Raw genomic sequence first — 57671 nt, forward strand, 5'->3', positions numbered from 1 at the left:
CCCCCCCCCCCCCCCCCCCCCCCCCCCCCCCCCCCCCCCCCCCCCCCCCCCCCCCCCCCCCCCCCCCCCCCCCCCCCCCCCCCCCCCCCCCCCCCCCCCCCCCTCCCAATCCCCCCGCCACCACCCCGACCTACACTATGGCTCGATCGTCGGCAGCGTCAGATGTGTATAAGAGACAGTCCTTAATATGGCCAAAGGCTATTGGGGATCAAGAAGCAAGGTTTTTACCATTGCTAAAAACACGGTAGAAAAAGGTTTGCAATATGCATACCGTGACCGTAAAGTTAAGAAAAGAGAATTCCGCAGTTTGTGGATTCAACGTATCAATGCTGGTGCTCGTGAGCACGGTATTTCTTACTCTCAATTAATTGGTAAATTGGCTTCGAAAAACATCGGTTTGAACCGTAAAGTTTTAGCTGACTTAGCCATGAACAACAAAGATGCTTTCAAAGCAGTAATTGATGCAGTAAAATAAGATACTGGATATCAGAAATAAAAAGGGATAACGAAAAGTTATCCCTTTTTTTATGCTTTTTAATTTTAGATACCTAATTGATAGGCCTGTTCTACTTTTGATAGTTGAAATTCAATTGGTTTCCTTAAAAGGCTAAAATAATTTTTAATTTATTTGCCATTTAAAAGGATTTGTGTTTACTTGGCGTGATTATAATTATAAATACCGGCAGCTACTTATGTTTCCAAGATTTTTCTTACTAATGGCAATATTTCTTTATTGCACCAAACTGTCTGCACAGCAAAAAATTGCAGAAAACATGTATTTCAAGAAATTGGCCAACGGATTGGAAATCGTTGTTGTAGAAGACCATACTGTGCCTTTGATCACTATCGAATTGGGATGTAGAAATGGCTCTTTTACAGAAACAGATCAGTTTAACGGCTTAAGCCATCTATACGAACACTTGTTTTTTAAAGCAAACAAAGATTATCCCACTTTTGAAAGTTTTAACAATAGAATGAATGAATTGGATATTAATGCCAATGCAACAACTAGGGAAGAAGTGGTGAATTATTATTTCACACTTCCATCGTCCAATTTAAAGCAGGGACTAAATTTCATGAATTCAGCGATAAGGTATCCCAAGTTTAGAAAGGAAGATATGAAATTGGAAAACGAAGTGGTGAATGCCGAATTTACAAGACATGAATCTAGTCCTATTTTTGCATTGATGGAGGCTAACTCAAGACATATGTGGGGGCAGAATTATTCCAGGAAAAACGTTATTGGTAGTCATGATGTGATCTTGTCGGCCACGCCGGCCAAAATGGATTCGATCAAAAACAAATATTATTGGCCTAATAATTCTGTACTGATTATTGCAGGCGACTTAAATGTAAACGATACCTATAAGCATGTAGAGTCGATTTTTTCTTCATGGAAGCCCTCATCATTTGATCCATTTCAAAAATGGCCGATCCCAGAATTCAAACCCTTGGTGAAAAACGATTTTTACTTTGTCGAATCGGACAAGATTGCGGTACCATTTATGTTGTTTAGTTGGCATGGTCCCGATACCAGAAATGATGTGGCTGCAACCTATGCAGCTGATGTATTTTCTTTCATTGTGAATCAGAACGGTTCGAAAATGAAAAAAGCACTTATTAATTCAGGACTGGCCCAGGAAGCAAATGTAAATTATTATACACAGAAATACACAGGTCCGATAAGTTTAATGGTTAACCCAAATCCCGATAAAATAAAAGCTTGTTATGAGGAAGTCCTCAGGCAATTAAGTTTATGGGCAGATGAAAATTATTTGTCAGATACACAGATTGAACGGGCTAAAAGATTGTTGTCCATTGAACAGGTTAAAAGGAGAGAGGTTACCTCCGATTATGCGCATCTACTGTCATTTTGGTGGGCCTCAGCTTCAATAGAATATTATACGCACTATGAGGAAAACCTGAATAAGGTGACTAGAAAAGACCTGATAGATTACGTAAAGAAATATATCTTGAATAAACCTTTTTGTGCAGGTTTGATGTTGAACAAAGAGGGGATGGAAATCGTTAAGCCTCAAACATTCTTTAAATAAACTGATAATGGCATTCCCTCGTTAAAAATATACCATACCCCAATGAAAAAATATATACTTTCCATAAAATTGCTTTTGATTTTTTTTGTAGCCAATGCACAAACTAAGCCGATTAGTTTTGAGGTGAATGGTTTAAAAGTGATCTTACAGCCAACGCAAAAAGAAACAGTGAGCATGAAGATGTATTTTAGGGGCGGAGTAATGAACTATAGTGCAGCGCAAGAAGGTATAGAGAATTTGGCCTTATCAACTGCAGCCACCTGTGGAACCAAAAATTATAGTGTAGCTGATTACCATGAACTTGCCGATGAATATGGTATTGAGATTGCTGGTGAGTCCACCAGGGATTATGGTTCCATCAGTATGGACTGTATTTTGAAATATTATGAAAAAGGTTGGAAGTTATTTTCTGATGCCATTGTAAATCCTGTTTTTGATGAAGCAAATTTTAATATAGAAAGAGACAAGATTCTATTATCCATCTTGGGTAGTGGCTCCAATCCAGAGATTAGGGTAAAACAATTATCCATTCAAGCTATGTTTGCGGAAAGTCCATACAGTAAAGACCCACTGGGATCAACAGATGCTGTTAGGAAATTAAGAATAGATAGCGTTAAAAACTACTATTATAATGTGCTATTGAATAGAAATAGAATGTTTTTGGTGGTAGCAGCAAACCTTACAAAGGAAGAACTGGAAAAAGCATTAAAGAATCATTTGCATCAATACAGTCTAAAGCATATTCAGCTCCAGTTTATGAACAAAACGAACTCAAAGGAGAAAAGTTATTGGTTGAGCATAGACCATTGGCCACAAATTACATTAGCTGTATCTTGAATGCCCCTAAAATGAATAATCCTGATTATCATTCTTTCAGATTACTGATCAATATTCTTTCGGGTAATTTAAATTATGAACTAAGAACCAAAAGAGGGTTGTCTTATAGTCCAGGTGCGGAAGTTGTTGAACAACAAATACCTTATATGTCAATGTATGTAAGTACAACGCAACCTAAGCAGGCCTATAAAGCCATGGTAGAAGTTTATGCCAACATTAGGGCAGGACATTATAGTGAAGATCACCTGATCGGTCTGAAAAAAAGCCATAGAGATCGGTTCTATCGCCATCAAGAAAGTGCAAGCTCCATCGTGAGCGATCTGGGAAATGCAGAAATTTTTGGTGATTATAAAATGTATGAAAATATGGTGGAAGCGTTCAACAAAGTGAAGTTACAAGATATTGCCAGTTCATTCAACAAATACCTAAAAGGTGCCATATGGATTTATGTAGGGGATGAACAGCTGGCAAAAGAAACATTCAAATAATACGGAAACAAAGGAGAGGGATGTTAAAAGTTAGGATTCAAAAAAAGGTATAATAATGACGCTAATGTAGCACCTATGATTGGGCCCACAATGGGGATCCAGGCATAAGACCAATTGCTGCTTCCCTTACCTTTCATGGGAATTAAACTGTGAACAATACGCGGGCCTAAATCCCTGGCCGGATTAATGGCGTAACCTGTAGTGCCTCCCAAGCTAAGCCCAATGACCCAAACAAGAAAGGCTACGGGTAAAGCACCAACCGAACCTAGACCAATGGGTGTTTTTTCTTTGCCCAATTCACCTCCTGTAATATAGAAGATCACAAAGATGAGTATGAATGTACCTAATACCTCTGAAAATAGATTAGAGCGTTTGTTAGGGATAGCTGGAGCGGTAGCAAATGGTGCTGCTTTTAAATTTTTATCGTCGGTAGCCTTAAAATGATCTTTGTAGAAAAGCCATACCAGGAAAGAGCCTGTAATCGCTCCACTAATTTGTGCCATAATATAATAAGGGGCTTTTGCCCATTCAAAGCTGTGCGTAATGGATAGGGCCAATGTAACGGCAGGGTTAAGGTGGGCTCCACTATATGGGCCAGCAACTACCACTGCTACAAATACGGCAAGGGCCCAGGCGGTAGTGATTACTATCCAACCACTATTATGGCCTTTTGTTTCTTTCAATACTACATTGGCTACCACGCCATTTCCCAAAAGGACCATAATGGCGGTGCCAATAAACTCTGCTATATAGGCATTCATTTGTTTCTTTTTTAGATTAATCTTCTGTATTGGCTATGGCTGCTTTAACGGCTCTTTTCCATCCTTTTATGTTCTCCCTATAATTTTTCTGGTCTGTGGCATTAAATGTTTTATTGATTTGCCACTGTGACCTTATTTCATCAATATTTTTCCAGAAACCTGTAGCTAGGCCAGCTAAATAAGTTGCGCCAATTGCCGTAAGCTCGGTAACTTCGGGCCTGATTACCTTACATTTCAATAAGTCGGCCTGAAACTGCATTAACAGGTCATTGCTCGTGGCTCCACCGTCTACCCTAAGTTCGGTAATAGGCACTCCTGCATCTGCCTGCATGGCGTTGAGTACATCCATGGTCTGGTAGGCAATGCTTTCCAGTGCAGCTCTTGCCAAGTGCGATTTGTTGGTGCCTCTGGTCAGTCCGGTAATGATACCACGTGCATGTTGCTTCCAATAGGGAGCGCCTAGACCTGCAAAAGCAGGGACGATATAAACACCCTGTGTATCTTCTACTTTTTTTGCTAGTTTTTCTACATCGGCAGATTTTTCGATCAAGCCCAGTTCATCCCTTAACCATTGTACAACTGCACCCCCTATAAATATACTTCCTTCCAAAGCATAATTAATTTCACCATTTACCTTCCAGGCAATGGTGGTTAGGAGGTTATTGGTTGACAGTTTAGGGCTTGTTCCAATATTCATGAGCATGAAGCAGCCTGTGCCATAAGTGTTCTTTACCATGCCTGTTTGTGTGCACATTTGGCCAAATAAGGCAGATTGTTGATCGCCTGCAATACCAGCAATGGGTAATTTAGCTGCTAAAATATGTCCTGCGGTTTCTCCATAAATTTCGCTAGACGATTTTACTTCAGGTAGCATGGAAGGCGGAATATCAAAAAGGGAAAGTAATTCCTGGTCCCAGGTTAAGGTTTGGATATTATATATCATTGTCCTCGATGCATTGCTTACATCGGTCACATGGGTTTTGCCGCCGGTTAAATTCCAGACGAGCCAACTGTCGATAGTGCCAAATGCCAATTCCCCTTTTTCCGCTTTTTCCTTGGCCCCCTCTACATGATCGAGTATCCATTTGATCTTGGTTGCCGAGAAATAAGAATCGATAATCAGGCCTGTTTTTTGTTGGATCATTTCGGCGTTGCCTTGTCTCCTGAGTTCATCACAGTAGGCCGAGGTTCTTCTATCCTGCCAAACAATGGCATTATAAAGAGGTTTTCCTGTTCGCCTGTCCCATACTACGGTTGTTTCCCTTTGATTGGTAATGCCAATTGCATGAATATCGATGGCAGTTAAACCTGCTTTGGCAATAACCTCTGTAGCAACAGCTAACTGGGTAGACCATATTTCATTAGGATCATGTTCTACCCAGCCTGCCCGTGGGTAGATTTGGGTAAATTCTTTTTGTGCTAAGGCAATAATCTCACCATTATGATTAAATATAATAGCACGTGAACTGGTTGTCCCTTGATCAAGGGAGATCATGTAATTGCCCATCATTTATATTTGGTTTAAGTTCTAGCTGGCTAAAGCTTGCTCTTCTTTTTTGTTCTTTGCTTTAAACAGATACCCTTCTGCTAATTTAGTGAAAGATTCGATTTGTTGTGCTTCCCACTTTTTATCGGCTCCGATCTCTTTGGCCATAATAGCGGAAACAATTGCGCTCATTTCTATGGCCGCCTTGGCATCTATGATTAGTATCCTTAACCTTCTGCTTAAGATGTCCTCTACGGTTTCGGCCATCTCATTTCTTATACTCCAGATGACCTCTGCATAAGTGTACGGAAAATCGGGGTGTAATAACTGCGACAGCGCTTTGTTTTGCTTAATCAAGGTTTCTATATGAGATCTATCCGTTCCGTAAATGTTCATATAGTTATGGTCTGTGGCATTGTTGCAACCATGTATGGGTAGGTGTTCCGTTTTGCAGGAACTAAAAGGTAGACCTGCTTCTTTTATGGCGAGATCTACCGTTTCTTCAGCCATGCGGCGATAAGTAGTCCATTTGCCTCCCGTAATGGTAATCAGTCCTTTTGCTGATACGATTAATTTATGATCCCTACTGATTTCCTTGGTGCTATTGGCATTGTTGTCGGTGGGGGCGGCCAATGGTCTTAACCCAGAAAATATGCTGAGTATGTCATTCTCGGTAGGTTTTGTCTTGAAATAAGTACCTGCCGTGCTCAGAATGAAATCTATTTCTTGTTTTAAGGCCCTGGGCTCGAGGCTATGTTCATTTAAAGGAGTGTCGGTTGTGCCTACCAATAAGTGATCGTGCCATTGTACGGCAAATAGTACCCTGCCATCAGATGTTTGTGGAATCATTAATGCAGAATCGCTGTTAAGAAATGATTTTTTTAATACAATATGTACACCTTGACTTGGGCGTACCATATTTTTGGCTTTCGAATCATTCATTTTCAGGATGTCGTCTACAAACACGCCGGTAGCATTGATAACTACCTTTCCGAAAAGTTGAAAATGCGCTTTGGTAATGTCGTCTTGAACAATAACACCTTTAATTTGGTCATTTTCTTTGATCAGGTTAACTACTTTCATGTAGTTGATTAATTTAGCGCCTTGTTCTTTTGCGGTTTGCGCTATATTGATGGCCAATCTGGCGTCATCAAACTTTCCATCAAAATAGCGTATAGATCCTTTAAGGTTTTTTTCCTTTATCCCGGGCATCATGCTTAAAGTTTCGTTTTTGGAAAGATATTTAGAAGTACCAAAACTAAATCTTCCGGCTAACCAATCGTATAATTTTAATCCGATGAGGTATTTGGCTACCGAAAACCAGGTGTAGCAGGGAATGATAAATTCTTCTTTATGCACCAGGTGGGCGGCATTTTTTTGAAGTAGGCCTCTTTCCTTAAGTGCATGTCTTACTAATGCAATATCGCCTTGTGCAAGGTATCTTACCCCTCCATGTACCAGTTTGGTACTTCTGCTAGAGGTGCCCTTGGCAAAATCCGATTGCTCAACGAGCAGTGTTTTTAATCCCCTGCTGGCCGCATCTAATGCTGTTCCAAGGCCAGTTGCTCCCCCTCCAATAACAATTATATCCCATTCGGATTGATCAACTAGGTGATGATTGTGTATTCTTTGCATAGTGAATATGTAATAAAACGAAACAATAAGCAATTATAAGTAATCGAAATCGAAATAATAAATTCTTTATTGAAATATTTTTCTATAGTAAATATTATGACACTATTTGTATTAATTATTAAATTGCGATTAAATCAAGTATTATGATCATGACCTTGGCCGAAAGGCATCAATTTATTCTGAATCGCATACAGCAAGACCAGTACATTAATGTCGTTGAGCTCTGTAAAGAGTTAAAGGTGTCTTCTGTTACCATACGCAAGGATTTAAAGCTTTTGGAAGATAAAAACCTGTTGTTCAGAACACATGGTGGTGCTACTATTAATAATCCCTATACGGTTGATCGGCCAGTGAATGAAAAGGAGAAGCTTCAATCTGTAGAGAAAAACAAAATCGGTGCTGCTGCTGCTAAGCTGTTAAAGGAAAATGATTCTATTGTGGTGGCTTCTGGTACCACGCTTTTGTATTTTGTGAAAAATATTCCACCTGGGTTAAACCTTACCGTGGTGACTTCTTCATTAAACATTTCTGTGGAATTTATAAGGGATCCGGAGGTAGAGGTAATCCAGCTTGGGGGCTTGCTAAGGAAGAGCTCTTCGTCTGTTATGGGGGCCTATGCAGAACAGATCTTGCAGGATTTTTATTTTAACACCTTGTTTTTGGGGGTTGATGGTATTGATCTAGAGCATGGTTTTACCACAACGAATGCTATGGAGGCGCATCTAAATCGCCAGATGATCAAAGTTTCGCAAAAAGTGGTGGTATTAGCCGATTCTACAAAATTTGGTAAACGAGGTTTTGGGAAGATTTGCGGATTTGAAGATGTGGATCACATCATCACGGATAAGGGAGTTTCACAGCAGATTCTTAATCATCTGGAGGGTTTAGGGGTTACGGTGACTGTAGTTTAATTTGATTTTCTTCTTTTTCTTTCTTGTCTTTCATGTCAGTTTAGTTGATTCACCTTAGTTTCTAGGGGTGTCTGTATGAATGTTTTATTTCATATGGTTGTTTTTTATTTTTTTGTGTTTTTTCTTGTTTTCTTCTTTTTGGCTTAAAGTAGCTTTATGAGGTGTTTTGCCTTGTTCGGAAAATTAATTCTTATTTATTTTTGATAAATAGAAATTTATATTTAGTTTCAATTTGTTTTTATATTTATATTGCGAAATGTTTAGTAATATAAAACTAAATGATTTGTAATTGCGAATTGTTTCAAAATTGTTAATTGTTAGTTAACATAGCCTTAACAAAGACGGGGTAGTTTTGGGCATTCGGGAAAACCAACAAATAAAAACTAGTAAATAACCCGATATAAATTAATTATGGACAAAACAATTACTCGCAAGGCTTGCATGCGCCAGCATGTCGCGAATTATGAAAATGATTCGAAATCCCAGCTTTCTGTAATCGGTACCGTTAAGAAAGGTCAAACTAAAAAAAAGCTGAATCCAGGTATGTTCGGCTTATTTTTGCTTTCGCTTTTTTTAATTTCGCCATTATTGAAAGTGGCAGCTCAAACTGCATCACAAAACATTACGGTTAAAGGTAAGGTGGTAGATAGTGAAGATAATGTGCCAATCCCAGGTATTAGTTTAACTAATGCGATTACTAAGAAAATGTTGGGGCAAACTAATAATCAAGGTGAGTTTAGCATTACCATAGCTAAGGGTACCATTGTTAATTTTAGTATGATCGGCTATAATACCAATGCCAGTACTTTTTCTACGGCCTCAAGTGATATCGTTATTGTAATGAAATCTTCTTCCAGTACTTTAGAAGCGGTAGTCGTTACGGCTTTGGGCATCAAAAGAGAAGAAAGATCTTTAGGGTATGCAACGACTACGGTGAGCGGTGAACAGTTGACCGATGCGATTGCTGGAAACTGGACGGACGCATTGTCTGGTAAGGTAGCTGGATTAAATTTGGTCCGTTCTAATAGTGGACCTACGGGTTCGAATAAAATTATCTTGCGTGGAGAGAATAACCTAACTGGAGATAATGAGGCGCTTATAGTAGTAGATGGGGTGGTGGTGAACTCGGGTAGTGGTAAACGTACGGCAATTAGTGGAGAATCGGTTTATGCTACAGGGTCGGATAATTTACCCGCAGATTATGGTAGCGGCATTAACGACATCAATCCGGAGGATATTGAAAGCGTGACCGTCTTAAAGGGGCCTGGTGCAGCGGCGTTATATGGGCAAAGAGGAGCAAATGGAGCGATTATCATCACTACAAAATCTGGTACGGCCAATAAAAAAGGTTTGGGCGTAACCATCAATTCGAATACATCGTTTGAAAGTATAAATCGTTGGCCAGATCTTCAATTTGAGTATGGGCAAGGTTTAGATGGAGCGCTATACTACTCTTATGGTGCTACAGCCGATGGGGCTAGTACCAGTGGTACATCTTCTGCATATGGTCCGCGGTTTGAAGGACAATATTTTTATCAATGGGATCCCGTTACTCAAACAAGGGGGGTGGAAAGAACACCATGGGTGCCTTATACCAATAAGTTAAACCAATATTTTGAAGTAGGTTCTACTTATAATAACTCCATTAGTTTAGATGGCGGTACAGATAAAACTACGGCTCGCTTTTCATTTACCGATGTCAGAAACAAATGGATCATGCCCAATACTGGCTATAATAGAAACTCTTTGTCATTATCGGTAAATTCAAAAGTTAATGACAAGCTGACCATTAGCTCTAAGATTCTATACAATAAGAAATGGAGCGATAATTTACCTAGTGCAGGATATGGAAACCAATCTATTATGTATTGGTATATATTCTGGCAACCCAATGCCGATTTGGATTGGCTGAAAAATTATTGGAAAAATGGACAGGAAGGAAGAGCTATTTCTTATCCGTTTAGTTCATTTCCCGAAAACCCATACGCTATAGCCAATGAATTTTTAAATAAATCGGATAGGGATGGTGTTACTGGGAATGTTCAGGCTAACTATAGTTTTACCAAAGCGTTAAACTTAATGATAAGAACCTCTGTTGATTTGTCATATGAGCAGAGGGCACAAGAGCGTCCTTATGATGCGGGTACGAGATTGCCAAAAGGCTCTTATCGTGTTCAGAATATTTTTTCTCAAGAAATTACAAGCGACTTCTTGTTGAGGTATAATAAAAAAATTCATAAAGATTTTAACATAACCGCGAGCGTTGGTGGAAGCACCTTGCAAAATAGGTATAACAGAGATGAAGTAAGGATAGATTCATTAGTGTATCCTGGAGTATATAGTTTATCTAATAATTTAGGCCCATTGGTCACTATGCCATATAAGGCAAAATATAAAATCAATAGCTTATATGGTATGTTCTCGAGTTCCTATAAAGACTATTTATATTTAGACCTGACCGCTAGAAACGATTGGTCTAGTATATTGGCCAGTCCGCAACGTACCAATAATGTAGGTTTCTTCTATCCTTCTGTAAGTGTTAGTTTTATTCCAAGCTCGTTATTTAAACTTCCTAACAGCATCGATTTCGCCAAACTGAGGGCTTCTTGGTCTGAGGTGGGAAGTGGTGCACTTAATCCTTATTTAACGGCATTTAATTATACAACAGCTGGTAGTTTGTATAATGGTGGATTGACGAATCCTGGGACGTTGGCCAATCCGGATTTAAAACCGCTATCTACCAGGACATTTGAAGTTGGTGCAGAATTAAAAATGTTCAAAAATAGGGTAGGGCTAGATTTAGCTTTATACAAGGGCGTGACAGATGATCAGATATTGGATAGAATTGTAGATAGGTCTACAGGTTATTCAAGAATGGTTATCAATGCAGGTAGTGTATCTAATAAGGGGATTGAACTTTCGATAAATGCGACCGCTGTTACTTCAAAAAATGGCCTGAATTGGAAAGTGTTTTATACTTTCTCGGCCAATAGGAATAAGATCTTAAAATTGGCAGATAGTTCGGTGGTGTTAAGGACAGGGCCTGTTGGTGGTGGGCAAATTGTAGCAAATGTTGGCGGTAGTATGGGAGATTTGTACGGCCGTGGATTTGTAAATGCTCCAGACGGACAGATTGTATTCGATGGTACAACAGGATTTGCTTTGATTAGCCAGGATGTTAAATACTTAGGGAATACCATTCCGAAATGGAAAATGAGTATCGGTAACGAATTTAGATATAAGCGTTTTAGGTTGAATGTCTTGTTTGATGCACAATATGGCGCGGTAGCCCACTCTTTAATGAATTACAAGATGGTGGAACAAGGTAAATTAAAAAGTACATTACCAGGAAGGTATAGTGGAATTGTAGGTAACGGCGTGGTGCAAAATGCAGATGGTAGCTATAGGAAAAATGATGTGGCGACTTATGATATAGACGAATATTACCGTTCCGTAATGGGTCAAGACAATGCTGAGGGCAGTACTTTCAGTACAGATTTTCTTAAATTTAGAGAAGCCAGGTTAGATTATACCTTCGATGCTAAATTAATAAAACGTTTAGGTCTTCAAAAAGCAACGGTTGGGGTATTTGGACGTAACTTATTTATATGGTCTCCATGGCCAATGTTTGATCCGGAGTTTGGTACGCTGAGTGGGACCGATATTGTTCAGGGTTTCGAAACAGGTCAGTTCCCGTCAACAAGAACTTTCGGATTAAATCTAGTAGTAGGATTTTAATATTACTTACTTATATGAAAATGAATATAAAAAAAATAATTGTGCTCTTGATCGGGGTTGGCATTTTAGCTCCATCGTGCACAAAGGAATTTGCTGATATTAATACAAACCCAAATAACACACCAAATGCCTTGCCACAGCAATTATTGGCACCAGCGTTAGTAAATACACTTTCTACTAATATGGTTAGAAATCGTAATTTCAACAATGAACTGATGCAGGTTACCGTAGATGTAAATGATTCGGAAGGTAAAGTGTTTAGGTATGACTTCAGGGACAGCTGGTCTGATTATACGTGGAATGGCTGGTACAGTCAATTGACAAATTTCAAAGATTTATATAAATCAGCAGCAGATCCTGTAAATGATAATTCAACTTACAGGGGTATTTCATTAGTATGCCAAGCTTGGATCTATTCTTTATTAACAGACACTTATGGTGATGTGCCTTTTTCGGAGTCTAATAAATCTAGGGATGAACAGATATATGAGCCTAAGTTTGATAATCAGAAAGACATCTATCAGGGGTTATTTGCAATGCTAGAAGAGGCAAATGCCTTGTTTAAGTTAAATAAGGCAATTGTAGCGAATAGCGATCCAATTTATGCAGGTAATATTACCAGATGGAGAAGGTTTTGTAACTCTTTGTATTTAAGGTTGTTGTTGCGTGTTTCGGGAAAAAGTGATGTGGCCAATGATGTTGTAGCAAAGATTCAGCAAATTGCTGGAAACGCTACAGAGTATCCAGTTTTTACCAGTAACGATGATAATGCGGTGCTAAAGTGGACAGGTGTAGCGCCTTATGCTTCGCCATTTGTTACAGCTGTACGTGATCAGGATTTTCGGGTACCTGCAATTGGAAGTTTTTTCATCGATAGACTTAGGGATTGGGAAGACCCAAGATTGAATATTCCGGTATATGGCAAGAATGGATCAAATAGATTAGGTATTGCGCCTGCATCAGGCTTGTTCATAGGAGTTGAAAGCGGTTATTTGCCTGGTACAGGTGTTGTTAGGAATGCCTATTTCTATTCGATGTCGCAAACTGTAACGGTAAATTCAGTGGCTTATCCTGCTCAATCTTTGCAGTTAGAGCCGTTAACAGGTATGATCATGAACTATGCCGAATTGCAATTTATTTTAGCCGAAGCCTCACTTAGGGGTTGGATCACAAATCCTGCAGATGTGTATTATAAAAATGGGGTAAGAGGAGGAATTACACAATGGTTGCCCAATTGGCCTAATGGTACGGCCGTAACTACCGTTCCTACTTCTACAGAAGTAACTAATGCATTAAATGCATACTTGACTTTTACTGGAATGGATTGGGATACAGGTTTGCCTTTGACGGATTTGATGGAAAGACTTCACGTACAAAAATATTATGCCATGTTCTTGGTAGATTTTCAACAATGGTTTGAATATAGAAGAACAGGACATCCTATTTTACACAAAGGTTTAGGGTTGAGAAACAATGGGGTAATGCCGGCACGTATGAAATATCCAATTTATGTTCAGTCCACAAATCCAACGAGTTATAAAAAGGCCATAGCTGCACAAGGTACGGATTTAATTTCTACACAAGTTTGGTGGCAAAAGCCTTAACATATAAAAGTAATTAATTAGATATGAAAAAGTTATCAAATTTAGTTTCATACCTGTCGTTGATCCTGATGGCAACGATAGTGGTATCCTGTGATAAGAAAAATTATAAAGGGGGTGAGGCAAGTCCCATAATCAATATTGAGTTGTTAAGAGATTTGTATAAAGGTTCCGATTTGACCTTAATACCCGATGTGATCTATAATGCCCAACATGTAGGAGGTGTCGTAATTTCAGATTATGTAGAAGGAAATATTCCCTCCAATCTTTTAATCATCCAGAGTTCAAGGGGGTATAGAGGATTACGAGGTATAGCAATTAACATAGGGGCAACTGAGGCGGCCAAATATGCTCCAGGCGATTCGGTGCACGTTAACATTCAAAATGGAGTATTAAAAAGAATAAATGGAATTTTACAAGTAACAGGAGTAGATGCAAGTAAAATACAAAAGGTAGCTACCAATAGAAGTATCATTATGACCTCGGCGTCGGCCGTTGCAGTAAAAAATGATCCAAATACTTATGAAAGTAGATTGGTTACGATATATGGTAGTAATTTTGAGCCTAACATTGGAGTAGAAACTTTAGAAGGGGTGAAAGATTTAAACGATGGTAGCGGCGACATGCAGTTATATGTATCTTCAAATGCTATTTTTAAAAGCGAATTTTTACCGTATTCGGCTAACGTTACTGGTATTCTATTTGGTTCAACTACAGGTAAGATGCAGATCTACCCTCGTAAAAAGGCTGATTTTGTACCGACTAGTATTGTTGTAGACCCCAATATTCCATTGGGACCTACACCTGTTGTGATTACCGCATTGATGTGCGATCCTGCAGGTACAGACACTAATCAAGAGTATATTCAGTTTATGGCTACTCAAGATTTAGATTTTAGAAAGACTCCTTTCTGTGTGATTACGACCAATAACGCTGGCGCTTCTAATCCAAATAACGAAGCTCCGCCAAGAGGATGGGCCACAGGCGCTTTACGTACTTATAAATTTAACATTACCAGAGGTACTGCTGCTAAAGGAACTTTCTTTTATGTAGGCGGATATAAGAAAATAAATGGTTCGAGTTCTACTGATATTGCGGGTACCTCTAATTGGGCGGCAAGTAAATTGTATGGTTCGGACAAGGGTGATGACGATATCGGTGATATTACGACTAACTTGTTGGCTAATAGTGGTAATGCGGCAGGGGTAGCTATATTTAAAGGCACTAATGTAGATATAAATACTATCCCAATAGATGTGGTAATCTATGCTGGAAATGGTACGATTTTTAGTGCAGGCCCCCCGGCTGTCGGTTATGCGATATCTGATAACGACAGGTACAAAAGATATAACGGTGCGACCTTCCAACCCTTCTTAAATCAAGGAAACAATACGGGAAGGTATTTTACAACCATTACCCAAGGATCTATTAATGTTTTGGGGGGAGTATTTGATGTAACGCAAAATAAATGGACAACCGCTAGGGCTAGTAATTCTTTGATTGCACTTACCAATACATCTCAAGTTAGCGAGATCGAAACGGGTACCAAAATAACCAAATTAACTTACTAATAATTAGGGGAGTTATGTATTTGAAAGCCTTTAATAGTATCATTTGAAAACCTATTAAAGGCTTTCATTTTTAATCAAAAAAATAGTTTAATGAAAAAAACAGCAATGGCTATTTTGTTAGCCCTAAGCATTAACTATGCCAAATCACAAATCATTATTTCTGGTTATCTGGCCAATCCATCAGGCGCTGATAAGAACCAGGAATATATACAGTTGTTGGCTACAGAAGATATCGATTTCTCGAAGAAAAACTATGCTTTGGTAGTTTGTAAAAATGGAACCACATTAACCCCAAATCCTGGAGAGCCGGCGCCACAAGGTTGGGCTACGGGAGGGGATCGGACCTATAAATTTGATTTGGTAAATGGTACAGTTAAAAAAGGGGAGTTTTTCTATGTGGGCGGAAAAAAGAATATCAACGGCGCTAAATCGACAGATGTGGCTGGAGCAAAATGGATAGCCAGCAAAAACTATTCTGACGAAGCGGGAGATGGCTTTGGTAATGCCACTGGAGGCCTGTTTCCTAACTCGGGCAGGGCTGCTGGTATTGCTATTTTTGCAACTAAAGATGTTGCCGCTATTACATTGCCAATTGATGTTGTATTTTTCCAATCTGCAGGAGGTGGTAATTTATGGAGTGAAGGCCAGGGCTATCTGATCTGTGACAACGATCTGTATAACATGAAATTAAGCCCATATTTTAGAGGGCAAGGGAAAAATAAGGCTGCTTTCGCCAATGCTACGGAAGAAGATATTGCTCCTTACTTTAGCAAATTGGGCGGGGTTTATGACACCATGCTGAAAAAGTGGATTAGCGCGAGAGAAAAGAATTGGGTAACGCTTAATGCTGCTTCTCAATTAAATGATATAGAGAGTGGTAATACATTGTTGAAATAAAAAAACTAATAGCTTTTTATAAAGGGGCAAGGGGCATTAATATTTGCCCTTGCTTCTTTTAATAGTATTTAAGCTAAATTTTCAATTAAAAAGATATAAACGCAATAATGAACCGTAGAATTTTCCTAGAAAGAGTTGGATTGCTGGCCACAGGTATGGTGGTAAGTCTTAAGTCAAGCGCTTTTAATCAATTAACGCATGGCAATACCATTACCGGAAGGGTGACAGATGGTAAAAATGCTGTAGCTAATGCAGTATTATCTGATGGTTTTTCCGTAGTGAAAACAGATGCTAATGGACGTTATAGCATTAACCTTAGTGATAAATCAGAGTTTTTGTTTCTAAGTACACCATCTGGATATGATTTTAAAACGGACGTAGGTAGCATCAATAGGCAATATGAAAACTTAGGTGCCCGTAATGAAATCGACTTTGTTTTAAAGAAACTAAAACAGAATGACGATAAGCATCACTTTATTATTTGGGCCGATCCACAGGTAAAAAACAAAAAAGATGTGGCCCAGATGATGGAGACATCCGTACCCGATGTAAAACGTCTCGTTAGGTCTTTAGGTGCAAATGCCTTGGTTCATGGTATAGGGGTGGGAGATTTGGTGTGGGATAATCTGCCCCTTTTTGACGATTATAATAAGGCCGTTGAACAAATGGGTATTCCTTTTTTTCAATGCTTGGGGAACCATGATATGGATTATAGGCAAGGTGGGGATGAAACTTCCGACAGAACATTTAAAAAATATTATGGGCCAACCTATTATTCATTTAATAGGGGAAAGGCACATTACATTATATTGGATGACGTAAGGTATTTGGGCGAGGAAAGAAAATATGATGGCTATATTACCGAAGAACAACTGGCCTGGATGGAAAAAGACTTGCAATTTGTGGGTAAAGATCAATTGATCATTGTAAATGTTCATATCCCTATCCACAATAGCGTAAAGAATAACGAGGCCTTTTATAAAATCTTAAATGGGTTCACTAATGTACACGTGATGTCGGGGCATACGCACTACAATAAAAACGTAATTAAGCAAAGTGTTTTTGAACATAATCATGGTGCAGTTTGTGGTGCCTGGTGGACGGGTCCGATTTGCAGCGATGGAACACCAAGAGGTTATGGGGTATATGAGGTAGAGGGTACAAAACTAAAATGGTATTACAAAGGTACCGGTTTAGAGAGAACCAAACAGATTAGTATAGATATTGAGCCGCTTACCGGAAATCATCGTATCATCGCTAATGTTTGGAACTATGATCCAGAGTGGAGGGTAGAGTGTTTCTTAGATGGCCAGTCTATTGGACAGATGGAAATGATGAAGGGGTTTGATCCAGAAGCTGTGCGTTTATATAAAGGAGAGGAGCTTCCAGTTGGCCGTCCGTTTGCAGAGCCAAGCCGGACAGAACATTTGTTCATGGCACATTGCAGTACATCGGTTAAGAAGGTGAAAATAACGGCGACCGATCGCTTTGGCGAACAATTTGTAGAAGAGAAAAAACTATCCTAAAATCAATCATTCAGAACCAAAAAAATAATAATGAATAAATTTATCCATCCCATCGGTATCTTTTTACTTGCCCTGAATGCCTGTACGGTAAAGAAAAATACCAATGTAGATCATGTGGGTTTTCCTGTTTTTAGCGCTGAGGCACACCGTGGAGGTAGGGGATTGATGCCTGAAAATACCATTCTGGCCATGAAAAATGCCATGAGCTATCCGGCTATTACAACCCTGGAAATGGATACCCATATTACTAAGGATAATAAAGTAGTGGTTACCCACGATGATTATTTAAGTCCAGGTTTTATGCTCACGCCAGAAGGGGAGGAAATACCCATAAAAGATGCAAAAAAATATAATGTATTTCAGATGGACTATGATTTGTTGAAGGGCTTTGATATCGGGACAAAATTCCATAAAGACTTTCCGGAGCAAAAAAAGATAAAGACCTACATCCCTTTATTGGCAGATTTGATAGATACTGTTCAGCATGAAATCAAAACAAAGAATAAGCATCAATATTTTTATAATATAGAAACCAAATGCAGCGAACAGGGAGATGGTATTACCAATCCCAATCCAGAAATTTTTGTGGCACTCTTAATGGAGGTGATTCAATCGAAACGGATAGAGCATTATGTGGTTATCCAGTCATTCGATAAGCGAACCATTCAATTATTGCATAAAAAATACCCGCATATTAAAACTTCATTTTTGGTAAATAACAAAAAAACATACGAAGAAAATATAGCGGACCTGGGCTATAAGCCATTTATTCTTAGTCCGAACGTTAAAATGGTAGATGCAGAATTGGTAAAAAAGGCGCATGCAGATGGTGTTAAAATTGTACCTTGGACAGCCAATACAGCTGAAGAGATTAGTCGGTTGAAATCCTTAAAGGTAGACGGCATAATTTCTGATTATTCTAACCTATTTTAAAACACTAATGAAAAAACTATTTCTACTGTTGGTTTCCATCGGTTATTTGAGTTCTTCTGCCCAAACCATCCGTATAGACACCAAAAACACGAGCCTTATTTTTAAAGTTGGAAACAATAAGCGCTTGTATCAAAGTTATTTGGGTGTTAAACTTGAGCTCGACAATTATCCTGATGTAAGAACGGAAGCCTATGCTGCGGCAGGTATGAATTTTGAATTTGAGCCAGCAATTAGAATGGTCCATGCTGATGGAAACCCTTCTTTGGAGCTCAAGTATCTTAAAGATGTAGTTAAAACCCATGTAGATGGTTCGCTGCAAACTGATATTTTCCTGAAAGATGAGGTCTATCAAACGGAAGTGACCTTGCATTTCCAAAGCTATCCCGATCAAGACCTGATCAAAACCTGGGCTGATATCAAGAACAATGAAAAAAAAGAGGTAGTACTTACTAATTTTGCCTCTGCCATGCTTCATTTCAATGCCGAAAAATATTGGCTGACGCAGTTTCACGGAGATTGGGCCAAAGAAATGCAAATGGACGAACAGGAACTGACCAGCGGCATGAAAGTAATTGACAGTAAGCTTGGGGTAAGAGCAAATAAATATCGACATCCTCATTTTTTCATTACTTTGGGCAGTCGGCCTGCTACTGAAAATCAGGGAGAACTGTTAGCGGGAACTTTGGCCTATACAGGCAACTTTCGTTTAAATTTTGAAATAGATCAAGTAAATACCCTGCATGCTGCTTTTGGTATAAATGGATATGCTTCTGAGTATTACCTAAAACCGAATGAAAGTTTTACTACACCCGAGTTTATTTTTACTTATAGCCATAACGGTAAGGGCACAGCTAGTAGAAATCTACATGATTGGGCCAGGAAGTTCGGTGTGATGGATGGTCAAAAACCGAGGTTAACCCTGTTGAACAACTGGGAAGCTACGGGAATGAAGTTTGACCAAGCCCAATTGACAAACTTGTTTCAGGAGACTAAAAAATTAGGCGTAGATATGTTTTTGTTGGATGATGGATGGTTTGGTGATAAATACCCCCGAGATAACGACCGTACAAGTCTTGGCGATTGGATGGTAGATAAAAAGAAGCTACCCGATGGTATCTCTTATTTGGTGAAATCAGCAAAGGCGAAAGATGTAAAGTTTGGCATCTGGTTGGAGCCCGAAATGGTAAGCCCTAAAAGCGAGCTTTATGAAAAGCATCCAGAATGGGTATTAAAATTGCCTAATAGATCGGAACACCTGCAGCGGAACCAGTTGGTGTTGGACCTGACCAACCCAAAAGTTCAGGACTACATATATAGTATTGTAGATAAATTATTTGCTGAAAATCCAAGTATAGCCTACATAAAATGGGACTGTAATCGAACAATGACCAATGAGTATTCTGGTTTTTTAAAACACCAATCCCATCTCTATATTGATTATACAAAAGGACTTTATGATGTTTTAAAAAGAATAAGGAGCAAATATCCACATATTCCATTTATGCTCTGTTCTGGAGGCGGTGGACGTGTAGATTATGGAGCCTTGAAGTATTTTACCGAATTTTGGCCAAGTGATAATACTGATGGCTTGGAAAGGGTATATATACAATGGGGGTATTCCTATTTCTTTCCCGCTAATACCATTTCTGCCCATGTAACCAGTTGGGGAAAACAGTCTTTAAAGTTTCGTACAGATGTAGCCATGAGTGGTAAATTGGGATATGATATAAATGTTGCCGAATTTACAAAAGACGAACTTGCCTTTAGTCAACAGGCAGTTCGTAATTATAAAAATCTGAGTGTTGTCATACAGCAAGGTAATCTTTACCGTTTAGTGTCTCCTTACCAAAGCAATAGGGCCGTACTTATGTATGCCGACTCTTCAAAGAGTAATGCTGTGTTATTTGCCTATAATCTTAATTCGAGATATAGAACGTATTATGACCTTGTGAAATTGGAAGGTTTAGATCCACAGAAAAAATATAAACTAACCGAAATTAACCTAATGCCGAATGCCAAATCACAGTTGAGCTACAATGATAAAATATACACAGGGGAATACCTGATGAATATTGGTATAGAGGTAAATAAAAAATATCCAGAGCCATTGACTAGTGTGGTTTTGGAAATAAAGATGATCAACTAAATATTGAATATGGGATTTAGACTTTTTCCACCACCAGCGGCACACAGCCCGTTATTATCAACTGATAAAGTAAAAGCAATATACAGTAAAGAACGGATTAAGGTTTTTGTAGGTATATTTTTAGGTTATGCTGCTTACTATTTTGTGAGAAAAAACTTCTCCTTTGCTATTCCGGAACTTCAAAAATTAGGATTTAGCAAGGGTGAATTGGGTTTGGCAGCATCTGCTCTGTCTATTGCGTATGGTTTTAGCAAGTTTTTAATGGGAAATATATCTGATAGGAGCAATGCAAGGTATTTCTTGTCGATAGGCTTGGTGCTATCTGCCTTTACCATGATTTTTATGGGGCTTATACCTTTTGCTACTTCATCCATTGCCATTATGTTCGTATTGCTATTTATTAATGGATGGTTTCAGGGGATGGGATGGCCGCCTTGTGGCAGGGTAGTGGCACATTGGTATTCGGTTAGGGAGAGGGGTACGGCAATGTCTATCTGGAATTTGGCGCATAATCTTGGTGGTTTTCTGGTTGGTCCCTTAACTGTCCTAGGATTTGAGCTTTTTGCAGATTGGCACGGAAAGTTATATTTTCCAGGTATGGTGGCTATTTTATTTGCTTTGGTAGCCTTATTGTTGGTTAGAGATACGCCACAATCTGTAGGTCTACCACCCATAGAGGAATATAATAATGATTATCCTAAAAGTTATGATGCAAAAACACAGGAACAGGAATTTTCAGCCAAAGAAATCTTTCTAAAATACGTACTAAATAATAGGTTGCTATGGTTTATTGCGGTGGCAAATGCCTTTGTTTATTTGGTGAGAAATGGTATTATAAATTGGGCACCTACTTTTTTACAGGAAGCAAAAAATTATACACAATCTGAAGCTGCCTGGTCTTCGGGAGGGTATGAATTGGCGGCCATTCCAGGTACGATACTTTGTGGTGTGATCAGTGATAAATTATTTAAGGGCAGAAGAGCCCCCGTAACCATCATTTATATGGCAATGACCTTCATAGCTGTGTTGGTCTATTGGCTTAATCCAGGTTCAAGTCATCTTATACAGAATTTAGCACTATGGGCAATCGGCTTCTTTATCTATGGTCCTGTAATGTTAATTGGGGTGCAGGCCATAGACTTGGTTCCCAAAAAAGCAGCTGGAACAGCCGCAGGCTTAACAGGGTTGTTTGGTTATTTTATTGGAGACTTATTGGCCAATGCCGCACTTGGACATTTAGTTGATCAATATGGCTGGGATACCTGTTTTATAACCATTTCGATATCTTGCTTGTTGGCTATCTTCTTTACTTCGTTTACATGGAACAGAGAGAAGAAAAATTTAGCTCACCTTGCACCATTAGCTCATTAATTAAATGATTTTTATATTAGGCAGTCTAAAAATAAAGAAAATGAAATCAACCATTAGCAGATTATTATTAACGTTAAGTATAATCTTTATTATCTCCTCTGGTGGGGTGTATGCCCAAACCGTAAAATGGGATACTACTTATCGTCCCGGAAAGTATAAAGAACTGGTACAGAAGTTTAGCATAGAGCCAAAGTCGAATAAAGATTATGTTTTTTTAGGGAATAGCATTACGGCGGGTACAGATTGGGCTCAGTTGCTGGGACTTGCGCAGGCCAAAAATAGGGGTATTTCGGGGGATATTACTTTCGGGGTGTTAGAGCGGCTACAGGACATCATTGACGGCAAACCAAAAAAGGTATTTGTATTGATAGGTATTAATGATATCTCGAGAAACATTCCAGATAGCCTGATTTTGGCCAACTACAAAAAAATTATAGATAGGATAAGAAAAGGTTCTAAAAAAACGCAGATTTATTTTTATACGTTACTGCCTGTGAATGCTACCTTTGAAAAGTTTAAAAATCATTATGGCAAGGATGAGCATATTCTATACCTTAATGATGAAATCAGAAAATTGGCTGCTAAAAATGTAACCATTATAGATTTGTATCCACACTTTCTCGATGAAAACAAAAGGCTTAGGGCGGAACTTACCAAAGATGGCCTGCATCTTATTCCTGAAGGGTATAAGGTGTGGGCGGATGTGCTCAGGAATGGCGGATATCTAAAATAAGATGGATATATTTATAAATAAAAAAAAGTCCCAGCTATCGGGACTTTTTTTATTTAATTTTCTTGTGTTTTCGATGCAGGGTCTTTTTCTCTTTTTGGACCTTTACGTCCTTTACCTCTTTTTTCTTTTAATTTCCCCCGCATTTCTTCTTTAGAAGCCGCAAAAACCTTTTGTTGTTCTGGGGTTAATATGGCATCCAGTTTTTCTTTATGTGCTTTAAATGCGGCCTTTCTTTCTTCGGTTTTACCATTTGTGGCTCCTTGGTCTTGTTTGCGCCATTCGTTTTGCTGCTTAATCCTGTCTAGCTCTAACTGTTGAACTTTTATCTTCTGTTGGTCGGTTAAGCTTAATTTTTGCTGCATGGCTAAGGCCACTCTTTCTGCCCTTTGCTCAGGTGTAGCCTTTATTTTTCCTGCTTGTTGCGCATAGCTTGCCGTAAATCCTAATACTACAAGAGCTAAGCTGTAAAATAACTTTTTCATCTCAATTTCTATTTATGTGATTATATAGATTATTGATTGAATAGATAGCTAAAATAAGATTAGGTTTAAAGTTGGGCTTGTTAAAATTTGTTAATTTTTATTGAGCTGAGAGATTGATTTTTGCATTTGTGCCATCATATTGGACAATGTTTCTATAGTAGGTTCTGGAGTAGGTTCCGGTAGGGAAGTGGAAAGGTAAGCCTTTGCTTTCCATATTTCTAATATGTCGTCAGCCGGAATAGCATAAGGATCATACACTTTATTGTCAGAGATAAGCTTCAATTCCCTGTCTTCTCTAAATTTGTTACCTGCGCGCTTATAAACTACCCCTTCATTTTTACTGATAATTACATAGGTTTCTCCAATTTTAACATCGTTCCAGTTGTCTAAGTATTCGCCAATGATGATGCTTCCAGAGGTTATAGGCAGCATAGAATCTCCCTTGATTTCAAAAGCCCTATATGTACCTTGTTTTAGGGAGGGGATAGGTAACTGGAATTTAGGTAGGTCTTGTATGTATTGAGGGTCGGAGAAACCATTAAGGTAACCGGCACTGGCTTTAACCGGTACAAGTTCTATATTTTCGTTGTCGTCTTTATCCACAGATATACTTAATACCCTTAGGTTGGAACCCTGACTTTTAGGTTTTGGTTTCCAGTTGTCATTGATTTTTTCATTAATAAATTCATCAATGGTCAATTCAAAGTATTCTGCTATTTTTTTTAGTAAATCATATTTTGGTTCAGCCCTGTCTTCTTCATATGCCCCAATTAAAGATCGCTTAATTTTCATGTTATCAGCGAATTGTTGCTGTGTTTGACCTTTTTTCTTTCTAAGGTACTTTAGATTGGATGAGATGTTAGACATAAAAAAATATTTTAAAATAAATTTGTTTTTACTAAAATTGTTAGTATTATTGTGCCAATAAAATTAGTAAATATAATTTGAACTGCCAAATAATATCTAATATAATTAGTTTTTAACCTTAGTTGTAAGTGCCATGAAAAAATTTGTTTATATCGTTACCGACAGAAATCGTACTACACTTCATGTAGGTATGAGTGCCGATCTAATTAAAACATTAGATTTCTATAAAAAGATGCCTAATTTATTTTTTGATAGCGCACAGCAACTTACACGTTTGGTCTACTTTGAAGAGTTTAGGACAGAAGCACAGGCGCTTCATCGTTTTAAAATAGTTAGCCGTTTTACAAGGGCTCAAAAAGAAAGGATGGTTCGCTCCTGTAATCCAGATTGGATTGATTTGACCATTGGACTGGATTTTGAAAATATGTTCATTCATCAGCAATTGACCAATCAAGCCGTTTTGCCTTTTGCTGTATAAAAAAACAGTTATTGCCATAAGCAATAACTGTTGGAGAATTTTATGACTTATGATGGTCTACAGCAGGAATAGGATTACCAGCCTGGAGCAAAAGTCAAACCAAACACTCCGCCGTTAACATCTTTACGTGTAAAAGGGAAGGCATAATAAGGCTCTAAAACCATTGCACCAAATAAATTTACTCTTACAGAGATACCAACACTTAATGCGGGTACACGTTCTATCAAGTATTGTTGTCCATTAGGATAAAATCCTATCCTAGTGGCAGAAGGCTGGCTTTTGAATTTAACCTCAGTATCTTCGGTCCAAGCAACACCCGCATCAAAGAAAAGGTTCAAATCTGTAAATAAGAAATTGGATGGTATTTGGGCCAATTTTTTAGGACCGGTAAAAGGTAGGCGTAATTCGAAATTGAATACAGCTAATTTACTTCCAGAAAGCTGATTGATATCAAAAGTGCCGTTGCTGAAATTTTGATTATTGTAAAACGAATTAGGCTCATAACCTCTAATTAGGTAGTTATAACCTGCATATAATGGATAAAGATTTTCTCCGTCTCTTCCGATACGCATGTAATTATATGCACGTAATGCTACCGTAACTGGTTTAATTCTGAAGTATTTCCTTAAATCGATACTTACTGCCGTAAAATTATAATCGCCAAAATATTTTTCAGCACCAACTCGATACCTAAAGCCATCTAAGGGCGCCGCTACCCCAAATATTGAATTATCTCCAACAAAGTAGGCATTAGTTTGTATAATGTTGAAGCTTTTTAACGGAGTGCCAAGGGTATTTGTGGCCTCGCTTACATCTACTTTTTCTCTATCTGAGCCTTCGTAGACTAAAAATCCACCGCCATCGCGATAATAATTATTGAATCGATCTAATCTATAGCTATACCTAGATATTGCCCCCCCCATCTCGAAACGATGAACTTTGTTAAATGGATATGCACCAAATAATTGTAGCTGATCCTCGAACGTGCGTAAGATATTTGTACGCTCTACGTATATATTTTGACTATTTTCTTGAATAACATCTCTAGTAAGAAATCCCGTAAGGTATGGAATATGTGAAATACCAACACCCCAATTGATACGGCTTGATTGGTTAACGTAACCTACCATACCGCCAAAATCTTGTATTTCTCCATTAATGGCCAAGTTAGCTACAATTTGGTTTTGCCCTAAAATATCACTGAACATGCCCATTACGCCGCCCTGCATACCAGTACCAAAGCGACTGGTACTTACGCCAATTCCGCCACTATTGGCCAAATAGTCTAATCTGAATTTAGGTCTATAAGGGATATTTTTCAATGAATCTATTGGAGTGTGCTCAAATCTTCCAAAATTGCGCAGATTGGAGTTCACTACGTTTACCCCAATATTTTCTTTTGGAGGTAAAATAGCCGCATCAAAATTAACCTCATTGGCATCAACAGTTTTTGCCTTGAAATTGCTATATGCGGAGTTGTATAAGGTGTAACGCTGATAACGGTAGTAGCTATATATAACATCATCATTCCTGGAGACAGTAATGGCGGGAGAAAATTCTGTTATTCCGCTAATGCCGGTAAAGTAATCTGTCAGCTGTTTTACATTTTTGCTCTCCAATGAATATTCGTATAAGTTTCTGAACCCATCTCTATTGGATAAAAAGAAAATACGCTTGCTGTCTCCCGAAAATTGGGCATTCAAATTGTTGGCACCCGGAAAAACAGGGACATTGCTCAGTGCTTTGGTCTCAAGGTCGTATATGGTAAGATTGATCGGATTCACTGCATTAAAATTTCCAGCCTCTACAGCTGCCCTGTCTGAAGAGAAAACCAATTTTTTGCCATCCGGAGAGTAGCTGGGTGCATAATCGGAATATTCGTCGTTTGTAAGCTGGGTAACTTCTTTGGTGTCGAAATTATAAGAGAAAATGTCGCTTTGACCTTCTACCATACCTGAAAAAGCAATATCCTTTCCATTAGGTGACCATGTTAAATTACCAAATTGCTCTACTTTGCCCATATGGGTACGTAAAACGGTGGCTCCGTTTGAAATGTCTATAACCAACAGCTGGTTTCTACCTTTACTGAAAATACTAAAAGCAAAATGTTTGCTGTCTGGAGACCAGGCTCCTGCCGATTCCAGAAAATTGAAATCGTCGATATGAGAATTGGAGATTTGGCTGCTTAGTTTTTTGATGATTTTGCCAGTTTTTGCATCTGCCAAGAATAAATCGATTCCAAAAAGATCCTTTTCAGATAGAAAAGCAAGATATTTTCCATCTGGACTAATGGCTGGCGCAACATTCATATTTCCAGCATTTTTATTATCTATAATTTTTGCGCCAGAAATCTTAATTTGCGAACTATCGGCCTTTAGCATAGGCCTGTAATGTTGTTCTATGGCATTTTTCCATAAACCGGATAATGTTCTGTCGTCATAGCCGAAAGTATATCTTATGCCATTTTCATATCCAAATTTTGCGGTTGCCTTAAACAGGGGCACAATGGTTGTATCTCCATATAATGAGCCAATGAAGGTCCAGAAGGCCTGTCCATAACGATAAGGAAAGTATTTGTTGGAATTGGTCAAATCTTTTAAAGAAGGAATATCACGATTTAACAAGGCGTCACGCATCCACATGGAAGTAAAAGCATCTTTTTTGCCTACCGAAAGATATTCTGCCATACCTTCCACCATCCAAAGAGGGGTTTGTCCCACATTTTCCAAGGGAATGGAATCTTTTTCCAATAGGAGGTGATATTGAAAAGCATGTACCAATTCGTGACCCAATACATGCCTCGTTTGGCTGCCCAGTTCCATAATGGGCATAATTACCCTGTTTTTAAAAGCTTCGGTAACCCCACCAGTACCTACGCCAATTTCACCCTGAAGTGCCGTAGTTTGTTGAAAATCGGGATGGTTGTTATAGAGTATGATTGGATTTTTCTTAAAAAAAGTATCCCTGAAAACTTCCTGATGCATTTTGTACCAAGTTTCGGCATCTTGGGCAAACTTTTTGAGCATCTTGTCATTTTTTAGATAATAGTAAATCTCAAAATGTGGCGTTTCCAGTACCTTAAATTTTTCATTTTTATAACGAACCTTGTTTTGACCAAAATATTGAGCCTTCACCATAGTGATAGATAGTAAGGCTAAGAGTAGAACTAGGGTTGTTTTTTTTTGTAAATTACTGTTCATAATGGGTATTTTAAGGCAATAGCATATTAAAATTAGAGAAAAGGTTAATTATTACCACCTGTCTTTTCCTTTTCTTTTTGTTCTTTACGTTGTTTTCTCTTTAATTCCCTTTCTTCTTTTCTGGTTAGCGGAGCGGTAGCAGCTGGTTCTTGTTTTTGAACTGGTGTTTCCGATACCTTTTTTTCATCGACCTTGGTTGGTTCTGTTTTAATGGGCTCGTGAGGTTCAAAAACGGGAATATCTGTATCAATGGTATCCAATAAAGTGGTATCTGCCTCTACCGTGTCTATGCGAGGTCTTGGTGTTGGGCAATTATAGGTCCTGGTGATTTCTACCTTTGCTTTAGGGAAAGGGCCATAAGTGTAACCGCTATTAGGGTCATTATAGACTTTTTCCATAAACTTGGCAAAAATAGGAAGTGCAGTTCTGGAACCTTCTCCCTGTTCCCCATTCTTAAAATGGGCAGTACGTTCGTCGCAGCCTACCCAAATCCCGGTTACCAGATCTTTGGTGATCCCCATATACCAAGCATCAACATAGTCGGAAGAGGTTCCCGTTTTCCCCCCAATCTGGTTGTTTTTCTTGAATAAGTCCCAAGACCATAAAGCCTGTGAAGTACCACCAGGTTCTTCCATCCCTCCTCTAAACATATAAAGCATTAACCATGCTATTTCTTCACTTAGCGCACGTTTTGTTTTGGCTGTAAATTCTTCGATCAGATTGTCGTTCTGATCTTTTATTTTTTCCACTAAAATAGGTTCGGTCTTATTTCCTTCATTTAAAAAAGTGCCATAGGCTTTGACCATTTCATAAACGGAAACGTCATTGGGACCAAGGCTAACAGAAGGTACAGATTCCAAATGACTGTCTATGCCACATTCATGCGCCCATTTTACTACATTATCCCAGCCAACCTTTTCGGTAACTTGCGCCGTTATCGTATTTACCGATTTGGCCATGGCCCAACGCAACGACATTTCCTGATAGCTTACACTCCAGTCTGCATTTTTAGGTTCCCAATATTTGGTTTGGCCTTTATCCTGATAGGAAATTCTAACAGGTTTATCGGTAAACTTATCACAAGGACTCATACCACTCTCTAGGGCGGCCAAATAAGCAAATGGCTTGAAAGTAGAGCCAGCTTGTCTTTTTGCCTGGTTAACATGGTCGTATTTGAAGAACTTATGGTCAATGCCGCCAACCCAAACTTTTATCTTTCCGCTTTTAGGCTCTAGGGTCATCATGCCTGTATTCAATATTTTTCCGTAATAACGGATAGAATCCATCGTCGAAAATAACGTGTCTCTATCTCCCTTGTAAGAAAAAATCTTCATCTTCTTCTTTTTGTTGAAATAGGCATCTATCGAATCTGGTTGATTTGGAAATTTCTTTTGTAAAAGCGCATAGATAGGGAGGTTTTTTTTCGCCCTCTCCGGATAATCTACCTTTTTACGTTCGCTATCTTCCCATGGATCTTCATTGCCCCATACACTATAGAACCTTCGCTGCAAAATCCTCATCTGATCTTTTACAGCTTCTTCGGCATATTTCTGTAATTTGGAATCTATAGTAGTGTAAATTTTCAAACCATCTTCATATAGGTTGTAATTGTTGTCTTCACACCATTTTTCAAGGTATTTGTCAACTGCTGCTCTCAGGTACGAATCATTTTCACTGCTTTCCTCATCATTTCCTTGTTCTATACCTATGGGTGCATTTTTATAAGTGGTTAGTTCCTCTTTAGATAAATAATTGTATTTATTCATCTGCGATAAGACCACATTTCTACGTTCTAAAGATTTTTCGGGGTTTTTTATAGGGTTATAAGAAGTGGTTGCTTTTAGCATGCCTACCAATAAGGCAGATTGGGGCACGTTTAATTGGCTCGCCTCTTTGTTGAAATAGATACGGGACGCTGTCTTGATGCCATAGGTGTTATTACCAAATGACACCGTGTTCAGGTACATGGTAATAATATCGTCTTTACTGTAGTTTGATTCGAGTTTCATGGCAGTCATCCATTCCTTAAGCTTGGAGACTAGCGTTCTTACCAAAGGGATGTTCTTGGTTAATCCAGAAGATTTATTGTAGCGCGTCCGATAGAGGTTCTTTGCCAATTGTTGGGTAATGGTACTGGCGCCACCTTCTTTCCCTAGGCCTACTACGGCTCGGCCCAAGGCCTGCACGTCTATGCCCATATGTTTATAAAATCTTACATCTTCGGTAGCAATCAATGCATTTACCACACTTTTTGATATTTCATTAAAGTTGACCGGTGTACGGTTTTCCTTGAAATAACGACCAATCAATTTGCCGTCGGCTGTATACAGCTCGGAACCGATCCTCTGTGAGGGCTTTTTAATGTCGGTATAGGAAGGAGAGTAGCCAAATAGCCATAAGAAATTGATTTGTAGAGCGCAGAAGAAGATAATGACGAAGTATATGAAGATGCTAAAATATCGAAGATATTTATTTTTGATTTCTTTAAACATGGTATAAAGATGAAAAAAAACGTAAAATATTATTTGTTAAATTGTGTTAAAACAAACGATACAAATTAACGTATTTAATTTACTTAATTTTAGTTCTATATTTAAAAATATACTAACAGCACTAAATATTAACTTATTATTCTGCGTAATGAAAACAAATACAGATAAATACTTGGTCAGCTCAGGTAAAAAAATAAAGCTTAAAGACTTTGATACAGGTTATAAAGGACATCTGGACAAAGAGACTGGAAAAGATGAACTGGATCGGGTGAAGAAAGATCTTGGCAAATACCAGCAGGTGCTATATGCTTCGAATAGCCATTCCTTATTGATTATATTTCAGGCTATGGATGCGGCCGGAAAAGATGGGACAATAGCCCATGTGATGTCGGGCATAAACCCACAGGGATGTCAGGTATATAGTTTTAAGACCCCCAGTGCAAAAGAATATGAGCATGATTTTTTATGGCGGCATTACAAGGCGCTGCCAGAGCGGGGAAGAATAGGTATCCATAACCGTTCACATTATGAAAATGTGCTAGTTTGTAAGGTACATCCCGAGTATATCATGAACGAAAGTATTCCAGGTTATGATGAGGTTTCTAAAATCGATGAAAAATTTTGGGAGAAACGCTATGAAAGCATTAGGAACTTTGAAAAACACCTGACAGATAATGGGATGACTATTCTTAAGTTTTTTCTAAATGTATCTAAAGATCAACAAAAAAAACGGTTTTTGGAACGTATAGACGATCCTACCAAAAATTGGAAATTCTCATCGGGCGACATTAAAGAAAGAGCTTTGTGGAAAGACTATATGAAAGCTTACGAAAAAGCCATCCAAGAAACATCGACTGCAAATGCCCCTTGGTATGTGATACCTGCCGATGATAAGTGGTATACCCGGTTGGCCGTTAGTCAGGTTATTGCCGAAAAATTGGAGAGCTTAAAACTTAATTATCCGATATTGCCAGAAAAGGAGAGTGCTTTGCTGGCCGACTATAAGCAACAATTACTAGAAGAACAATAATTTTTCCTTTATCGCTGATAAAGACATACCTTTGCCGCACTTTTGGGTTTTCGCCCTAACCCGGTGAAATTAAAAGGGAATACAGTGAAATTCTGTAACTGTCCCGCAGCTGTAAGCTCTATCAAAGGTTTTTTCATCCAAGCCACTGTTCTGATCAATTAGGATGGGAAGGCGGAAAAACCTGGAGTAAGTCAGAAGACCTGCCCAAGAATTATATTCATAGCTTTCGTGGACTGAAGCTAGGGATGGGCCTTACTACTGTATACTCATTTCCTTTTCATTCTATTGCTGTGTGTTTAACCCACAACAAGTGAAAAACAGAACCAAATTAATTGTAGCTGGTCTAGGACTGGTTCAATTAGCCCTTTTGGGTAAGCAAGCTGCCGCACAGGACGCAAAATCATTAGATGAAGTGGTTATTTCTACCACAAAAAACAATCAGAAACAATCACAAACAGGTAAAGTGGTCACCATTATTGACAGCACGCAATTGCAACGTAGTAGCGGTCGTACGGTTGCCGATCTGTTAAACCAGCAAGCGGGTATTCAAGTATTGAGTACGGGTAGTAATTTGGGCAAGGACAAGAGTGTGTTTTTTAGAGGTGCGGCAAGTGCCTACGCCGTCGTATTAATTGATGGAGTGTTAGCAGCCGATCCATCAGCCACTGGCGCTTCATTTGACCTTAGGTTGCTGTCTGTAGACCAAATCGAACGTATAGAGATTTTAAAGGGCGGACAATCTACCTTATATGGCTCCGATGCAGTTGCTGGGGTCATCAATATCATCACCAAGAAAAAGGCCAAAACGGGCAATAATGTTTATGGCGTAGCCAGTGCAGGATCTTATGATACTTATAAGGGTACCTTGGGATTGAGCAGTAAGGTAAATGCTTTTACTTATAACATCAACTATACGCACCTTAAAACTAATGGAATTTCTGAATCTGAAGCTCCGGAAGGCAATACCCAAATCTACGATAGAGATGGTATGAAACAAGATGCGGTAAATGCCAATTTCTCTTTGCAGTTGGATAAACATTTGGTCGTTAATCCTTTTTTAAGGTATGTTCATGCCACCTTTGATTATGATGATGGACCATTTTTAGATGCAGCCAACACTTCGTTTACCAAAAATTTTAATGGAGGGCTAAATGCAGTCTATCAACTGGATAAGGGAAAATTTACCTTAAACTATAGCTATCAAAGCACTTCGAGGGACTATAAAGATGCCTATCCAAGACAATTGGAAGGAAGAATGAACCTCATAGATTTCTTTTATGACCAAAACTTGGGTAATAAAGTCAATTTATTGTTGGGTGTAGACAATAGGGCTACCGCGGTAAGTTATTATGAAGCAACGGGAGTGAGCAGACCATCTACCAACTTGTTCAGTACTTATGGTTCCATCTTTTTACACGACCTTAGTATATTTAATCTTGAAGTTGGAGGTAGGTATAACAAGCATAATAAATATGGAGAGAATTATACCTATACCATTACCCCAAGTTTGGTTTTGACCAAACAGGTGAAATTATTTGGTACAGCTTCATCGGCATTTAGGGCACCTACCCTCGATATGTTATTTGGGCCATGGGGTGCTAATATCAATCTAAAACCTGAAAAGTCAAACGGTTATGAGGCTGGTTTAGACCTTAATTTTCTAACTGAAAAGATAAAGTTGAGGGCCGTGGCGTTTAAAAGGGATATAACTGATGCCATATTCTATGGCGCTAATGGTTATATCAACCAAGATGAGCAAAAGGATAAAGGATTTGAGGTAGAACCTCGTTTACTTCTTGGAAAACTAGACTTAGGTGGATACTACACCTATGTAGAGGGAAAACAAACTTCTGGAACGGTCGTTTCTAGTATCTTGTTACGTAGGCCTAAACATATCTATGGTATAAATGCGGGCTTCAAGGCTACAGAAAACCTATATGTTAGTGCCAACTATAAGTTTACAGGTAAGCGCACAGATACAGAATATGGCGTATGGCCTGCTCCCAATGTGGATAGGGTTTTAGCCAGTTATAAATTGCTCGATTTTTATGCGGAATATGCCTTGGCCAAAAAACACCTTAAGGTTTTTGCAGATTTAAAAAATATAACCAATGAAAAATATACAGAAATTATTGGTTATCGCACTATGGGGTTCAATATGAATGCAGGAGTAAGTTTTAATATAAGATAAACCTGAAAAGTAGTGAAATTACCTGAGGTCCCCGATCTGTAAAATAACCTCATGGTTTTCATAGGTGCTATTGCTTCTTTGAAAACATCTTTTATGCTAAATATTTTAGTTAAAATTAATTTGCTAAAATATTTAGCATTATATTTGCTTTATGATTAGCCATATAGCAGATAAACAGATCATCCATATGGATCAAGACGCTTTTTTTGTATCGGTAGAGATCAAAAAAAATAGTAGCCTATTAGGTAAGCCCGTTATTATTGGGGGAATATCTGATCGGGGCGTAGTGGCCTCTTGTAGCTATGAAGCTAGAAAATATGGAGTGCATTCGGCTATGCCTAGCCGTTTGGCACGTCAACTTTGTCCACATGCTGTTTTTATAAAAGGAAGCATGGATGAATATACAGAACATTCACACCAGGTTACCGAACTTCTACAGCAAAAAGTACCGTTGCTGGAAAAAGCCAGCATCGATGAGCATTATATTGACATGACGGGCATGGATCGTTTTTTCGGTTGTATGAAGTTTGCCCACGAACTTCGTCAATCAGTCATCCACGAAATAGGCTTACCCATCTCATTTGGCTTGTCTGTTAACAAAACGGTGTCTAAAATGGTCACCAATGAATGTAAACCCAATGGCGAGAGACAAGTGGCCAAATATGAAGTCCAGCCGTTTTTAAACCCCTTATCCATTAAAAAAATTCCTGGCCTAGGTGATTCTACCTTTATCAAACTCAGTAAAATGGGAGTTAGGAAAATACATACATTAACCCAAATTCCTCAGGAACTTATCTATAAAGTATTGGGTAAGAATGGTCTGGGTATTTGGGAAAAGGCCAATGGTGTAGATCATTCCTTGGTAGTACCCTATCGGGAGCAAAAATCTATAGGTAAACAAACCACGTTTGAAATGGATAGCATGGATGTGTCTGCCATCAAACTTATCCTTACAGACATGATTACCAAGCTAGCTTTTGAATTAAGACATAAGCAAAAATTAACAGCTTGCATTACGGTAACCATCCGTTATGCGAATTTCGAAACGGTGAGTCTACAGGCTAAAATTCCTTATACTTCGCTGGATATGCCCTTGATTGCAAAATCTAAGGAGCTTTTCGATAAGGTATATGAGAAAAGAATGTTGTTAAGGTTGGTAGGCGTAAAGCTTTCTCACCTGGTGAGTGGCCATGAACAGATAAACCTTTATGGAGCATCAGAAAAAATATATAAACTATATCAACGTATGGACCAGGTACGTGATAAATATGGTATTAATGCGGTGCAATTGGGAAGTTTGGTTGTTAAAAAGTAAGAACAGAAGATGTTTATCAATGTACATTCGGAATATAGCCTACGCTATGGTACAATGAAAATAAGGTCCATTATCGAAGAGGCCAGAAGAAACAGCATCCACCAATTGGTGTTAACAGATATTAATAATTCTTCGGGCTGTATGGAGTTTATTCGCCTTTGCCGTAAAGAAGGGATAGATGAGGTAGATGAAAATGGTGCAATTACAAAAGTGGCCTATCCCATTAAACCGATCATTGGTATCGAATTTAGGCGAGCGGAAAAACTTCTTTACATAGGCATTGCTAAAAATAGGGAGGGAATGAAGGAATTGAATGACTTTCTGAGTTATCATCATCTTAAAGGACTCCCCTTGCCAGATGAGCCTTTTGCCTTTTCAAATGTTTTCATTGTTTTTCCTTTTCAGTTTGGAAGGCAATTGAAAGCTTACGAATATCTGGGCATTCGTTCAAACCAGTTAAATGGTATTGCAGGAAAATCTTTGGAAGGCATAAAAGAAAAATTGATTGCCTTACATCCGGTAACCTTTAAAGATGAAATAGAGTACAGACTTCATCAATACCTAAGGGGAGTTGGATTAGGTACGGTGCTGAGTAAATTGACTAACAATGACATATGTCTGGATAATGAACAGTTTATAACGGAAAATGAGTTAAGAAGAAGTTATGAACCCTATGACTTTATCATGGACAATACACAATCATTGCTGGATAGCTGTACAACAGAAGCTTATACTTTTGGACATAAGAATAAGAAAACATTTACAGACAGTATAGAGGGAGATTTGGCATTGCTTACCAAATTGGCCATGGAGGGCTTGGCTTATCGTTATGGTTTAGGTCATACAGAAGCATTAAAAAGAATCAAGGAAGAACTGAGGGTGATTGAGGAAATGAATTTTTGTGCTTACTTTCTCATCACCTGGGATATCATTAGGTATGCGATGGAGGAAAAAGGGTTTTACCATGTAGGCAGGGGATCTGGAGCAAACAGTGTAGTAGCTTATTGCTTGAAAATTACTGATGTTGACCCTATTCAGTTAAATCTTTACTTTGAACGATTTCTGAATCATAAACGCAGTTCACCTCCTGATTTTGATATTGACTTTAGCTGGGACGAAAGACCGGAAATCCAAAAATATATCTTTAACAAATATCCTTATACGGCATTGCTTGGTACCATGAGCAGCTTCAAGGACAAGGCCATCATTAGGGAGATAGGTAAGGTAATGGGACTGCCAAAATCTGAAATAGACGACTTTACAGATCCAACTAAGTCACAAGTCAATGCCCTTAACCCGAATTTTAAAAAAATCATGGCCATTTGTAATTATATGGAAGAAAGGGATATGCCTAACCAGCGATCTATCCATGCAGGAGGCATATTGATCAGCGAGGAGCCCTTGACCTATTACACCGCACTCGATTTGCCGCCTAAGGGCATGCCAACCGTACAATGGGATATGTATGAGGCAGAAGCTATAGGACTGGACAAATACGATATTCTGAGCCAAAGGGGGATAGGGCATATTAGAGAGGCGGTACAATTGGTGTTGAAGAATAAAGGTCGGCAGGTTGATATTCATGATTTTAAAAGGTTTAAGGATGATCCAGATCTGAATGCCCAACTTAAAGCAGGTACGCCAATAGGTTGTTTTTATATCGAATCGCCCGCTATGAGACAATTGCTAAAGAAACTACAATGTGATAATTACCAAACTTTGGTGGCTGCTAGCTCTATTATCAGGCCTGGGGTAGCCAGCTCGGGAATGATGAAGATGTACATTGAAAGCTATCATCATCCTGAAAAAGTGAAATATCTATCCGAAGTGATGAAAGAACAGTTGCCCGATACTTTTGGCATTATGGTTTATCAAGAAGATGTGATTAAGGTCTGTTGTCATTATGCAGGTTTAGATTTGGCCGATGCAGATATACTTAGACGAGGCATGAGTGGAAAATATAGGACGAAGGATAGTGATTTTGAAAGATTGTCAAAACGTTTTTTTACCAGTGCAAAGGCATTGAAAAGAAATGAAGACACTACCAAAGAAGTATGGCGACAAGTATCTAGTTTCGGGGGATTTAGCTTTTCTAAGGCCCATTCCGCAAGTTTTGCCGTAGAAAGTTACCAAAGTCTCTATCTGAAGACTAATTACCCCATGGAATTTATGGTGGCCGTATTGAATAATTACGGAGGTTTTTATCAGCGATGGGTTTATGTAAATGCCTTACAGCAAACTGGGGCACAAGTTCACCTGCCTTGTGTAAATCATAGCGACGAAGTGGTGAATATAAAAGGAAATGAAGTGTATCTAGGGCTGATTGGTATACAAGGATTGGAAAACAGGCTGATCGAACTTGTTCCAAAAGAAAGGAAGGTAAATGGAGCCTATTTGAATTTGGAAGATATCATTAAACGCAATGGTCTCACCTTAGAGCAGGCCATTATTCTTATCCGTGTCGGCGCTTTAAGGTTTACCCAAAAAAGCAAAAAGGAACTCCTTTGGGAAGCGCACCATTATTTAGGGCATACAAGCAGGCCAAAACCAGCTAAAGAGCTGTTTCAAACCCCTTCGAAAACATACCGTTTGCCAAGTTTAGACAATAGCTTGATCGAAGATGCCTATCAGGAATTGGAATTGCTGGGCTATCCTTTAACCATAACGATGTTCGATCTATTAAAAACCAAGTATAGGGGCGATGTTAAGGCTGAAGACCTGGTTAAATATAATGGTAAAATGGTAAAAATGTTAGGGAATTATGTTTGTGAAAAAAGTGTGCGTACCAGCAAAAATGCCAAAATGTGGTTTGGTACTTTTATGGATAGCAATGGAGATTTTTTCGATACGATCCATTTTCCTAATAGTGCCCCTGTTTATCCTTTTAGGGGTAGGGGATGCTACCTCGTTTATGGCAGGGTACTTACAGATTATGGCGTGCCAAGTATCGAAGTGATCAAGTTTGCCAAGTTGCCTATAGTTGATAACCCGGTACTTGTTCATTAACTATTCATCACTCAAATTTTTCAATCGCTCTTAACGTTTTTTTCTTTCCTATGTTATAGAGAACAAAGCCCATTAATAGAAAGAATAATACACCTAAGATCTGATAGCCTCCTTTTCCAAACCAGGTGGTGAAAATTGGCTCAATATTAATCTGGCCCAGGTGATCTCTAACAGATGGGATGACCATTAAAATGGCAACAATTACACCTGCTATCGCCCCACCTGCCACCAATCCCGTAGCAAATAAATTTCCAGGAGCAATTTCTTCCTCTTCGGAGACTTTGTTTTTTCTTTTCTCACGCCAATTGACCAAACCTTTTATGGCTCCTCCGATAAATATGGGAAGGGTTGTAGATAGGGGCAGATAGGCGCCTACGGCAAAAGATAGCGCATTGATGCCACATAGTTCGATCGTTATTGCTATAAATACACCCACCAATACATATTGCCAATCCAAATTAAAGGAAAGCATTCCCTTGATCAAAGTGGCCATTAAGGTGGCTTGGGGTGCGGCATAAGTTTCTGTGCCAATGGCATGTTTTATGCCCTGTTTTAGCATTTCATCTGTAGGGGTGTCCAATATTCTTACGGTAATGCCTATAACGATGGAGGAAACAATGGCGCCAATGAATAGGGCGATTTGCTGGTATTTTGGGGTGGCACCTATAATATATCCCGTTTTAAGGTCTTGTGATGTTGCCCCTGCATTTGCTGCTGCAATGCAGATCATGCCGCCAACCACCAAAGCCATAGGTTCGTAGATTTTTCCAGTCCAACCAACGGCAATGAATACCAGGCAGGTGCCCATAATGGTGGCAATGGTCATTCCAGATATAGGGTTGTTGCTAGAGCCGATCAATCCTACTATTCTACTAGATACGGTTACAAAAAAGGCGCCAAATACAATGACCAAAATACCTATGATGAATTTGTTGACCAGGCTATCGCCAGGTATTTGGGGTAAAATAGCCATCAATAAGATAAGAGCCAGGCTGCCTATACCTACTATTTTAATGGATAGGTCTTGATCGGTTCTTTTGGTATTGCCCTTTATTTCATTTTCTTTGATGGCGCCTAAGCTTTCCTTGAAAGAAGAAATAATTGTAGGAATGGTTTTTAATAAGGTAATGAATCCTCCTGCTGCAACCGCACCGGCTCCAATTTGTTTAACAAAAGCTTGGTAGATGGCCTTTGGGTAATCGGCGAAAGTTTGGGTTAGGGGATCCCAGTTTCCAGCACCACCACCCTTATGAATGTCGGATAATAGGCCCAGTTTTACCAATTGCTTGGCCGCAACAAGTGGATCTATTAAGGTAGATAATAAGGGAATTAAGGCTAACCAGGCCAATACACCACCCGCCACCAATACCCCCGCAATTTTTGGACCTATAATATAACCTACCCCCATGTATTCTGGGGTGATTTCGCCACTTACTTGAGCTGAAGGCAAAAACTTATTGGTTTGTTTGCTGACCCAAGTGGGTGCTTCGGCAATCACATGGAATACTTTCTGTAACAAGGCATAGGCCAACGAAAAACCTAAACCCCAAAAAGCCGTCTTGGCGAAATCCCCACCTTTTTCTCCCGCTTGTAGTACAGAAGCGCAGGCTGTACCCTCGGGATAGGGTAGGTTTTCGTGTTCCTTTACAATTAACGATCTGCGTAAAGGGATCATCATTAACGTGCCCAGAATTCCTCCTAAAATCGCCAGTATGAGGATGGTCATATAGTTGAAAAAAGCTTCTCCGGAACTTTGTCCATTAAGGCCCGTACTTAAAAACAAGAAGCCAGGAAGAGTAAACACCACTCCGGCGGCAATAGACTCGCCCGCAGATCCCGTAGTTTGGATAATGTTGTTCTCAAGAATGGTGGTCTTGAAGAATTTTTTGCCTAACGTAATGGCCAAAACGGCAATGGGTATAGAGGCAGATACGGTTAATCCAGCTTTCAAGGCGAGATAGACTGTGGCCGCTCCAAAAATGATCCCGGCAATACAACCTAATAGGATAGATTTGATGGTGAATTCTGCGATCTTCTGGTCTGCAGGTACAAATGGTTTAAAAGTACTCTTGCTCATTTTGATGTAGGTTAAAGAAATAAAAATACTGATTATCTGAATGAATGCGATAAAAACAGGATCAAAACAACTCAAACTTCATATTTTAGCGCAATAAATAAAGTAATTGATGAAAAACAAAGCGATTTTTTTGGATAGGGATGGAGTGCTTAACCGCGAGAAGTATGATTATATATGTAAAGTAGAAGATTTTGAGGTTTTGACGTATCAAATTCCGCCATTAAAACAATTTTATGAGGAAGGTTATCTGTTGATTGTAATTACCAATCAAGGTGGTATTGCCTTAAAAAGATATACAGAGGAAGAGCTGGCCATTATGCACCAGATTCTAAGAAATGAATTTGCCAAGCATAAGGTGGAAATTGCCGCTTTTTATTACTGTTCCCATCATCCAACAGTTAATGGGGAATGTAAATGCAGGAAACCCAAGTCGGGAATGTTGTTAGATGCTATAGAAATGTTCGATATAGACCCATCATTGTCTGTAATGATTGGCGATAAGCCCCGTGATGTGGAGGCTGCAAATGGAGCAGGCGTAAAAGGGATATTAATCGAACCAGACCAGCAAATTGACTACACTAAAGTAAAGGATGTGCTAATGATGGATGGAATGAGTTTTCGTTAAAAGTAAAAAGCTCCGAATTTCGAAGCTTTTTACTTTATAAGTATATGTATTGAAGAACAATTACTTTTTGTTGGCCTTAGCGTGGTCTGCTAAGAAAGTGGCTAGGCCACTATCGGTTAACGGGTGCTTTAACAAGGCGGTAATTGCAGAAAGTGGAGCAGTAATGACATCTGCACCAATTTTCGCACAAGCTACAATATGCAATGGTCCACGAATTGAAGCAGCCAAGATTTGCGTAGGATAACCGTAATTATCAAAAATTAACCTGATATCTTCTATAAGCTGTAGGCCATCTGTAGAAATATCGTCTAACCGACCCAAGAATGGAGATACATAAGTAGCCCCAGCTTTGGCAGCTAACAAGGCTTGAGCGGGAGAGAAGACCAGGGTACAGTTTGTTCTTATGCCTTTTCCGCTAAAGTATTTAATAGCCTTTATCCCTTCTTTGATCATGGGAACCTTCACTACAATTTTTGGATTCAAAGCAGCAAGCGCTTCGCCTTCTTTAACTATGCCCTCATAGTCGGTCGAAATCACTTCGGCACTTACATTATCATCTACGATATCACAAATGGTTTTGTAGTGGTTGATGACATTTTCATCACCTGTGATGCCTTCTTTGGCCATTAAACTAGGATTGGTGGTTACACCATCTAAAATGCCTAAATCTTGCGCCTCTTTGATCTGATCTAGATTGGCGGTGTCAATAAAAAATTTCATAATTCAGAAGTTCTGGAAAAGGAAAATATGTTTTGAGATACCCTGATTTATATTTTGGTTCGCCCCTTCAGGGGTAGGGGAAAAAGGGCAAGCAACTTTTATCGCATCGCTACAACCTCCTACCCTTGCTTTGTTCCCAACCTGGGGGAGTTCAAAGGGAGCTGATCGTAAAAGACTTGCCCGGCACAAAGGTAGCAAAAGCACTCGTTTTACAAAATATAAAATGACTAATTTTTAATGTTTTTTTAAAATATTGATTTATAGCTGATTGTCTATTGTGCTATTTTGGCCAAGTTATTATAGAATGTTCTTTTAAATGGTATACATGCATTATTTTTAGATTATGCGTTTTGATAAAATTATAATTGATAACGATTGTTATTGTTATATTGTCAATTATTTTATTATTTTTAAGACATAATATTATTTATTCATAATTTTTTTATCAAATATATAATTAGTGGATTTTTTTTCTTAACTTAGTGTTCATTACACACTAACTACAACCAACTAATAAATGGAAAATTTAAATGAACAGCAGGGGTTATACCGTGACAGTTTTGAACATGATGCGTGCGGTATAGGTTTTGTTGCCCATGTGAAAGGGAGAAAATCACACCAGATTATTTCGGATGCATTAACGATATTGGAGAACCTAGATCATCGTGGTGCGTGCGGAGCTGAACCAAATACTGGTGATGGTGCGGGGATTATGATACAGGTGCCGCATGAATTTTTGTTTGACGAATGCTTGCGTACAGGTTTTAGCTTACCAGAATACGGCGATTATGGAGTGGGCATGCTCTTTTTGCCAAAGGAGATCAGGGCAAGGGAAGAATGCCGTGAAATTATCTATCGCACTGCCGAAAAATTGGGTTTTGAGGTGCTGGGCTTTAGAAAAGTTCAGGTAGATACCACGGATATTGGTCAAATGGCTTTGTCTGTTGAACCAGAGATAGAGCAGGTTTTTGTGAAACGACCTTACCATGTGCCTGCAGGTGCCGATTTTGAGCGTAAGTTGTTTGTGCTTAAAACCTATATTACCAAAACTATTTATAGTGCCGTAAAAGATAGTAAGCAAGATTTTTATGTAGCTTCTTTTTCGTCGCGTACCTTAATATATAAAGGTCAGTTAACCTCTTTGCAGGTTCGTACCTATTTTAGTGAGCTGAGCGATAAGCGTATGGTCTCGGCCTTTGGTTTGGTGCACTCACGTTTCGCTACCAATACCTTTCCTTCGTGGCGTTTGGCTCAGCCTTTCAGGCATATTGCCCATAATGGTGAAATCAATACTTTGCAGGGCAATTTAAATTGGTTCAGATCTAGTGTGAAATCTTTTGCCTCACCTTATTTTACACCTGAAGAGTTGAATATGATCCTTCCGGTAATTGATGAGACCCAATCCGATTCGGGCTGTTTAGATAATGTGGTAGAGCTGTTGTTGCATGCAGGTCGTTCATTGCCGCATGTGTTAATGATGCTTATCCCGGAAGCTTGGGACGGTAATGAGGATATGGATCCGAATAAAAAGGCTTTCTATCAGTTTCATGCTTCCTTGATGGAGCCTTGGGATGGTCCGGCAGCTATCGCATTTACCGATGGTAGTCTGATTGGTGCTACTTTAGATAGGAATGGCCTACGCCCGTCTCGATATGTATTGACCAGTGATGATCGTGTAATTATGGCTTCAGAATCTGGGGCGCTTACTATTGATCAGAGTACGGTGGTTAAGAAAGGTCGTCTAACACCTGGTAAAATGTTTGTAGTAGACATGGAGCAAGGACGTATAATTAGCGACCAGGAGATAAAACAACAGGTATGTGGTCGTCGTCCCTATGCAGATTGGATTAATCAATACCAGATTAAACTGGAAGAACTACCAGAACCTAGGGTAATGTTTACCAATCTTTCTGAGGAATCTATTTTTAAATATCAGCAGGTTTTTGGTTATACCAGTGAAGATATAGATTTGTTGCTTAAGCCAATGGCTATTGAAGGTAAGGAAGCTATAGGCTCTATGGGAACAGATACCCCACTGGCCGTGCTATCTAAACAACCTCAACATCTTTCGTCTTATTTTAAACAGCTATTCGCTCAGGTAACCAATCCGCCAATTGACCCCATCAGGGAAAAAGTGGTGATGAGTTTGGCCGGATTTATGGGCAATAATGGCAACCTGCTGGAGGAAAACCAGATACAATGCCACTGTGTGGGAATTAAGCATCCTATATTGACTAACCTTGAACTGGAGAAACTAAGAAGTATAGATACTGGACTGTTTCAGTCTAAAACACTTCAAATGTATTTCAGGGCAGATGGAAAGCCGGGCTCTCTGTCGAAAGCTTTAGATCGTTTATGTCGTTACGCAGTTGATGCGGTTGAAGATGGCTTCCAAGTAATCGTATTAAGTGATAGGGCAATAGATTCTACCCATGCAGCCATTCCTTCTCTGTTGGCAGTTTCCGCTGTTCACCATCATTTGATCAGAAAAGGATATAGGGGAGCCGTTGGTATAGTGGTGGAGGCTGGTGATGTTTGGGAAGTTCATCACTTTGCTACCCTGATCGGATTTGGAGCTACCGCTATTAATCCTTATTTGGCGCTGGAAACCATCAGGAGGTTTGATAAAGAAAGTGGGCTAACACCTGAAAAATTAATATCCAATTATACTTATGCCGTAAATACGGGATTGTTGAAGATCTTCTCCAAAATGGGAATTTCAACCTTGCAATCTTATCATGGCGCACAGATTTTTGAAATCTTAGGCTTGAACCAACAAGTGGTAAATACGCATTTTACGGGAGCGGTGTCTCGTATAGGTGGCCTGGGATTAGATGAGATTGCGTATGAAACATTGATTAAGCATAATCGCAGTTTTGGCCCTCAAACGCAGGCAGATCAAACTCTGAATGCAGGAGGTACCTATAAATGGAGAAGACGCGGAGAAAAACATTTATTCAATCCGGAAACCATTCATTTGTTACAAAATGCCACTCGTAGAAATGATTATCATACCTTTAAAAAGTATTCGAAACTGGTAAATGATCAAACTACACAGGCCTATACCATAAGGGGCTTGTTCGAATTTAATTATACCCGTCCCTCTATTAGCATAGATGAGGTAGAACCTATAGAAAATATCTTTAAACGATTTGCTACAGGCGCAATGTCCTTTGGTTCGATTTCGCACGAGGCACATTCTACCTTAGCTATTGCCATGAACCGTATAGGTGGAAAGAGCAATACAGGAGAAGGTGGAGAAGATGAAATCCGTTATCAAACTTTAGAAAATGGAGATTCTATGCGCTCTGCCATCAAGCAGATCGCTTCCGCTCGTTTTGGGGTAACCAGCTATTATTTAACTAATGCCGACGAGCTACAGATTAAAATGGCACAAGGGGCAAAACCAGGTGAAGGTGGGCAGTTGCCAGGTCATAAGGTTGACGATTGGATTGCAAAAGTACGCCATGCTACGCCTGGTGTGGGTTTGATCTCTCCACCGCCACACCATGATATATATTCTATCGAGGATTTGGCGCAGTTGATCTATGACTTGAAAAATGCCAATCGTGCAGCTAGAATTAATGTGAAATTGGTGTCCAAAGCAGGTGTGGGTACGATAGCTGCTGGAGTAGCCAAAGCCCATGCCGATGTCATCCTGGTGTCGGGTTATGATGGTGGAACAGGTGCATCTCCGTTAACTTCTATTCAGCATGCGGGCTTGCCTTGGGAACTTGGTTTGGCCGAGGCACATCAAACCTTGGTGAAGAACAGGCTGAGGAGCAGAGTAGTGGTGCAAACTGATGGGCAACTTAAAACAGGTAGGGATATTGTTATTGCAGCTTTATTGGGTGCAGAAGAATGGGGAGTGGCTACAGCTGCCTTGGTAACTACAGGTTGTATCATGATGCGTAAATGTCATTTAAATACCTGTCCGGTGGGTGTGGCAACGCAAGATCCTAATTTAAGGAAACTCTTTACAGGGCAAGCAGACCATGTGGTAAATCTATTCTACTTCTTGGCGCAAGAAGTTCGTGAGCTTATGGCTGAACTTGGTTTCAGGACAGTGAATGAAATGATTGGCCAGTCCGATCTGTTAAAAATGAGACAGATCGATGATGCAGATTGGAAGCTTAAATATGTGGATCTTTCCCCAATCTTGTATAAGGAACCCTCACATGGAGGATCTTTATATCAAACGGAAGCACAAGATCATGGTTTGGATAAAGTGTTAGACCATAAACTGATTAAAGAGGCACAACCTGCCATTTTAAACAATGAACCTGTGTTTGCCAACTTCGATGTCAAGAATACAGATAGATCCATAGGAACAATGCTTTCCAATGAAATATCCAAGGTGCATAAAAGTTCAGGTCTGGCGCCAGATACCATCAACTTTAAATGTTTTGGTTCGGCCGGACAAAGTTTTGGTGCATTTGCTACCAAAGGCTTAACCTTATCTCTGGAAGGTGAAGGTAATGATTATGTGGGTAAAGGATTATCGGGTGCTAAATTGGTCGTCTATCCTTTTAGCAATATCAAATATGTTCCTGAACAGAATATCATTATTGGGAATGTGGCTCTATATGGAGCTACTTCGGGAGAGTTATATGTACGAGGCAAGGCTGGTGAGCGTTTTGCAGTTCGAAATTCGGGAGCTACGGCAGTTGTTGAAGGTGTAGGAGATCATGGTTGTGAGTATATGACAGGCGGAGAAGTACTCATTTTAGGGGATACCGGAAGTAACTTTGCTGCGGGAATGAGCGGTGGTATTGCCTGGGTTTATGATACCAGCAAAACATTTGCAAAAAAATGTAACCCGGAAATGGTCGATCTAGATCCGTTGTTGCCAGAAGATGAAGAAAGAATAATTACATTACTTAAAAATCATATCAGATTGACCAACAGTAAGGTGGCTGAGTTTATTTTAAGCGATTGGGAAAATCAATCCGTACACTTTGTTAAAGTTTTCCCTAAAGAGTACAAAGCAGTTTTATTACAACGTCAACAAGTTAAAATCAATTAAGATGGGAAAAGTGACAGGATTTTTTGAATACGAAAGGGTTTCGCCTTCAAAACAAGTGCCAGAAGAACGTTTGAAGCATTATGACGAGTTTGTTTCACTTCTGCCATCTGATCAGTTAAATAAACAGTCTGGACGCTGTATGGACTGCGGTGTGCCGTTTTGCCAATCGGGTTGTCCGTTGGGAAATGTGATCCCAGAGTTTAATGATGCTGTTTATCAAGGTAAATGGTTGCAGGCAGCCGAAATCTTATTAAGTACTAATAACTTTCCGGAATTTACGGGAAGGATTTGTCCGGCACCATGCGAAAGTGCTTGTGTACTGGGCATCAATAGGTCGCCAGTTTCCATTGAAGAGATCGAAAAGCACATTATAGAAATAGCCTTTGAAAAAGGTTATATTAAAGCGAATGAACCGTTAATTAGAACGGGTAAAAAGATTGCGGTGATAGGTTCTGGCCCTGCCGGATTGGCTGCGGCCGCACAACTCAACAAAGCGGGGCATGAGGTGGTTGTTTTTGAACGCGATGATGTGCCTGGTGGTTTGCTGCGTTATGGCATCCCTGATTTCAAATTGCAGAAAAATGTAGTGGAAAGAAGGATCAAGTTGATGGAAGATGAGGGCATTACTTTTCAATGTAATGCCAATGTGGGTGAAAATGTAGAGATCAGTACACTTTTAAGAGAATATCAGGCCATTGTACTGGCTGGAGGATCTACTGTTCCACGAAACCTGAATATGCCGGGAAGGGAAGCTAAAGGTGTTCATTTTGCCATGGATTTCCTGAAGCAGCAAAATAAGCGTGTAAGTAACCGTAAATTTAACGAAGAAGAAATTGTAGCGACAGGTAAGCATGTGATCGTGATCGGTGGAGGTGATACAGGTTCTGATTGTATTGGTACATCTAACCGCCATGGCGCTAAATCTGTAACGCAGTTTGAAATTATGCCTATGCCTCCAGAACTGCGTACGGCAAATATGCCTTGGCCAACTTATCCTATGCTCTTGAAAGTGACAACTTCACATGAAGAAGGTGCCCAACGTGCATGGTCTGTTAATACCAAAGAGTTTATTGCCGATGAAAATGGTAATTTAAAAGCTTTGAAGGTAGTAGATGTAGAATGGGATATAGATTCCAATACCGGCAGGCCTGTAGGTTTCAAGGAAATTCCTGGTACGGAAAAAGATTATCCTTGCGAACTTGTGCTTTTGGCCATGGGCTTTGTGCATCCGCAAAAGGAGGGTTTATTGGAAAAACTAGGTGTTGAACTTGATGAACGTGGAAATGTAAAGGCATTGGAAGGTAGCTACCAAACTAATATTGCTAAAATATTTGCAGCGGGAGACATGCGCAGGGGTCAATCGTTGGTGGTATGGGCTATCTCCGAAGGAAGGGAAGCCGCACGTAAGGTAGATGAATATTTGATGGGATACAGTAAGCTTCCATCGAAAGACGCTATTGCTTATGCTTAGGGACTAATGTTATTATAAAAGGAGAAGCCTGGGTAATATTGCCCAGGCTTCTCCATTTTAGGGTTTATCTAAGTTAAATGCTGTTTTTGTACAAAAGCCTGCTGCTTATCGTTTTAGCAAATAGCTGGCCAACTCCAGGTCTTCTGGATAGGTAACCTTTAAATTGTATCTGTTGCCTTCGATGAGATTGATGGAAAAACCGGCTGCTTCTACTACGCTGGCATCATCTGTGAATTTTTTGCTGTAGTTTTGCCTATAGGCCTCCCTTAATTGTTCTGCAGAGAAGGTTTGAGGGGTTTGAATGAGGACCAATTTGTCTCTATTAATGATCTTACTGGTATGGTCATTGAATTTTCTTACCGTGTCGCTAGGTTTGATGCAAGGTACGGCATTGCCTTTTTCGGAAGCCTCTTTAAAACATTTATTGATCAGGTGAGTGGCGATCAAGGGCCTTACGGCGTCATGAATGGCAATAATTCCATCTTCTTTAATAGCCAATAGGCCATTTCTAACAGAATGGAAACGCTCTCTACCACCTTCAACTACGAAATGCGGGATTGTAAAGCTATACTTGACGCAGAGTTCATTCCAGTAGGAGATGGACTCTTTGTTCAGTACCAAAATAATTTCCGGTTGAATTTCCGATTGATGGAATGCCTTTAAGGTGTGCATCATTAAAGGTACTCCATTAAGCAATAAAAACTGTTTAGAGACACTGGCCTGCATTCTTTTGCCCGAGCCACCCGCAACAATTATTGCATAGAATTTCATATTTTTTAATTTAGTATCAAGATTTAAGCATCAAGTATCGAGCCATGACTTATATCTCGATACTTGATACCCAATACTAAGGTCTAAATAATCAACATCGCATCGCCATAGCTATAGAAACGATATTTTTCTTTAACGGCAATTTCGTAGGCGTTCATTACATTTTCGTACCCTCCAAATGCACTCACCATCATTAACAGGGTAGATTCTGAGGTGTGGAAATTGGTAATCATAGAGTTGGCAATGCTGAAATCATAAGGAGGAAAGATGAACTTACTGGTCCAATCATTTGCTGCCTTTAATGTTTTGTTTGCAGAAACAGCAGACTCGATGGCACGCATAGAGGTAGTACCTACGGCACAGATCCTTGCTTTATTTTCAAGGGCCTTATTCACAATGTCGGCATCGTGCTGTTCAATAATAAACTGCTCAGAATCCATTTTGTGTTTGGTCAAATCTTCAACCTCAACAGGTCTGAACGTTCCTAAACCTACGTGCAGGGTAACTTCTGCAAATTCGATGCCTTTCAGCTCTAAACGTTTCATCAGCTCCCTGCTAAAGTGCAAACCTGCGGTGGGCGCAGCAACAGCACCTTCATGCTTGGCGAAAATAGTTTGATAGCGTTCTTTATCTTGTTCTGTAGCCTTACGTTTGATGTATTTAGGTAGGGGCGTTTCACCCAAGATCTCTACATTTCTTCTGAATTCTTCATCAGTTCCGTCAAATAGGAAACGAATGGTACGGCCGCGTGATGTGGTGTTATCCACTACCTCGGCAACCAGCAAATCATCATCACCAAAATATAATTTGTTACCTACACGTATTTTACGGGCAGGGTCAACAAGAACGTCCCATAAACGAAGTTCCTTATTAAGCTCGCGCAATAAAAAAACTTCTATCGTTGCACCAGTTTTTTCTTTGTTGCCATATAAACGGGCAGGAAAAACTTTGGTATTGTTTAAGATCATCACATCCTTGTCGTCAAAATAACCTAAAACGTCTTTGAAAATTTTATGTTCAATCTTGCCAGTATCTTTGTGCAAAACCATTAAACGGGCTTCGTCTCTTTCTTCTGCCGGATTATTCGCCAAAAGCGAATCGGGTAAATTAAACTTAAATTGTGATAACTTCATTTTTTTTGGATGTAGTAAATTAGGGCGCAAATTTACAAATTAATATTGTGTTTTCCACAATTAAAATGTATGGCAATAAACTTATCAGCGTTAAAGTTTGTATCTTTTATATTATGTATAGGTTGCTGTAACCTTTTTGGCTATTTTTGGTCTAAAGGTTATGATGCTAATATTTAGACTTATCGGAGAAAGTTTCAGGTTTGCCTGGGATGCGCTTAGACAGAACAAATTAAGGACTTCTCTTTCTTTGTTAGGCATTACAATTGGTATTTTTATCATCATAGCGGTTTTTACTGGCGTAGATACCATGCGGAATAAAATTCAGAGCAGTGTAGATAAATTAGGGTCCAATACCCTGTTTGTTGAAAAATGGCCCTGGATATTCAGTGATAATTTCCCATGGTGGAAATATGTAAACAGGCCCGAACCTTCGTATAGAGACTATTTGGCCCTGAAAGATAGGATGGCAATGGCCCAAGGTGTTTGTTTTCAGATTTCGGCAAACAGTAGGACCATCAAATATAGGAGCAGCTCGGTGGAAGGCGCAAACCTAAAGGCAGCTACCCAGGAATATGATCGGACCTGGAATTTGGAGTTTCAATATGGCCGATACTTTACAGAGAGTGAAGGTAGATCAGGAAGCCCTATTTGTATTTTAGGGGCAGAAATAGCCCAAGGACTTTTCGCAGATGAAGATCCCATAGGTAAGCAGGTGAAGTTAATGGGCCGCAGGGTAACTGTGGTGGGCGTTTTCAAAAAGGAGGGCGAAGATATGATGGGCATGTCACAAGACAAAAATGTACTCATCCCGATGAACTTTGCCAAGGGCATTTTTGACATTAATAATGAAAGATATGGTCCTTTTATAACGGTAAGGGGCAAGGAAAACATTAGCTTGGAAGAAGTGGAGAGCGAGCTTAAAGGTCAAATGCGTGCCATACGAAGGCTTAGCCCGGGGCAGGAAGATGATTTTTCATTGAACAAGACCACCATGTTGTCCAACCAACTTGATATTATGTTTACCGCGGTTAATTGGGGGGGATGGATCATAGGTGGCTTTTCTATTTTGGTAGGCGGTTTTGGCATAGCCAATATCATGTTCGTATCGGTTAAGGAGAGAACCAATATTATTGGTATACAGAAATCTTTGGGGGCAAAAAACTATTTTATTCTTTTGCAATTTATTTTTGAATCTGTAGTGTTGAGCCTTCTGGGAGGTTTATGTGGTTTGGCACTGGTTTATATAGGTACTCTCGTATTTACCTATGGTGTTGGCGTAGAAGTGTCTTTGTATGCCAGTAATATTATATTAGGCATTGGTGTTTCGGTAGTGATCGGTGTAATTTCTGGTTTCTGGCCTGCATTTGCCGCATCCCGCCTAGATCCGGTTGAAGCCATTAGGAGCTAGTAACTTCATTCAAACTTGCGCATAAAAGTCTTTGTTTTGTAGAAGGGGCCTTTTATGAAATAAACGGGAGATAATAAAAGTGCCGCTGAAGCATTGGGAATTGCCTGGCATTCAAATAAAAAAAGAGCTTCCGAAAACCATCCGAAAACTCTTTTTTATTAGGCTTATCAGCTATTAGCTTAGCTTGCCTAGTGCTTCTTTAATTCTTCTTATGGCTTCTACCAAACTTTCGTCTGAAGCAGCGTATGAAAGGCGTATATAGTTGTCATTACCAAAACTATCACCACCTACAGTGGCCACATGACCAACATTTAAAAGATAAAGTGCCAAATCTGAGGAGTTTTTAATGGTATTGCCATTGGCATCTTTTTTACCAAAGAAAGAACTGATCTCGGGAAAGAAATAAAATGCACCTTCAGGAAGGTTGGTTTTAACACCTGGAATATCTTTCAATAGGCCATATACCAGTTCACGGCGACGGGCAAAAGCTTTTTTCATTTCGTTTACGGTTTCCAGTCCCTGCTCATAGGCTACAATACCTGCACGTTGTGCAATGGAGCAAGTGCCAGAAGTAGTTTGTCCCTGTAACTTATCGTTTGCTGCAGCAATTTCTTTGTTGGCCGCAATATAGCCCAAACGCCATCCGGTCATGGCAAAGGCTTTAGAAAAACCGTTTACTATGATTACACGATCTTTAATGCTCGGAAATTGGGCAATTGATTCATGTTGGTCTACAAAGTTGATGTGTTCATAGATCTCATCAGAAAGAATAAAGATGTTTGGATGTTTCTCAAAAACTTTGGCCAAGGCCGCCAGTTCTTGCCTATTGTAGACCGTACCCGTTGGATTATTTGGAGAAGAGAACATAAACAGCTTGCTTTTAGGCGTAATGGCTGCTTCTAACTGTTCTGGTGTGATCTTAAAATCACTTTCAATATCGGTATCAATAAAAACAGATTTACCTTCTGCCAAAGTGACCATTTCCGAGTATGAAACCCAGTACGGGGTAGGTATGATTACTTCATCTCCAGGGTTGATGAGCGTTAAAATTACATTCGATAACGATTGTTTTGCACCGGTTGAAACAACGATTTGGGAAATATCGTAATCTAAATTGTTTTCTTTCTTAAGCTTGTTTACTATAGCTTGTCGCAATTCTGGGTAACCAGGTACCGGAGAATAACGGGTGTAATTTTCATCTAATGCCTTTTTAGCAGCGTCCTTTACATGTTGTGGCGTGTTGAAATCGGGTTCTCCAACGCTTAAACTGATTACGTTGATGCCTTTTGCCGCAAGTTCACGACCTAGTTTGGTCATTTTAAGCGTAGCAGATTCTGATAGGTTATTTATTCTGTCTGATAAAATATTCATGATTTTTATGTGAGATAACAAATATAAAAACCTTATTTATAACACACTAAAAAAAGATACTTTTTATTAAAATTTACCACTTTTAACCGTAGTTTTGACATCTCAAATTATATATTTTGCAATCGAACAAAAAAGCCATACTCGTTTCACTTTGTGTGAGTATCATATTGATGCTGGCTAAATTTTCAGCATATTTTATCACGGGGTCAAATGCTATCTTAACCGATGCTGCAGAAAGCATCGTAAATGTAATAGCCAGTTCTTTTGCTTTTTACAGTATCTATTTAAGTACGCAGCCAAAAGATGAAAATCATCCTTATGGGCATGGAAAGGTAGAATTCTTTTCGGCATTTGTAGAGGGGGTACTGATCTGCCTGGCCGGTGTTATCATTATCCTAAAATCGGGACATGACCTCATTTATCCGAATAAATTAAAGCAACTGTATGATGGTGCCATTATTATTGGAATTACAGGTTTAATTAATACAATTGTTGGCTATTACCTGATTAATACGGGCAAAAAAAATAAATCCATTACGCTTGAAGCAGATGGTAAACATCTATTGACCGACGCCATATCAAGTGCTGGTTTAGTGGTAGGTATAGTTCTCATTGTCCTCACAGAGATCAGCTGGTTGGACAGCGCCATTTCAATTGCACTTGGTTTCTATATCGTGTTCAATGGTTATCGACTAACCCGTAGATCTGTTGGTGGATTGATGGACGAAAGCAATATAGAACTGGTGAAAGATATTGTTCAAATTCTTCAAAATAATAGGAACGATAGCTGGATTGACATTCATAACTTAAGGGCGCAGCAATATGGTGCCGATTTGCATATCGATTGCCATGTAACCTTGCCTTATTATTTCGATTTGAACAGTGTTCATCAACAGATTTCAGATATTGACAAATTGATCAATGTTAATGGAGAGCATCAGACAGAATTATTTATACATGCAGATCCCTGTCTGCCCAATTGCTGCAACTATTGCAAAATGAAAGACTGTCCTGTAAGAAAGGAAGCATTTAGGCAGGAAATTGTTTGGAATATGGATAACGTAACCAAAAATCAAAAACATTTTAGTCAATGAGCTATTTTAACATACGAGTGTACGGTCTGCTCATCAATGAAAGGCAAGAAGTATTATTGAGTGATGAATTTGAGCAGGGGCAATATTTTACCAAATTTCCTGGTGGTGGGGTAGAATTGGGCGAAGGTTTAATAGAAGCGTTAAAAAGAGAGTTTGTGGAAGAATGTAGTGTGGAAATAGAAGTGATGGAGCATTTTTATACCACAGATTTTTACGAAAAATCTTCGTTCAATGATAGCCAGATCGTTAGTATTTACTATCTGGTTAAAGAAAAACAACCATTAAACCTCAATTTCAAAAAGAAAGCTTATGATTTTGATGTGGCTGATTTAGAAGTTAACCAATCATTCAGATGGGTACCAATAGATTTGATGACCGAAGAAGAGGTTACTTTTAATACAGATAAAATAGTAGTGAAACGTCTAAAAAAACTTTTAGTAGCCAATGGAAGATAAGCTTATATACTATTTGACCCCTATTTTTAGGGTGGCGCTCTTTATCTTATTTTCATTTTTGTGTGCCATTCCATTTGGGTTGATTGCAGAATGGAATTTTTTGCCACCTATTGCAAATGAATTGTTTAAAGAACTATTATTGCAGGCCAGTTTGGTATTGATTGTGGTGAGTGCCTTATTAATGGTGTTCAAGGTAATGCCCTCACTCGATTTTTATACTGTATTCATTAAGAAAAAAGGAGCTTTTGGGGGGCTTCTTAAAGGAAGCTTAATCGGTCTTCTGATCATGCTGCTCTGTGTGGCCATTCTTTATGTGAATGGTAATGTAAGCTTTTCTGCCAATCATATTCCTTTAGGGGTTTTTATACTTTACTTGTTCTATTTCATACTCATCGCCATTTTTGAAGAATTCTTCTTTAGGACCTACCCATTATATGCCCTAGTGGAAAGATTTCCGGTATGGTATGTCATTATCTTAAATGGAATGCTGTTTGGTCTGGCACACCTTGGCAATCCCGACGTTACCATATTGGGGATATTTAATATTTGCCTTGCCGGGATGCTATTCTCTATTTATACGCTCCAAAAACAAAATATAAGTTGGGCTGTGGGCATCCATTTTGGTTGGAATTTTACGCAGGGTATTTTGCTGGGATACAAGGTGAGTGGGAACGATCTTCCCGGTGTGATGAAAGCCAAACCATTGGGTGTAGAATATTTTTCAGGTGGAAACTTTGGTGTAGAGGGCTCTATATTTTGTACGTTTATTTTGATTGTTTTAATCGCCTGGTTAGTGTTTAACTATAAGTTTGAGGCTTTACAGACCTATAGATATCCCTATCTAGAAGAAGAAAAACAAGAAGATTAGTTCAATTTATCAGCTGCGTACACTAACAAGATACGCTAAAAAACAAAAAATACTTTAATACTTTTACTTCAATGATCTTTTGACAGAAGAAGCCAAGATATTCCCCAAACAAGTAGGCTAAAACCAATTATGATCAATTTTGTTGTATTACAAAAGAATTTAAAATGTCGAAATTTTCGGAACTAATTAATGGCGATAAACCTGTACTGGTAGATTTTTTTGCCGAATGGTGTGGGCCCTGTAAAATGATGGCCCCTATATTAAGTGAGCTGAAAAGCCAAATAGGAGATAAAGCTTCCATCATAAAAGTGGACGTTGATAAAAATCAAGTCGCTGCAGGTTCATTTAATGTTCAAGGAGTACCCACATTGATTTTGTTCAAGAATGGAAAAGTGCTGTGGCGTCAAAGCGGTGTGGTGCCGGCCAATCAGCTTAAACAACTGATAGAACTGCATAGCAGTTAAACTGTAGCATTAATAAAGAGGGGTATATAGATTAGCTTTTCTGTACTGACTTTCCTATATACCCTCTTCGGTTCATAGTTTGTGGTTAAATAAAGTAGCTTTCTTTATGGTTTCCTTCTCAGATAAATGTTTCCATAAGAAGAACTGATATCATATGACGGTCCTTTACCAGGTTCGGCAGTAAGGGAAGTATAGAAATTTTTCTCAGTTTTTTCTGTTGGCGTTAGCTTAAGGTTACTGTATATATTTCCATATCGATTGGTAAGCTTGATCTTTCCGATCTTAGCTTCATCTAAACTGGCATCTACACCACCGTATTTAGCGTCTATTTTAGCTTCGCCGTTAAAGTCAACCAGCTCTATCATACCATAAATGGAGGTAATGGCTGTAATTATGTTTGCGGGAACTTTGATTTCCATGGTAATTTCCGCATTTTTTTGTTGGTAAATAGATACGTTTTGAAGTGAAGTGCCCTTTTCTTTTTTATAATTTTCAAGATCCTGTTTGCTATTAAAACGCGTTTTTACGCCCTGTTCCTGAATGTAGTATATTTCTGGTATATTGTCCCAGTCTATTTTATTCTTAATGCTAAGCTTACCGTCTATAATCGTATCCTTTAATATAAACCTGTCATCACTATCCCCATCATTGATCTTTACGCTTGCACTGATACTGACCTCATTTTTATCCCAAGTACTTATCTTGATCAATTTTGGATAATCGAATTTCAACTCTATTTCTTGTCCGTTTTTAACAGGATAAGACTTGTTTATTTTTGTTTGCGAAATGGCTGAGCTAGACATCAAAGCCATGATCACCATACTTAATATGTATTTCATTACAGTCGGTTTAATAAAGTGGATAAACTTTTTTTATGGCATAGATAGGCTAAAGCTATTTTTGCCTTAGATAAACATTTTTGTAGTTGGATTTAAAGATGAGATCAACTCCACCACCATTAATTGTACCTTTTATGTTCTCACCCTGTTTAAAACCTGATGAAAAGTAGAGGCCATTTCCTGATGAAACTGTGGTCACTACACTATGACCTTCTTCTTTACCACTTTGCGCAACCACATTACCTCCATTTATAGTACCCGTTAATGAAATGTTTTCTTGTTTTGGTTTGCTCGTATTGTTTTTGTTGACCACAATGTTAAACTCTTTGGCAGCATAAAGGTTACCAGAAGAAGTAGCCAGCTCTATGTTTGCTTTAATATTAGTTGGCAAAGCCACATCTACGTGTTTGTAAACAGAGATGATAGATACTGGACCCTTGATGTTATCTTTGAAAATGGCATCTACAGATCCATACATAGTTTTAACATTCATAGGTCCTGTGTTGTTTTCCAACTTAATATCGTTGTAAGTGGTAGATATCTCTATTTCACTGTTGAGGTCTTTAAGAACCACATTATCATAATAGGTATTACTATTGTTGTTAAAAGAGATCTTTATGTTCTTTGGAACCTTAATGCTTAATATGCCATTTCCCTTCCTACGGTTATTAACCGTATTGACATTAACTTCTTGGCCATTTTCAACTACACTAATGCCTAAACCAGTATTATCTGTGTAACCTGCGCCACTAATGGCCAGTAGTCCCTTAGCTCGTTCATCTATCTTTTCATCTTCGGTTTTCTGCATAGAGAAAATGATTTCTTTACCATCATAACCCTCTATAACGGCACCATTGATATTGAGGTTAAGTTGTCCGCTTGATTTGGCTAATCGATATTCTTTTTGTGCAGAAACCGTTAAGTTCAAGGCTAATAAGGTGAGGAGTACTATAAATTGCTTTTTCATATTTATCTTATATTTAATAATTGAGATTAAAGTTTATTTTGATTTAATAATATTATATAGGCTTGATCTTTTACCGCTTCAAAAGTAGAGGGGTCATTAGCGAGTGCGAATAATTTGTCATCAATTTTTACATTATCCATCTGTCCAAGTAAGTTGATCAGACCGAGTTGAACCAAAGGATCTTTTTGTGTAGACAATGATTGTTGCAGCATAGTTGATACATAACTATCATTGGCATATTTGCTCATAAGGTTAAGGGCTGCCAAACGTACATTGCTATTGCCATCATTATTTAGGGTCTTGGTCAATTGCGCAATAACATAATTGTTGATGTGCTCTGTTTTTTGGATTTCCAATATAGCTGCCAATCTATTGCTCGCCGAAGAACTATCTGTTAAATTCACGAGCATTTCTGCTATTGAAACACTTGTAGGTAAATGACTTGTACTTGCGATGACCTTTTTCGCTTGATGCTCGATCTTATTATTAGCTAATAATGAGCCGCCTTTATCTTCCTTAAGATCGATTTGTTTAAGAACACTAGGCTTTTCGATACCAGTTTTTTGAACTATTTGCGGTTTTGGGGCAGCTATGTACTCAGAATGGTTAAATAAGGCATAGGTAATGGTCAGT

The 57671-nt window shown here is 39.0% G+C and carries 43 protein-coding genes, 1 other RNA gene and 1 riboswitch (1 of these 45 running past the window's edge); of the genes, 28 read left to right on the top strand and 16 right to left on the bottom strand.

Translation table 11 applies throughout. The features are described 5' to 3' along the window. The 5 genes from JHD79_RS10995 to JHD79_RS11015 form a co-directional block, all read left to right on the top strand. Positions 1-186: hypothetical protein (locus JHD79_RS10995; RefSeq protein WP_199119284.1), on the top strand; the 186-nt coding region annotated here is incomplete at its 5' end. 1 nt (position 187) lies between these two features. Next, a complete protein-coding gene (rplT, locus tag JHD79_RS11000) occupies positions 188-475 on the top strand; it encodes a 50S ribosomal protein L20 (RefSeq protein ID WP_199119285.1) in 288 nt (95 codons plus the stop codon). Positions 476-716: 241 nt separating this feature from the next. Next, complete coding sequence (locus JHD79_RS11005) at positions 717-2054, top strand: pitrilysin family protein (protein WP_233164648.1); 1338 nt, start codon at positions 717-719, stop codon at positions 2052-2054. Between the two features lie 42 nt (positions 2055-2096). Beyond that, entirely contained in the window at positions 2097-2891 is a 795-nt protein-coding gene (locus JHD79_RS11010) for a pitrilysin family protein (RefSeq protein ID WP_199119287.1), read from the top strand. Then, positions 2780-3379, top strand: a complete 600-nt coding sequence (locus JHD79_RS11015; protein ID WP_370583324.1) for an insulinase family protein — start codon at positions 2780-2782, stop codon at positions 3377-3379. The genes JHD79_RS11010 and JHD79_RS11015 overlap by 112 nt, the downstream gene beginning before the upstream one ends. A gap of 23 nt (positions 3380-3402) precedes the next feature. On the opposite strand, the gene JHD79_RS11020 is transcribed toward JHD79_RS11015, so the two are convergent. Genes JHD79_RS11020 through JHD79_RS11030 form a run of 3 tightly spaced genes read right to left on the bottom strand, consistent with a single transcriptional unit; the run spans position 3403 to position 7261 of the window. Next, entirely contained in the window at positions 3403-4140 is a 738-nt protein-coding gene (locus JHD79_RS11020; protein ID WP_199119289.1) for an MIP/aquaporin family protein, read from the bottom strand. 16 nt (positions 4141-4156) lie between these two features. Further along, the gene (gene glpK / locus JHD79_RS11025) at positions 4157-5647 is read right to left on the bottom strand and encodes a glycerol kinase GlpK (RefSeq protein ID WP_199119333.1); all 1491 of its coding nucleotides are present in this window, start codon (positions 5645-5647) and stop codon (positions 4157-4159) included. A gap of 21 nt (positions 5648-5668) precedes the next feature. Further along, on the bottom strand, positions 5669-7261 hold the full coding sequence (locus JHD79_RS11030; RefSeq protein WP_199119290.1) for a glycerol-3-phosphate dehydrogenase/oxidase: 1593 nt from the start codon (positions 7259-7261) through the stop codon (positions 5669-5671). 146 nt (positions 7262-7407) lie between these two features. Between JHD79_RS11030 and JHD79_RS11035 the strand changes: the two genes are divergently transcribed. From JHD79_RS11035 to JHD79_RS11080, 10 genes are all read left to right on the top strand, one after another. Beyond that, positions 7408-8172, top strand: coding sequence for a DeoR/GlpR family DNA-binding transcription regulator (locus JHD79_RS11035; RefSeq protein WP_199119334.1), 765 nt, complete (start codon positions 7408-7410; stop codon positions 8170-8172). 411 nt (positions 8173-8583) lie between these two features. After that, positions 8584-11910 (top strand): SusC/RagA family TonB-linked outer membrane protein, encoded by a 3327-nt coding sequence (locus JHD79_RS11040; RefSeq protein ID WP_233164650.1) that lies wholly within the window; start codon positions 8584-8586, stop codon positions 11908-11910. Positions 11911-11930: 20 nt separating this feature from the next. Further along, positions 11931-13514 carry a SusD/RagB family nutrient-binding outer membrane lipoprotein gene (locus JHD79_RS11045; RefSeq protein WP_370583323.1) on the top strand — a complete coding sequence of 528 codons (1584 nt, stop codon included), beginning with the start codon at positions 11931-11933 and terminating at the stop codon, positions 13512-13514. A gap of 23 nt (positions 13515-13537) precedes the next feature. Continuing rightward, entirely contained in the window at positions 13538-15082 is a 1545-nt protein-coding gene (locus JHD79_RS11050; RefSeq protein ID WP_199119292.1) for a DUF5689 domain-containing protein, read from the top strand. 90 nt (positions 15083-15172) lie between these two features. Further along, complete coding sequence (locus tag JHD79_RS11055) at positions 15173-15979, top strand: hypothetical protein (protein ID WP_199119293.1); 807 nt, start codon at positions 15173-15175, stop codon at positions 15977-15979. A gap of 107 nt (positions 15980-16086) precedes the next feature. Beyond that, positions 16087-17505, top strand: coding sequence for a calcineurin-like phosphoesterase family protein (locus tag JHD79_RS11060; protein WP_199119294.1), 1419 nt, complete (start codon positions 16087-16089; stop codon positions 17503-17505). Between the two features lie 30 nt (positions 17506-17535). Beyond that, the gene (locus tag JHD79_RS11065) at positions 17536-18438 is read left to right on the top strand and encodes a glycerophosphodiester phosphodiesterase family protein (protein ID WP_199119295.1); all 903 of its coding nucleotides are present in this window, start codon (positions 17536-17538) and stop codon (positions 18436-18438) included. A gap of 7 nt (positions 18439-18445) precedes the next feature. Then, positions 18446-20584 carry an alpha-galactosidase gene (locus JHD79_RS11070; protein ID WP_199119296.1) on the top strand — a complete coding sequence of 713 codons (2139 nt, stop codon included), beginning with the start codon at positions 18446-18448 and terminating at the stop codon, positions 20582-20584. Positions 20585-20593: 9 nt separating this feature from the next. Further along, a complete protein-coding gene (gene glpT, locus JHD79_RS11075) occupies positions 20594-21955 on the top strand; it encodes a glycerol-3-phosphate transporter (RefSeq protein WP_199119297.1) in 1362 nt (453 codons plus the stop codon). Positions 21956-21995: 40 nt separating this feature from the next. Next, complete coding sequence (locus tag JHD79_RS11080) at positions 21996-22688, top strand: GDSL-type esterase/lipase family protein (RefSeq protein ID WP_199119298.1); 693 nt, start codon at positions 21996-21998, stop codon at positions 22686-22688. A 53-nt stretch (positions 22689-22741) separates the two neighbouring features. Here the strand turns inward: JHD79_RS11080 and JHD79_RS11085 are convergent, their stop codons facing one another. Then, positions 22742-23170 carry a hypothetical protein gene (locus JHD79_RS11085; RefSeq protein ID WP_199119299.1) on the bottom strand — a complete coding sequence of 143 codons (429 nt, stop codon included), beginning with the start codon at positions 23168-23170 and terminating at the stop codon, positions 22742-22744. Positions 23171-23260: 90 nt separating this feature from the next. Continuing rightward, complete coding sequence (locus JHD79_RS11090; RefSeq protein ID WP_199119300.1) at positions 23261-24037, bottom strand: LexA family transcriptional regulator; 777 nt, start codon at positions 24035-24037, stop codon at positions 23261-23263. 133 nt (positions 24038-24170) lie between these two features. On the opposite strand from JHD79_RS11090, the gene JHD79_RS11095 reads away from it, so the two are divergent. Further along, positions 24171-24515, top strand: a complete 345-nt coding sequence (locus tag JHD79_RS11095; RefSeq protein ID WP_199119301.1) for a GIY-YIG nuclease family protein — start codon at positions 24171-24173, stop codon at positions 24513-24515. Positions 24516-24589: 74 nt separating this feature from the next. On the opposite strand, the gene JHD79_RS11100 is transcribed toward JHD79_RS11095, so the two are convergent. Next, the gene (locus JHD79_RS11100; RefSeq protein WP_199119302.1) at positions 24590-27715 is read right to left on the bottom strand and encodes a basic secretory protein-like protein; all 3126 of its coding nucleotides are present in this window, start codon (positions 27713-27715) and stop codon (positions 24590-24592) included. Positions 27716-27759: 44 nt separating this feature from the next. Further along, positions 27760-30207: a transglycosylase domain-containing protein gene (locus JHD79_RS11105; RefSeq protein WP_199119303.1), complete on the bottom strand. Its 2448-nt coding sequence runs from the start codon at positions 30205-30207 to the stop codon at positions 27760-27762. 148 nt (positions 30208-30355) lie between these two features. Here JHD79_RS11105 and JHD79_RS11110 point away from each other — a divergent pair, with 148 nt between their 5' ends. The 4 genes from JHD79_RS11110 (at position 30356) to dnaE (ending at position 37749) form a co-directional block, all read left to right on the top strand. Then, complete coding sequence (locus JHD79_RS11110; RefSeq protein WP_199119304.1) at positions 30356-31237, top strand: polyphosphate kinase 2 family protein; 882 nt, start codon at positions 30356-30358, stop codon at positions 31235-31237. 27 nt (positions 31238-31264) lie between these two features. After that, positions 31265-31460, top strand: a riboswitch (cobalamin riboswitch). Positions 31461-31547: 87 nt separating this feature from the next. Beyond that, positions 31548-33428 (top strand): TonB-dependent receptor domain-containing protein, encoded by a 1881-nt coding sequence (locus JHD79_RS11115; protein WP_199119305.1) that lies wholly within the window; start codon positions 31548-31550, stop codon positions 33426-33428. Positions 33429-33579: 151 nt separating this feature from the next. After that, positions 33580-34743: a DNA polymerase IV gene (gene dinB, locus JHD79_RS11120; protein ID WP_199119306.1), complete on the top strand. Its 1164-nt coding sequence runs from the start codon at positions 33580-33582 to the stop codon at positions 34741-34743. A gap of 9 nt (positions 34744-34752) precedes the next feature. Continuing rightward, positions 34753-37749, top strand: a complete 2997-nt coding sequence (gene dnaE, locus JHD79_RS11125; protein ID WP_199119307.1) for a DNA polymerase III subunit alpha — start codon at positions 34753-34755, stop codon at positions 37747-37749. Positions 37750-37756: 7 nt separating this feature from the next. On the opposite strand, the gene JHD79_RS11130 is transcribed toward dnaE, so the two are convergent. After that, positions 37757-39826, bottom strand: a complete 2070-nt coding sequence (locus JHD79_RS11130) for an OPT family oligopeptide transporter (protein ID WP_199119308.1) — start codon at positions 39824-39826, stop codon at positions 37757-37759. A gap of 109 nt (positions 39827-39935) precedes the next feature. Between JHD79_RS11130 and JHD79_RS11135 the strand changes: the two genes are divergently transcribed. Continuing rightward, positions 39936-40451 (top strand): HAD-IIIA family hydrolase, encoded by a 516-nt coding sequence (locus JHD79_RS11135; RefSeq protein WP_199119309.1) that lies wholly within the window; start codon positions 39936-39938, stop codon positions 40449-40451. 60 nt (positions 40452-40511) lie between these two features. On the opposite strand, the gene fsa is transcribed toward JHD79_RS11135, so the two are convergent. Next, positions 40512-41171 carry a fructose-6-phosphate aldolase gene (fsa, locus tag JHD79_RS11140; protein ID WP_199119310.1) on the bottom strand — a complete coding sequence of 220 codons (660 nt, stop codon included), beginning with the start codon at positions 41169-41171 and terminating at the stop codon, positions 40512-40514. Positions 41172-41253: 82 nt separating this feature from the next. Then, positions 41254-41353, bottom strand: an RNA gene (gene ffs / locus JHD79_RS11145) — signal recognition particle sRNA small type. Positions 41354-41688: 335 nt separating this feature from the next. Between ffs and gltB the strand changes: the two genes are divergently transcribed. Both gltB and JHD79_RS11155 read left to right on the top strand, forming a co-directional pair. Then, entirely contained in the window at positions 41689-46197 is a 4509-nt protein-coding gene (gene gltB, locus JHD79_RS11150) for a glutamate synthase large subunit (RefSeq protein ID WP_199119311.1), read from the top strand. Position 46198: 1 nt separating this feature from the next. Then, positions 46199-47668, top strand: a complete 1470-nt coding sequence (locus JHD79_RS11155) for a glutamate synthase subunit beta (RefSeq protein WP_199119312.1) — start codon at positions 46199-46201, stop codon at positions 47666-47668. 105 nt (positions 47669-47773) lie between these two features. Here the strand turns inward: JHD79_RS11155 and JHD79_RS11160 are convergent, their stop codons facing one another. After that, a complete protein-coding gene (locus JHD79_RS11160; RefSeq protein WP_199119313.1) occupies positions 47774-48439 on the bottom strand; it encodes a 2-C-methyl-D-erythritol 4-phosphate cytidylyltransferase in 666 nt (221 codons plus the stop codon). 83 nt (positions 48440-48522) lie between these two features. Further along, positions 48523-49572: a tRNA preQ1(34) S-adenosylmethionine ribosyltransferase-isomerase QueA gene (gene queA / locus JHD79_RS11165; protein ID WP_199119314.1), complete on the bottom strand. Its 1050-nt coding sequence runs from the start codon at positions 49570-49572 to the stop codon at positions 48523-48525. Positions 49573-49735: 163 nt separating this feature from the next. Between queA and JHD79_RS11170 the strand changes: the two genes are divergently transcribed. Continuing rightward, on the top strand, positions 49736-50980 hold the full coding sequence (locus JHD79_RS11170) for an ABC transporter permease (RefSeq protein WP_199119336.1): 1245 nt from the start codon (positions 49736-49738) through the stop codon (positions 50978-50980). Positions 50981-51154: 174 nt separating this feature from the next. On the opposite strand, the gene JHD79_RS11175 is transcribed toward JHD79_RS11170, so the two are convergent. After that, positions 51155-52351, bottom strand: a complete 1197-nt coding sequence (locus JHD79_RS11175; protein WP_199119315.1) for a pyridoxal phosphate-dependent aminotransferase — start codon at positions 52349-52351, stop codon at positions 51155-51157. A gap of 116 nt (positions 52352-52467) precedes the next feature. On the opposite strand from JHD79_RS11175, the gene JHD79_RS11180 reads away from it, so the two are divergent. The 4 genes from JHD79_RS11180 to trxA all read left to right on the top strand — a co-directional run bounded on the left by JHD79_RS11180 (position 52468) and on the right by trxA (position 55232). Continuing rightward, positions 52468-53445 (top strand): cation diffusion facilitator family transporter, encoded by a 978-nt coding sequence (locus JHD79_RS11180; protein ID WP_199119316.1) that lies wholly within the window; start codon positions 52468-52470, stop codon positions 53443-53445. Continuing rightward, a complete protein-coding gene (locus tag JHD79_RS11185) occupies positions 53442-53900 on the top strand; it encodes an NUDIX domain-containing protein (RefSeq protein ID WP_199119317.1) in 459 nt (152 codons plus the stop codon). Before JHD79_RS11180 ends, JHD79_RS11185 begins: the two co-directional genes overlap by 4 nt. After that, complete coding sequence (locus JHD79_RS11190; RefSeq protein WP_199119318.1) at positions 53890-54768, top strand: CPBP family intramembrane glutamic endopeptidase; 879 nt, start codon at positions 53890-53892, stop codon at positions 54766-54768. The genes JHD79_RS11185 and JHD79_RS11190 overlap by 11 nt, the downstream gene beginning before the upstream one ends. Before the next feature lie 146 nt (positions 54769-54914). Further along, complete coding sequence (trxA, locus tag JHD79_RS11195; RefSeq protein ID WP_370583325.1) at positions 54915-55232, top strand: thioredoxin; 318 nt, start codon at positions 54915-54917, stop codon at positions 55230-55232. A gap of 104 nt (positions 55233-55336) precedes the next feature. Here the strand turns inward: trxA and JHD79_RS11200 are convergent, their stop codons facing one another. The 3 genes in view from JHD79_RS11200 to JHD79_RS11210 are tightly spaced (at most 55 nt apart) and all read right to left on the bottom strand, a layout consistent with a single transcriptional unit that may run on beyond the window. Beyond that, positions 55337-56071, bottom strand: a complete 735-nt coding sequence (locus tag JHD79_RS11200) for a hypothetical protein (protein ID WP_199119320.1) — start codon at positions 56069-56071, stop codon at positions 55337-55339. Between the two features lie 55 nt (positions 56072-56126). Beyond that, positions 56127-57038, bottom strand: coding sequence for a hypothetical protein (locus tag JHD79_RS11205; protein WP_199119321.1), 912 nt, complete (start codon positions 57036-57038; stop codon positions 56127-56129). 26 nt (positions 57039-57064) lie between these two features. Then, positions 57065-57671 carry the 3' portion of a HEAT repeat domain-containing protein gene (locus tag JHD79_RS11210; RefSeq protein ID WP_199119322.1) on the bottom strand. Its footprint extends 188 nt past the window's final position, so 607 of the gene's 795 nt are visible here — the last part of the coding sequence; its start codon lies beyond the right edge, outside the window — the gene reads right to left on this strand; it ends in the stop codon at positions 57065-57067.

The organism is Pedobacter sp. ASV28 (assembly GCF_016428855.1).
Lineage (GTDB): Bacteria > Bacteroidota > Bacteroidia > Sphingobacteriales > Sphingobacteriaceae > Pedobacter.

Coding starts and splice junctions, on each gene's coding strand:
- JHD79_RS11055 (WP_199119293.1), top strand. CDS start 15,173: ATGAAAAAAACAGCAATGGCTATTTTGTTAGCCCTAAGCATTAACTAT.
- JHD79_RS11110 (WP_199119304.1), top strand. CDS start 30,356: ATGAAAACAAATACAGATAAATACTTGGTCAGCTCAGGTAAAAAAATA.
- JHD79_RS11100 (WP_199119302.1), bottom strand. CDS start 27,715: ATGAACAGTAATTTACAAAAAAAAACAACCCTAGTTCTACTCTTAGCC.
- JHD79_RS11045 (WP_370583323.1), top strand. CDS start 11,931: ATGAATATAAAAAAAATAATTGTGCTCTTGATCGGGGTTGGCATTTTA.
- JHD79_RS11005 (WP_233164648.1), top strand. CDS start 717: ATGGCAATATTTCTTTATTGCACCAAACTGTCTGCACAGCAAAAAATT.
- JHD79_RS11205 (WP_199119321.1), bottom strand. CDS start 57,038: ATGAAAAAGCAATTTATAGTACTCCTCACCTTATTAGCCTTGAACTTA.
- JHD79_RS11085 (WP_199119299.1), bottom strand. CDS start 23,170: ATGAAAAAGTTATTTTACAGCTTAGCTCTTGTAGTATTAGGATTTACG.
- JHD79_RS11020 (WP_199119289.1), bottom strand. CDS start 4,140: ATGAATGCCTATATAGCAGAGTTTATTGGCACCGCCATTATGGTCCTT.
- JHD79_RS11010 (WP_199119287.1), top strand. CDS start 2,097: ATGAAAAAATATATACTTTCCATAAAATTGCTTTTGATTTTTTTTGTA.
- gltB (WP_199119311.1), top strand. CDS start 41,689: ATGGAAAATTTAAATGAACAGCAGGGGTTATACCGTGACAGTTTTGAA.
- JHD79_RS11190 (WP_199119318.1), top strand. CDS start 53,890: ATGGAAGATAAGCTTATATACTATTTGACCCCTATTTTTAGGGTGGCG.
- JHD79_RS11080 (WP_199119298.1), top strand. CDS start 21,996: ATGAAATCAACCATTAGCAGATTATTATTAACGTTAAGTATAATCTTT.
- JHD79_RS11155 (WP_199119312.1), top strand. CDS start 46,199: ATGGGAAAAGTGACAGGATTTTTTGAATACGAAAGGGTTTCGCCTTCA.
- queA (WP_199119314.1), bottom strand. CDS start 49,572: ATGAAGTTATCACAATTTAAGTTTAATTTACCCGATTCGCTTTTGGCG.
- fsa (WP_199119310.1), bottom strand. CDS start 41,171: ATGAAATTTTTTATTGACACCGCCAATCTAGATCAGATCAAAGAGGCG.
- JHD79_RS11200 (WP_199119320.1), bottom strand. CDS start 56,071: ATGAAATACATATTAAGTATGGTGATCATGGCTTTGATGTCTAGCTCA.
- JHD79_RS11070 (WP_199119296.1), top strand. CDS start 18,446: ATGAAAAAACTATTTCTACTGTTGGTTTCCATCGGTTATTTGAGTTCT.
- JHD79_RS11130 (WP_199119308.1), bottom strand. CDS start 39,826: ATGAGCAAGAGTACTTTTAAACCATTTGTACCTGCAGACCAGAAGATC.
- JHD79_RS11135 (WP_199119309.1), top strand. CDS start 39,936: ATGAAAAACAAAGCGATTTTTTTGGATAGGGATGGAGTGCTTAACCGC.
- JHD79_RS11170 (WP_199119336.1), top strand. CDS start 49,736: ATGCTAATATTTAGACTTATCGGAGAAAGTTTCAGGTTTGCCTGGGAT.
- dnaE (WP_199119307.1), top strand. CDS start 34,753: ATGTTTATCAATGTACATTCGGAATATAGCCTACGCTATGGTACAATG.
- JHD79_RS11060 (WP_199119294.1), top strand. CDS start 16,087: ATGAACCGTAGAATTTTCCTAGAAAGAGTTGGATTGCTGGCCACAGGT.
- JHD79_RS11065 (WP_199119295.1), top strand. CDS start 17,536: ATGAATAAATTTATCCATCCCATCGGTATCTTTTTACTTGCCCTGAAT.
- glpT (WP_199119297.1), top strand. CDS start 20,594: ATGGGATTTAGACTTTTTCCACCACCAGCGGCACACAGCCCGTTATTA.
- JHD79_RS11160 (WP_199119313.1), bottom strand. CDS start 48,439: ATGAAATTCTATGCAATAATTGTTGCGGGTGGCTCGGGCAAAAGAATG.
- JHD79_RS11040 (WP_233164650.1), top strand. CDS start 8,584: ATGGACAAAACAATTACTCGCAAGGCTTGCATGCGCCAGCATGTCGCG.
- JHD79_RS11090 (WP_199119300.1), bottom strand. CDS start 24,037: ATGTCTAACATCTCATCCAATCTAAAGTACCTTAGAAAGAAAAAAGGT.
- glpK (WP_199119333.1), bottom strand. CDS start 5,647: ATGGGCAATTACATGATCTCCCTTGATCAAGGGACAACCAGTTCACGT.
- JHD79_RS11175 (WP_199119315.1), bottom strand. CDS start 52,351: ATGAATATTTTATCAGACAGAATAAATAACCTATCAGAATCTGCTACG.
- JHD79_RS11050 (WP_199119292.1), top strand. CDS start 13,538: ATGAAAAAGTTATCAAATTTAGTTTCATACCTGTCGTTGATCCTGATG.
- JHD79_RS11030 (WP_199119290.1), bottom strand. CDS start 7,261: ATGCAAAGAATACACAATCATCACCTAGTTGATCAATCCGAATGGGAT.
- JHD79_RS11095 (WP_199119301.1), top strand. CDS start 24,171: ATGAAAAAATTTGTTTATATCGTTACCGACAGAAATCGTACTACACTT.
- JHD79_RS11185 (WP_199119317.1), top strand. CDS start 53,442: ATGAGCTATTTTAACATACGAGTGTACGGTCTGCTCATCAATGAAAGG.
- rplT (WP_199119285.1), top strand. CDS start 188: ATGGCCAAAGGCTATTGGGGATCAAGAAGCAAGGTTTTTACCATTGCT.
- dinB (WP_199119306.1), top strand. CDS start 33,580: ATGATTAGCCATATAGCAGATAAACAGATCATCCATATGGATCAAGAC.
- JHD79_RS11105 (WP_199119303.1), bottom strand. CDS start 30,207: ATGTTTAAAGAAATCAAAAATAAATATCTTCGATATTTTAGCATCTTC.